Origin of the sequence: Aphanothece sacrum FPU1 (assembly GCF_003864295.1) — a bacterium.
Taxonomy (GTDB): Bacteria; Cyanobacteriota; Cyanobacteriia; order Cyanobacteriales; family Microcystaceae; genus Aphanothece_B; species Aphanothece_B sacrum.
Map to the genome: position 1 here is coordinate 999,370 of NZ_BDQK01000013.1, position 53,268 is coordinate 1,052,637.

The following is a 53,268-nucleotide window of genomic DNA, read 5'->3' on the forward strand; positions in this document are numbered from 1 at the left end:
ATTAATGACTGCATTAGGAGTTTCTGGATCAAATTCTGCACTATTTGCTCGTTCTAAATGAGCCACATTTCTGGCCCATTCAATCACTGAACATTGCATCCCTAAACATAATCCCAGAAAAGGAATATTTTGCTGACGTGCATACTCGATCGCTTGAACTTTACCATCCACTCCCCTAATACCAAATCCTCCAGGAACAATAATTCCATTCACCCCACCCAAGAATTTTTCAGGCCCATGAGTTTCAATATCTTCAGCACTTACCCACCGCAATTTTACCTCACTTTCTACCGCAATTCCTCCATGACCTAAAGCTTCTACTACTGACAGATAAGCATCACTTAATTGGACATATTTTCCCACTAAAGCAACTTCAATTTTACTCTGGGGAGACTGCATTTTTTTGACTAAAGTTTGCCACTGTGTTAGATCAGGTTCACGAGGTTCTAAAGTTAATAATTCTAAGGTTTGTTTGGCCAGACCTTCTTTTTCTAAAATCAAAGGAACTTCATAAATACTACTAGCATCTTGAGCAGTAATTACTGATGCTACCGGAACATCACAAAATTCTGAAAGTTTCTCCTTCATCCCAACTTTAAGCGGGCGATCGCAACGACAAACTAATACATCTGGTTGTATCCCAATAGATCGCAACTCCTTGACCGAATGTTGAGTCGGTTTAGTTTTCATTTCCCTAGCGGCCTTGATCCAAGGAATTAAGGTAACGTGCATATAAACCACATTATTACGACCCACATCCTTACGAAATTGACGAATAGCTTCTAAAAAAGGTAAAGATTCAATATCCCCTACTGTTCCCCCAATTTCTGTAATAACTAAATCCGGATTGGTATTTTTTGCCACCCGATGAATTCTTTCTTTAATCTCATTGGTAATATGAGGAATAACCTGAACTGTTCCCCCCATATAGGTTCCACGACGTTCCTTATTAATAACTGCTTGATAAATTGACCCCGTTGTCACACTATTAAGACGAGACATCGAAGTATTAGTAAAGCGTTCATAATGTCCTAAGTCTAAATCAGTTTCGGCCCCATCTTCTGTAACAAAAACTTCTCCGTGTTGAAAGGGACTCATAGTACCAGGATCAACATTAATATAAGGATCAAGTTTCAAAATAGATACAGAATAGTTTCTAGATTTAAACAAACGGCCTAAACTCGCGGCCACTATCCCTTTACCAATACTAGAAACTACTCCCCCAGTGATAAACACAAACTTTGTCATAAACTGCTGACGATCTTGAATTAATGTCGCTATACCCCTCGATCATTTTAACCTGTCTGCTTGGATGGTGAACCATTAATTTATAGAAAAGCTTGTAGTTATGGCTAAAGCCATAACTACAAGCTTTCAAGCCCTAAAGGCGACTTAATACAAACATTCGTTTATTTATGACCCCTTACTTCGGAAAAATACTTAAAAATTGTCAAAACTCAAATTACAATTCTCGGAATGATCCGTAAATTCTCTGTTTAAAAGCTTTGATTTATCATTGAAAATTTGAAGGAAGTATAATTGCATGAGGAGCAATTTATGTTTCAAGATAATAATAGTGTAATTGAAATTAAGCAAGAATATCAAGCGGGAAAAAGAAACTTTCAAAATATCCAATTGCGTCGGATAGATTTGAGAGGATTAGATCTCAGCTATGCTGACTTTAGAGGAGCAGATATCAGTTACGCTAATTTGATAGATGTTAATTTAAGTGGAGCAAATTTGCAAGAAGCTTATCTCAATGAATCTGATTTAAGTGGCTCGAATCTAAAGGAAGCTAATCTAAATAAAGCGTCTTTAATTAGAACTTATCTCATCAAAACTAACTTTGAAAAAGCGAATTTTAAAGAAGCTTATTTAATCGGCTCTAAGGCAACAAAAGCCAATTTTAAAGAGGCGAATTTTGATGGAGCTTATTTAAAAGGACTCCAATTAACTGGAGCTAATTTACAAGATTCTTCTTATACTAATGAAACCCATTTTGATGGAAATTTTGATCCAGAAAAAGCAGGTATGAAAAAAGTAGAACTCCTCAAAATTGAACCTGTTTGTCACAAATCTAATATCACAGTAAGACAACTGCTCGATACCTTTAATCATCTTTATCAGATCAGTCATCGTTATTTAGGCAAGACAATGACAGTAAAATATTGGGAAGCATCCCGTCATGATCACGAATGGTTAAAGCAATTTGAAATTAATCACTTAGGACAAATTAGCTTTACAGGGGAACCCGAACTAACCCTTAGTCCACTTCAGTTAGAAATATTCCAAGAATGGGTTAAAAGATTTATTAAGTCTTGTTCTGCGATTATGCAAAACTTTCCTAATATGATTGATCAACAACAAATTGTCTTTGATATTTTTCCAACTCCTCCTAATAATAAAGTGTCATCTTACGAGATAAAGACAGACAGCGCAAAGCCACAATCTTTTACACTCTAAAAATTGAGTATTTTTGTAAGATCAATTCACTATCCATATTAATTACACAAAATTTCGTAGGGGCGGGTTTTTTACATAAATCAATAATTCTCATCAAAAAACTAGATCAACCCGCCCCCTATTACTCAACCATTACAATTATATCAAAACCCGCGCCTTGACTGTGCAATTAATTTTGCGCGCGGTACTTAGCAGAGTAAGTCCGGTAGAACCGATTGTTACAAAAATTACATAAATTTACTAAAAATTACATAACTTCATAATTTGTCAGCAAATCTTGATGAAAAGCCGGATTATGCCCTTCCGAATGTATCATTTAAAGGAAATTTACCAAGATTTTTAATAAACATTTAAGATTTTGTCACATTACACCCTAGACAAACAAATCGGTCTTATTGTAAAAGAGTAACAAGCATGAGAAACTTTACACCAGAGAACTCATGCAGTACTAAGAAAGGAGATGACCATTGTGTCTAATTTATTTCGTTCCCTTCTGTTAACGGTCTTGCTAACCTTTTTTACTCCTCTGTTGCTTTTAGGTGGAGTATTAGTTACCCTGTTAGGGATTAGCTATGTTCCAGGAATTTCCATGATTGGCCAAATCGGGGAGAGTCAAATCCTGTCATTTTTATCTATTTTCGGCAGTGGCTATCCGTTTCAGGGGATGCTAACCATAGGACTAACTTGCAGTACAGTAGGAGGCTTATTTGATGTCTATAACTTTTATTTATACCAAGATGTTAGGGGTCAATGAAAGCAACCCAAAAAAAAAGTATCCCTACGGTATAAAGCCACAGGGAAGCTTGGATGTGACAATTTTCAGGGATAAATATTAAAATTCTCTGACAACTGCTTTGCCGTCGATAATCTCACCAACTAGGATGAGATCAGCGACTCCCACAAATAGGCCATTTTCCAGGACTCCAGGGATATTATTGATGGTCATTTCCAAAGTAGCTGGATCATCGATACTGTCAAACTTAACATCAATGACCAAATTTCCTTGATCTGTCACCACCGGCCCTGCTTTTCTGATGCCCATACGCAGTTCCGGTTTACCACCAAGTTGTTCCAAGCGACGCATAACGGGCATAACAGCCTTGGGAATAACTTCGACAGGTAATAAGAAAGTTGACCCTAATTTATCCACCAGTTTATTACTATCAACAACAACAATAAACTGTGCAGCTAAACTATCGACTAACTTTTCTTGAGTATGGGCAGCCCCCCCTCCCTTAATTAAATTTTTCTGGGGATCAACTTCATCAGCCCCATCAATAGCAATATCGATATGATCAACTACATCTAAAGTAGTCAAAGGAATATTATATTTTCTGGCTAAGACTTCCCCTTGAAAAGAAGTAGTAATGCCGACAATATTTTTTAAATCGCCTGATCTTAAACGTTCTCCAATATATTCAATAGCATAAGCCGTAGTAGAGCCAGTGCCTAAACCCACAACAGAATCAGACTTAACCTTTGCTGCTGCTGCTTTGCCTACTTCTTGTTTCATGATCACGGTTAGATCACTGGTAACTGACATTCTCAAACTCCTTTAACAATAAAAAATGAATAATGGACAATTCTGGAGTTAAGAATAGGGGATGAGTAAGGGTTTAACAGTTATCAGTTATCAGTTATCAGTTAAAACCCCATCCCTTAATCTTTGGTAAATTTTAGTTACTAGAACTTGCGGCTAACATTTCTTTGAGTTGATTTAACTTATCAGCCCAACGGGGATCTGGTTGAAAACTTTCATTAGAAGAAGTTTGATCACTGCCTTGATTACGGGGGCGTTTTTTGTCAGTTTTCTTCCTGGCGGGCTTAGGAGAGGGTGCTGCTTCGGTGGTTGTTGGGACTTGATCTTCCTCGGACTCTTTCCCTTTCTCACGAGGTAAAGCCTTTTCAATTTTGAGAGGACTATCCATAAAAGACTGACCGTTATATTTTTCGATAAACGCATCAGCTAACTCATCAGTCGCCACTGTGACAAAAGCAAAGCCTCTGCATTTGCCTGTTTTGCGATCTTTGATCACCTTAATGGACATAATTTCGCCAGCATCAACAAACATAGTTTGTAAAGCTTGGCGTTCGACAGCTTCTTTGGGTAAATTACCAACATACAAACGAATGGGCATGAGATATACCTCCTGTGATTGAGTTAAAAAAAACTTGTTAATGTGGCATCTATTCGCCGTACCTGAAATTGATTAGATTGGACTGAAGCCGAAAATTTTCCGCGACCCATTCTCTGACAACCTGTACTTTCTTTAGCAATGTTGGCTCGTGCCATCAAAATCAATATACCTCTAATTGGCACTCTCACCGTCAAATCAAAGATTGTGACGGGAGATTCTTGTTTCATTGGGTTTATCTAGTCCCAAGTCATTTAGAGTCTTGAAACCCCGTCTAGATTCCCCTCCACAAGCATCTGTTTAACGTCCACTGACTGCCCGGCAGCAGACAACAAAACTTGATTATGTTTCGGCTTCTACATTCTTAGACTATGCCGCCCCTGTTATCAGGTACTTCTTTTTGGTCGGACATTCTAACTGGCGAGAACCACCAATTCTGCGGGGCGTGTAGACGGTCAGAATCTTCTGTCCGCGCGAACCGCCGCCTCTTTGGGCACACTTGGGTGCGTTGGCTTTTTTAGTCTAGCACAAGCTCCGGAATTCAATTGAAATTACACTAACCATTAGATTATTACAGATTATTTAGACAATTCGTCAATTGATTTGCCAGAAATTTTCAGGACTTTTTAATTATTTCAGGAGATATCCTTAAGATTTTGCTCAAAGTGAACAAATTCTTGGCAAAGGTCTTGCTAAAAATGATGTTATATGCTTAGTCAACCTCCTCATTCGGGTATTTTAAATATAACGTCGGAACAATCCCCTATAAGGATTTGTCGGATTAAGCATACACAAGGTAGACATTCAGTCAAATCTTTGTTACATTGCTTTATAGTAGAGGTAATCATTAAATCAAGCAATAACCTCTAACCAGACCCAATCATCTGTTATCTGTCAAAAGGAGTAATTATGGAACCTATTTCTGCCAATTTAAGCCTAGAACAACAGTTTGAAATGAAGCGTATTCGGGATGCAGCTAAAGGAATGAGTCGTGAACAAGCACTAGATCTTCTGTTAAAAGCGTCGCGACTACTGATGATTAAGACCAATGTTGCCCGTAATTTAGCCAAATAAAACCCCATAGAGAACATTTAAAACAAAAGAGGTCACTATGATAGACGTACAAGTTTTTGAATTATCCTTAGAACAACAATTTGAACTCCAATGCTTACAGCAGGAGTTCCAGGAACTAGAACGCGAACAAGTTATCCATTACTTACTTGATACCATGCAACAGCTTATGGCCAGGGATAATCTAATTCGGGATTTGATGAAGAATTCATTGTTCTAGTGTCTTGGGCCTAGACGATCTCCATCTCATGCCAAACTTCTGGTCATTATTAGTTGTTTGAGAGAAGAAGGGCAAGGGGTTCGGGACGTCACCCGCTCAAACATAATAAAAACACTAGAACAAGTGCATCTGTTAAGTTTGACTACTAAATAAAATTCTAAAGCAAATCTTCTAAAGTGGCGGCAACAACTTGATGATTAGAATCTTCTCGAAGTTGACTCAAAGCTTCCTTGACTTGGGGACTATCAAACCGCTTTAAAGCGTAGGCAACTTGCCGACGTATTCTTTCAGATTGTGAACCAACTAATGCCAATAGTTGGGATAATGCCGCTTCTTGTTGCCTAGTTTCGGTTAAGGTACCAAGTGCTTGCACAGCAGCTTCTTGAATGATAATATCTTCATCTGCTAAACCTTCCAGACAAACCTCAAAAAGTTCGCTGTGGCACTCTAAATCACCTAATGCTGCCATAATACTGCGACGTACCAGCCAGTGATCATCCTGAATAAAAGTTAGCACTAAATGAGATGCAGCGCACTTGCCAAAGAGGGAAAGAGAATTTGCTGCTTCTGCCCTCACATTGGGTGTATTATCAAATTTCATAATTTCCAACAGTGCAGCAAAGGATTCGGCAGTTTGTTGTTTACCCAATCCCATACTAACAAAGGAACGCACTAAAAATTCTGGATCATTAAGTTTACTTGTTAATAGGGGAACTGCAATCTCCGGTGGGTAGTCTTTTAGAGAAGAAATCCCTTTAAGTCTATACTGAAAATCAGAATTATTTAGAGAAGTTTCGATTTCGTGAATATTCATAAACAAAGCAAGTAGAAGATCTGGAGATAAATCTATTTTAACATTAATTTTAAATTTTAATTATTGTATAAATTTTAATTAAAGTCTACTAATTGCTTTCATCAAATCGAGTCTTAAAACTGCCATATTTGAACCAATAATGATGTAATTCATGGTTATTTTTTTGTAAACTTCCTTTTGCTTGATAGAGAATCACTTGTCGATGATTTCCCATCCAAACTCGTTTGACAGCTTCGACAGAAATTAAACATCCTCCTAAACTATTAAGACATTGCTCAAATCTTTCAACTGCTGGATAATCTAGGGTTTCAAAAATCACAAATTTATCAGAAAAAATTAGGTGACGACTGCGAATCCAAGCTTGCATTTTTTTACTAGCTATTGGGGGTAGCATATTAATTAAACTTGAATTGAAATCAATATTTTGGGGGTTTTCTTTAGTCAATTGGTTAATCATTTTTGACAATTTTAGCGCAAATTTGCTAAGAAAAATCAAGAGCGATTTATCCTATTCGCTCTAGATAAAGTAGGAGATACAAAACTTAAATAAAAAACCATGTAAAGATTTTAAGAAACTAACCATCTTTACCAGATTGATTTTAGAGGGATTAATTTTGATGCCAAATCCCTACATATAGATTAATTCAGCAGCAGGGGCTGAATAATATTCAGCCCGTACAAAACTCAGAAGTAAAAACCTTGAAACTGGATAATTACCAATAGTTAATAGTTCATTATCAATTATTAATTATTAATTATCCATTGTTGAAGTTAGTTATGTTGAAAAATTGTTTCAAGAAACTTCTGTGATACTGACAATGGTTCCGCCAGTGCGTTGAATACGCTGAATTTGGGGAGTCATTTTCCCACCAGAAACAAGGTATTCAGTGGTACTAATTCGGCGAGGACTATCAAATTTAGACCCCTTAACCAAAATTTTGAAAGTTTTTTCGGTAGCATCTTTGTAAGGACTAATCCGACCACCTGTACTGGGTAAGGTAATCTTATTACCGCTATTCCCTGCCACCACATCGACTAAACGAGAAGCAGTAAAAGCACTATCAACCCCAGCATATCCCTGATACAGAGATAAAGTACGATTGTAACCGACTTGCTTTTGTCCTACTTGACTTTTAGCACCTTGATAATAAGGAACGATATTTTCCCCAAATGTATCCTGATACTCGTTGCTATCGAGGTAAGAATCGATTTCTGCATCGTATCCTTCTGAGATACAGCGACAAATATGCTCAGACAGTTCAGTTTGGTCTAAGGGAGCGCGACCTAACAAATGTTTAAAGTTTAACTCAACAAAACGGTAGGGAGCGCAAGATTCAAAATACCGACCACGATAAAAGTCAGATTTAGCCACAGCGCGGACAAATTCCCGTACGGTTATTGCCCCATTACATAACTGAGATTCAGCAGTAGTCAGCCGTTCGCTTTCCATGACATGGGGATTACCCAAAACTTGCTTATAAACGGCACGAATTACAGCCTCTTTATCATTAAGGCTGCTAATAGCTCGAAGTTCAACTGGCGTATCTAAAACAACACTCATTGAGATTCTCCTACAAAATAGATAACAATTGAAAAAGCACCCAACTCTGCCTGCAAGCAATACAGCGCGGGCTTTTTAGCCTCACCTAAAGGGAAATAATGCCCCAAGCGGCTAAAGCGGTAGCAATTACACCTAATGTCAAAAGTCCAGCACCCGTAAAGGTAATGATTTTACCCGCTAAAATTAACCCAGCCGGATAAGGTGGTTTTTGCCATTGCCAACGAGGTGCAAGTAAATCGCGCATTCCTGCAAAATAGCCCATTGCTTCCAATTTCTGACGATGTTCTTCCCCATAACGAGGCATCCGCGCAAAGGGTAACTCTCCTAGAGTACGCTGAGGCAAAATGCGTCGCCGTTGGTAAGGAACCGTATCGTAACCAAAATTGGTTAGATACTCGTCACTATTGAGCAAATCATCCACAAACTCCTGTAAACCCTTGCTAGCTAATACCATTGACCAAGCAATTTTTTCTCGTTCATGGTAAACATCCCGCCCCAAAACTCGTTGGACGCACATTTGTACAAAGCGATAATTATTATTCGGTTCGTAATTGCGCCAACGAAAACAGTCAGATAACAGTAAAGCGCGAATAAAATCTCGCACCGTTATTTGACGATTTTTTAGCTGAGATTCCAAGGCTTTTTGGCGGTTGCTGGAGATTATCTGTTGCTCGTTGAAAATCTGACGATATGCCGCCCAAATCAATTCATTTGCGTCTGTGGGAGAGAATAGTTTCTCCCCCGTATAAATTCTGGGTTGTTCATCCCCAGGGATTTCATAAGCAGCAACTCGGTGATTTTGGCTTTTAGGTGAATAATCTAGTAGAGGAATAGTCATCTTTAAAGTCTTTATGCTGAAATTACGCACATTAGACGGTTTTTAGTTGACAGGAGTAATACTGGCAATGACTCCGCCTTGTTGGTGAATACGTTGATATTCTTGGGAAAGTCTGTCAAACGGTACTAGATAAACCTGGTTACTGCGACGAAATTTGGAGACTCGGTTAACCTTACCTGAAGGACTATAGCCACTTACTTCGATACGGAAAACTTTACCTTCGTCACCTGCGCCAACACCTTGAGGACCTTTAGCACCCCGACTTCTTTCTTGGAATGACCAACCATCGCCAATTGCACCACCAGAAGGGGGAATTATGGTTAAGGGGGTTTCCTGAATGACGTATTTGTTCAAAACGGGAGTTTTGCCCGAAATACTGCCTTTAAAATCGCTACTAGAAGCACCGCGCAGCATAGCAAACATATGGGTAAAACCAACCATAGTTTGTCCTGGTTGGGTTTTGTAACCTCGGAAATAGGGAACGATATTTTCTCCGTAGGCATTTTGATATTCATCGCTATTGAGGTAGGAATCAATTTCTGCCTCAAATCCTTCTGTATCTAAAATGGTACTGTGCGCTCTCATTTCTTCTAAGTCAACGGGAGTACGACCAAGAAGATGTTTGAAATTGAGTTCAATAAAGCGATAACGAGGACAAGTATCGAAAAAGCGGGAACTGTAAGCATTAGATTTGGCTAAAGCGCGAACAAACTCACGCACGCTTAATTCTCCCCGTTTAAATTGGGATTCAGGTATGGTTGCTCTTTCGCTTTCCATGACGTAAGCATTCCCCAAAACTTGCCGATAAACGGCACGAATTATGGTTTCTACTTCTTCTTCTGAACGTCCAGGGATCAATTCTAACCTGGGAGTTTCTTCAAATAAAGCAACCCCCAATTGGGAGGCGGGTCCAAATACCATTTTCTAAGTCTCCATAACTTACCAATGTTAAATATTACCATACAACAAGTAAGGAAAAGGGTGAGGATTTGGTAAAGAAATCGGAAAGATTCTCCATCAAAGCGTTAAGAATTATTAAAAAAAATATTACGTCCAGATGGCATGGTTGTAACTTAACTTTAACTCGTTCATAGTTAAGCTAGACAAAAAAAGGTTGCCTACGCAACCTAATAATGATTCTACCGACGAACAAGTTATGCTAAATTATCAAAAACAATGGACTTTAACTCGCTCAGAGTTAAGCTATACAAACAAAGGTTGCCTACGCAACCTAGAATGAGCGTCCGCGCTCGTCGGACTTCGTTTCTATAGCATAAGGCTTTAGCCTTTTATTCATTATTAATTTAGCATAGTTTGTCCGGTAGAACCGTTTTTATAGGGTCAGGCATAAGGTCTGTTATTATATTGATTATTCGTTTAACATAGTAAGTCTGGTAGAAACTGGTTGGGAAAAACTATTCAAGCTTGATTAAACTGTTTTAACGCACTAATTAAATGCTCAAAATAGGGAGATAATCCATCTTTTTCTTCCTTACTAAATTGCTGTAAACTAACCATCTTTAATTCTTCTAATCCGTAGATCATTGCTGACAAAGGAACCTGCAATTCTTGATAAAGTAACTGCATATTTTTGAGTCCTTCTTGACTCGTAAATTCAGATTTTTTTCCAGCAATTCCATAGGTAATACAGCGTAAAAAATGCCAAAAATCTCGCCAACAAGCTTCTGCACGTTCTGGGGGATAAAGATCATTCCCAGGGGCAGTAATATTAGGGAAATGAATTAATAATTGTTCTCTGGCCTCAGCCACAAGATTAGAGGCTTGCTCCCGTAATAATCTTGATTTTTCTCCCGATTTTGCCGTATCAGGAGCAAGATTTTTCAGCATTTCTAAATCTTCATCAGTTAAATATCTTCCTTCATCATCAGCCTGTTGAAAAATGCTAATTACTTCGTCTGAATATAGGTCTTTCCAAGTAGCAAAACTAACAATTCTTGCTAGAGGAATTAACTGTTTTGCTCTGTCGCTTAATTGCATACTCATGAAATTTAACTAATCCTTACTTGCCGATTACTTATTGGATTTTAGTAGGTTAACAAACTCATAATTGCCTAGATTAGACTAAAATTAAGAGATTTTCTGTTAATATTTATTACGATCTTCCTTTTGTCGTCTTCCCTGAACTTCACAGAAGTAGTAAGCTGTGTAACGAAATATTACTTAGTTAGTCAAAAAAGAGACGAGACTTAGGGGACTCATTTATTCTCATATTCTCAAGGAGAGATTTTAAGGAGCTAGATTTTAATCTATGTTTAAGCCGTTTCAGCAATTTCTAGAAAAAGAACTGTTTGGGCGTTTTGATTTACAGAGTCGTCCCATTCCTTCTGGCTTAGAATCTTTGGTGAGTGAAAGAGGCAAAAATCCTGCCACAATTCAAAGTTGGTGTTATGAATGCCCTGAATTACGCAAAATTCGCTACACTTACATCGATGCAGGTGAAACGGCGCAAATTTTTAATAGTGTTATCTACCCTAACTATAATTACGATTTGCCCTTACTAGGAATTGACTTTTTAGCGTTTGGACAGAAGAAAATATTAGTAGTTTTAGATTTTCAGCCTTTATTTCGTGAGCAAGATTATCTAGATAAATATATAGAACCAATGAGTGCAATTCGAGATAAATATAAAGATTTGGCTCAAGATTTAGAAATGAAGTTTTATGATGCTAATCAGTATTTTTCTAAAAATTTGCTCTTTGCTAAAACTGATGCAGAAACGGTTATAAAACGCTTATTTCCTGCTTATCAAGAATATGTCCAATTATATTGGCAACTCATAGAACAAGCTTCTCCTGTGACTACTATAGAAGCAAGTCAACGTATTATTAAGGCACAAAAAGATTATGATCAGTATAGTGCCGAACGTGATCCAGCATCAGGATTATTTAGTAGTTATTTTGGACACGAATGGTCAGAGAGATTTCTCTACGAGTTCTTGTTTGAAGATGCTATTCCCTTAGCGGTAACTGCTGGAGTAAAATAAGGGTAAATATTTAGTTAAAATGACTCTCTATCAACCTTTTTTAGATTACGCGATCGCCCTTCTCAATGAACGACTTGAACTCGAACCCTATCCTATTCCTATAGGCTTTGAAAGCAAGGAATGTACAACAGGCAAGGGAAAAAGGGAGCAATTAGTTGTTACGACGAGTCATGCTTTTAAATCCCCCAAACTTCGGCAAATTCGAGCCGCTCATGTTGAAGGTGGGGATTCTTTACAAGTTCTCAATTTCGTGATTTTCCCGCAATTAACTTATGATTTGCCGTTTTTTGGGGCAGATTTAGTTACTTTGCCTGGAGGACATTTAATTGCCTTAGATATGCAGCCTCTTTTCCACAATGAGGCTTATCAAAAGCAATATAGTGAGCCTATTTTACCGATTTGGCAGAGATATCAAGAAGATTTACCCTGGGGTGGTGATTTTCCTGAAGAAGCGAAAGCCTTCTTTTCCCCTGCCTTTCTTTGGACTCGACCGCAAGAGACAAAAATGGTAGAAACTCGCGTTTTTGAGGCATTTAAAGACTATCTCCAGGCATATTTGGATTTTGTCCAACAGGCACAACCGATAACAGATAGTCAACGATTGGGAGAGATTCTTGAGGCACAACAACGTTATCTTAACTATCGTGCCGCAAAAGATCCCGCTAGGGGTATGTTTACCCGCTTATATGGTGAAGAATGGACAGAAGAATATATTCACGGTTTCCTGTTTGATTTGGAACGCAGTTTAGCAGTAGATGATGTCAATTAATTCTAGACAAGAAACCTTAATTGAACAAGAAGTTACCTATACCCTTGAAATCAATGGCAAATTTTTTATCATGGAAAATGTCCCCGCCAGAGTTTGTGTAGAAACAGGAGAGCGTTTTTTCGCACCAGAAACTGTCGAACGGTTGCAGAAAATAATCTGGGAAAATAAGCAACCAAAGCGAGTAATTGAAACACCAGTATTTGACTTTGCAAGTTAGATTGTAGGATGATTTAGGTGCAACCATAGTAATGGAATATCACCATACATTTAGGAAACAAAGGCACCGTAACCCATCATTTATCAATCTAAATGCGGTGGGTCACGTTTCGCTAACCCACCCTACTTAATATTTTGTAATTGGCAAATTGCTTTCAAAACTTGCAGTAATTTTTCTGAAGATTCAGGTTCCATTAAATGTAGTGATGGCAATGGTTGATAAGTAGGATAGGTGTTTTTCTGAATGTAAAAAAACTCATAATAGACTCCATTTGTGGTTAAACCCCATAGGGATTTTTGTTGTTCTAGACTTTTGTAAGCATAGGTTAAAAGTTGAGGTAAGCCGGAGGATGAACTGATGCTCGTATTCTTGGCTTCGATTACTAAAATCCAAAAAGGAATATCCTTCTCACTGGGATAATCTTTATTAATACAAATTAAGTCTAATCTCCCTGTGATGCTAATATCCTCATCTTGAATATTAATTCGCTCTATTTCTTGTTCTATTCTCATTTTGATTGGAGAGCGATAAAAACCTGCTAACCTCAGCAGTGGCAAAATTGTCAATGCCATTACCATGCCTTCCAATACCTTGCCATCTGTAAGATAATTTTCAAAATCAATACGGATTTGCGCCAGTTCAGAACGTTCAAATTCTGATAGCGGCTCTAACAACAACAGAGAGTTAAAAGAGCTATAGGATAGCTTTTGAAATTTGAGGTAGTGATAAACTTGATCTAGGGTCAAGGTATTAGCATTAATTACAGTCATGTTAAGTTTCTAGGTTTTTCCCATTCATCTACATTTCTTATTGTTTATTAATTATTAAGTTACTTTCGCAAGAAGTCTATTATAGCGTTAACACTAAACCACTTTATCTAAGCCTCAAAGGGATTGAGGGGAACTTCTATCAGATTAACCCACACTTGGTGTCTATTGAAGGCAATACTAGAGGTGATTTTGGTATTCACTTTGACGCTAATATTCCAGGTACGGCCGGTTGTTTGGGGATTGTAGATAATGCCAATTGGCAGCAATTTCAACGGTTAATGGCTACTTATCAACGGGCTGGCTTAAGGACAATTCCTTTGATTGTTGCTTATTTCTGAGATGTTTCCTAACTGTGCGATCGCGGGCTTATTGTTCCCTAACTTTATGAAGGGGATTCTCTCTAACCTAAAGCGTCTTTTAACCCATAAGCAACTCGTTGTTGTTCCTCAAAAGTAATATCAGGAAACATAGGCAAAGATAAGACCTCACGAGATGCTTTTTCCGTCACTGGAAAAGCCCCTTCTTGATACCCCAAACCTTGATAAACTTTTTGTAAATGTAAGGGAATTGGGTAATATATCATAGAAATAATTCCCTGTTCTTGTAATTTTTCTCGAATTTGATCTCGATATAATTTATCCGTAATTTCTTTTTGTTCAATTAAAATTGAATATTGATTCCAAACATGATAACCTCCTGATATTTCTTGGGGTAATTGAATTCCAGAAATAGCATTTAATAACTCATGATAACGCTTGACAACCTCGCGTCTTTGTGCATTCCAACGATCTAAATATCGTAATTTAACTTGTAAAATAGCCCCTTGAATCGAATCCAGACGACTATTAATCCCCACCATATCATGATAGTAACGTACTTGACTACCATGTTCTTTAATAGTACGAATAGTAGCCGCGATCGCCGGATCATTCGTGGTGACGGCCCCTCCATCCCCACAAGTGCCTAAATTTTTCGTGGGAAAGAAGCTAAAACAGCCAATATGTCCGATATTACCGACTTGTTTATCCCCCCATTTAGCCCCTGTTGCTTGGGCGCAGTCTTCAATCACATAAAGATTATATTTTTGAGCAATTTCCATTAAACCGGTCATATTGACGGGTTGACCAAATAAATGAACCGGAATAATAGCTTTAGTTTTAGGGGTAATTGCTTTTTCTAAGCAGTTAAGCTCAATATTAAAAGTATTACGGTCAATATCAGCAAAAATAGGAGTAGCCCCGACTAAACTAATCGTTTCAGCCGTAGCAATAAAAGTAAACGGAGACGTAATGACTTCATCTTCTGGGCCAATATTTAAGGACCGTAAAGCTAAATACAGAGCATCTGTTCCAGAATTACAACCAATACATTCGGTGGTTCCCACATATTGGGCAAACTGGGACTCAAAATTATCAACAGCCGCACCACCAATATAGCGACCCGATTTAATAACATCGAGGACAGCAGTATCAATTTCTTCGCTAATAAGTTTATATTGACGGACTAAATCGACGGGGGGGATGTTCACTCGCGTAACCCAAGAATTTATAATTAATGAAAGCAAATTTTCGAGCAAAAGGGAAGGGGTTAAGGAAGTCGCCAAGTTAGAAGTCGCCAAGTTCTAGTGGCGCGATTGCACGTAGGGGCGGGTTTTTGACAAAATTCCGGTGATTCTCACAAATATGCTAGATAAACCCGCCCGTACAGAAGTTTGTTTTTGTAACGGGTATTGTAAGTCTAAATCCAAAAACGTTTCGCCCCAAAAAGCGAGATTTTAGTCCCAATTATTTGAGAAATTCAATCATTGTCGATCTTGATAACTCAGGACGGTATTGTAGAGTAACATAGCCACCGTCATTGGCCCAATACCACCAGGAACCGGAGTAATATAATCCGCTACTGGGGCCACCGACTCAAAATCGAGATCCCCCACTAATATAGCATTATCATCTGACTTAACAATGCGATTAATACCCACATCAATAGCCACGGCCCCCTGTTTTACCATGTCTCCAGTGATGAATTGAGGTTTACCCACCGCAGCGATTAAAATATCAGCTTGACGGGTAATTTCAGCTAAATTCTGAGTCCGAGAATGAGCAATAGTGACTGTAGCATTTTTTTTGAGTAACATTAACCCCAAAGGTTTCCCCACTAAAATACTACGTCCCACCACAACCGCGTGTTTTCCGGCTACCTCAATCTGATATTCTTCCAACAGACGCATGACACCAGCAGGAGTACAACTGCGTAATCCTGACTCTCCTCGCACTAAACGCCCTAAATTCATCGGATGAAGTCCATCAGCATCTTTTTCAGGGGCAATGGTATGAAGTAACGCCACTGAATCTAAATGAGGAGGTAAGGGTAACTGAACTAAAATACCATCAACACGGGGATCTTGATTAAGTTCTTGAATAACCTTTTCTAACTCAGTTTGAGAAGTTTGGCCAGGAAAATGATGGCCAAAAGAGGCCATGCCCAATTTAGCACAAGCTCGTTCCTTATTACGCACATAGACAGCACTGGCCGGATCATCACCCACCATCAACACCGCTAACCCTGGAGGCCGGCCGATTTTAGGTTGTAAGATTGTAATTAATTCTTTGAGATCACCCTGAATTTTTTCGGCTAAAGCTTTACCGTTTAATAAACAAGCAGTTGTAGAACGCATTGATAATCATTACACAATTGGAACTAGGAGGATTCTTAGATGTCCTATTGGATAAGATATCTCAGTCAAGTCAAACTTATCGCACTCACCATGAAAGTTTTAAACATTAGGGTTTGGCACAGTAGCTTATTATCCCTGATATTGGGGGGGGTAATTGGTTGTACTCCTCTTAATTATCTGGGATTGGCTCAACCGCCTGTAATCCCTATTAAAGACCTAATTCAGCGAAAAAACACCCAACCAGAAGGAATCTATATACGGGGCAGAGTCGTTGATCGCGCCCCTTTTATGGACAGTGGTTCTTATAAACTACGGGATGAAAGTGGGACAATTTGGGTACTGACCAATGGACAACTTCCCCAAACCGGAGATGAGATAATAATTAAAGGACAGGTAGAATATCAAGCTATTCCTCTAGGTGGACAAGATTTGGGAGAATTGTATATCGTAGAAGTAGAAAAACTCGGTCAAGACTCTCAAACCGTCAGTCAACCTGTTCAAACTGTCAATCAACCTATTCAACCCATTCAAAGCGTATCTTCTCCCCAAGCTAAACCCACCACTGAACTCAATGTCGATGATCTCCTCCTTCCCCACAAACGTAACGTCAAATAATTCTCCTTCTCCCGTAGCTTTGGCTATCCTTTACCAAGATAATCAATGTTTACTGCAATTAAGGGATGATTTGCCCACAATTCTCTATCCAGGTCATTGGGGACTATTTGGTGGCCATTTAGAACCAGGAGAAAGTCCCGAAGCAGGACTAAAACGGGAGATTCTTGAAGAAATTAGCTATGTTATAGATGTAGCGACGGAATTCCGTTGTTATGCCGATGACAGAGCAGTAAGATATATTTATCATGCTCCCTTGACAATAGGTTTGGAGGAATTAGACTTACAAGAAGGAGCCGATTTAGCCTTAGCATCCCTTGAAACCATTCAACAAGGACAATGTTATTCTACCAAAATTGAGCAAGTTCGTCCTTTGGGAGATATTCACCAAAGAATTTTACTCGATTTTTTTGAGTCTCGGTTAAAGTAAATAATTAAGGAGTGTGTTATACCTTACTCTAACCAATGGTGTTTTTCGTTTGTTCCTTGACCTGTTCTTGTAATTCATCCTTATTATCCCATTGCCTTAATACCCTATGAATAAGCCTATAAAATCTGTTTGGTTATCTCAATCTGTTTTGTGGGGAGGCGCGTTCGCTGCTATGACCCTACAAGCTTTAGTTACTCCTGCCCTCAGTGAATCTGCCCCCCAAACTTTACAAGATAATCCTAGAGCATTAGTTGATGAAGTCTGGCAAATTGTTAATAATGAATTCGTAGATAGAGGCTTTAATCGGGTTGATTGGCAAGAAAAACGTCAAGAATTGCTTAGCGGTGACTATGTTAACTCGAAACAAGCGTATAAAGCCATCCGTCAAGCCTTAAAAGAGTTAGGAGACCCTTATACTCGCTTTCTTGCTCCCGAAGACTTCTCTGTTTTAACCAGTCAAACTTCTGGGGAGTTATCAGGAGTTGGTGTAAGATTAGCTGTCGATAAACGCACCAGCAGTTTATATGTGGTAGATACAGTGAAAAATTCCCCGGCCATGGAAGCTGGGATTAAATCAGGCGATCGCATTATTCGCATCAACGATAAACCTGCGGCCCTGATGACCATAGAACAAGCTCAAGAAGAAATTAAAGGGGAAGTTGGCACTCAAATCAGTTTACAATTATCTCGCAAGGATAAAGGGGTTTTTCAAGTTAACCTCACTCGCGCCCAAATTGAAATTGCTTCGGTGAATTATAGCGTCAAACAAGAAGATAACCTCAAGGTTGGTTATATTCGTTTAGATGAGTTTAGTTCTCATGCGGCCGAGCAGATGAAAGAAGCTATCAGTGATCTTGGTAAACAAAAGGTTACGGGTTATGTCTTAGACTTACGAGGTAATCCGGGTGGCTTACTCTTTGCTAGTGTGGATATTGCTCGAATGTTCCTCAAACAAGGGGAAATTGTCAGTACTATTGACCGCAGAGGCGGAGATCGCCATTTTTCAGCGAATGGGACGGCTTTAACGGATTTACCTTTAGTAATATTGGTTAATGAGGGATCAGCCAGTGCCAGCGAAATTTTGACGGGTGCGCTCAAAGAAAATGCACGAGCTACAGTTGTCGGAACCACTACTTATGGGAAAGGAACAGTACAGTCGGTTCATTCTCTATCTGATGGGTCTGGGTTAGCTGTTACCATCGCTCGTTATTATCCCCCCAGTGGCACTGATATTAATCATAAAGGCATTAAACCTGATGTTTATCTTGATTTGAGCATGGAGGAACAACTCCAGTTTAAAAACGAGCCAGATATAATGGGAAGTAATGCAGATCCCCAATACAAACGGGCGATCACTGTCTTAAAAACTCATCCTTCAGCTAAGTTTGTGCGTCCTGAACCCAAACCCGTTGGTCTGCGTTGGGAGAACTTACGGGAGACGATGAAAGAGGAAAATCCCCGTTGGCAAAGCTCACCTAAACCCGAAACGCGCTGATAGCAGAAATTAAGGTCGGGAATTAGAATATAACTGGCGTAGGGGTCAACGACCGTTGACCCCTACATTAGTAAATATTATGGTTCATTTTCTTCATATCTTTGTTGTAATTTTAAGCGAATTTCTGCATGAACTTCACGGGTAATAGGATAAAAATAAGCTAATACTAACCCAATGATTAATACGATAGCAGGAAGGGGGCCAACTGCCAGACGAATCGCTAATAAGGCACTTTCCGGTTGGGTAGGAATTGGTTGATCAGGTATTCTGGCAATAAATCCGGCAGCTTCTAATACAATACCTACTAAAAATAAGCCTAATGCTAAGCCAAATTTCTGTAAAAGTACCATAAACGCATAAAAAATTCCCTCCCGTCTTTGTCCCGTTTGTAACTCATCTAATTCAATCACATCAGGAACCATAGACCAAGGAATTAAATAAGCAACTGATACGCCAACTCCTGCCATAATAGCTAAGATAAACATTAAAGTAATTTGACCTGGTTGTAACTGAAATAAGCCAATTTGAGCCATAATCCAAACCCCCATTCCCATAAAATAAACATTTTTTTTATCTAATTTTTGACAAACAGCTTGCCAGAAAAATAACATAATTAATGCAGTTCCTTGGACAGCTAAAGCAACTAATCCTGATTTATCTTCTCCTAATCCCATGTAACTAACAACAAAATAAACTAAAATAGAAGCAGTTAACTGCACCCCTAACCAAGAACATAAATAAATTCCAATAATATATAAAAAGGGACGATTGTTAAAAACAATTTTTAACTGTTCTTTAAAAGGTAAAGATTCTGATTCTTGAGCAATTTTGTTTTCTTTTTTAGCTAGTTCATTAGTTAAATGATCTTCAGGGACTGCTAATAATAAACTAAGACTAAACCCTAAAAATCCTAAACTCATTAGCAAGGTAAAAAAACTGATAAAATCTAATTTACCCATGCCACCGACTAAAGATGATAATCCAGGAATTGTTCTTAATATTCCATATATTAGACCAACGATAGCTATGGGTAATAATAATTGACCTAAAAGTTTTTTCTGTGTTAAATTTAAAATCGGTTTTGCTCCTCTTTCTTGAACCCGAAGGGTACACCATAAAAGAGCTAAAATTGCTAAAATTCCGCAACTAATACCTAAGACTAAATATTTAATTGGGGCGTTATTAGGATAAGCAGCAGAGGCTAAAATATAAAGAATTAAAGATAAAATACTCCCTCCAATAGAAAAAGAAAACCGAAAACTATTAAGACTAGTCCGTTCATTATAATCTTGAGTTAATTCAGGAGTTAAAGCAGTATAAGGTAAATTCACTGTTGTATAACAAATATTAAACAAAATTCCGATTAACACATAATAAGCAAATAAACCCCATGTATTAACATTAATATCATCACTAAAATGAGGTATAATCCATTGTAAACAATATAATAAAGCAAAAGGAATCATTCCCCCTAATATCCAAGGAAGACGACGACCCCAAGGGGAACGAGTGCGATCGCTTAAAATACCAATAATGGGATCATTAATAGCATCAGAAATTTTCCCAATCATCAAGACACTACCCGCTAAACCAGGAGATAATCCCGCTACATCTGTAAAGAAAAATAATAAATAAAATACGAGAATATTAGCGGTAATAGCGGGGCCAAAATCTCCAGCACCATAAGCCAATTTTGTGGTAAAATGAAGTTTCTCAGATTTAGGTTCGGTCATAGTAATAAATTAAGCAGTTGAATATTGAATAATCAATGAGGAAAAAAAGAGGTTTTGATCCTCCTCTTTCAAGGGGATAGAAATAAAAATATTCGTTGCTTCAAGCTATCGACTTGTTTGTGGTAGTAACTGATAACTGATAACTGGTAACTGGTAACGCCAAATGACACCTAATCCCCGTAAACGTTTTGCCCAACATTGGTTAAAGAGTGAAAAAGCTTTAGAACAAATTATTAAGGCTAGTGAACTTCAACAACAAGATAGTATCCTAGAAATTGGGCCAGGAACAGGAATTTTAACTCGTCGTTTATTACCAGAAGTTAAAAATGTTGTAGCTGTAGAATTAGATCGAGATTTGTGTCACGGTTTAGTTAAAAGTTTAGGTAAAATTGATCATTTTTTACTCTTACAAGGAGATATTTTAACCCTTGATGTAAAGAGTCAATTAATAAATTTTCCTCATTTTTTGCCTCCTAATAAAGTTGTTGCTAATATACCTTATAATATTACGGGGCCAATTCTAGAAAAATTACTAGGAAAAATTTCTCAACCCCGACACCATAATTATGATTTAATTGTTTTACTTGTTCAAAAAGAAGTAGCTCAACGTATTGTGTCTCAATCTGGTACTAAAACTTATGGAGCATTATCTGTTAGGATACAATATTTAGCCCATTGTGAGTATATTTGTGACGTTCCGAGTCAGGCTTTTTATCCCCCTCCTAAAGTTGATTCTGCTGTTATTCGGTTGCGTCCCCAAACCATTGCTAACCCTGCAATGAATCCTCAACAATTGGAAACTTTAGTCAAATTAGGGTTTTCTAGTCGTCGTAAAATGTTACATAATAATTTAAAAAGTATCATAGAAAGGGATAGTTTAACTTTAATTTTAGAACAATTAAATATTAATCCCCACGTCAGGGCAGAAGATCTAAGTCTTGAACAATGGATTATTTTGAGTAATTATTTATCGTGAAACAATCTTAATAAGTAGTCGGACATAAATTGTCTATGACATAAATATTTTTAAGTGTGAAAATTAATAAGATACAGCATAATTATCTGTAGGGACACGGCAATAGTAAATTAATGGTAAAATAACAATCTTATTAATGTCGTGTCCTCACCATTTGGTTTATTAAATAAATATTATTCTCCTAATTTTGTGCAGAATTAACCCAACTTTTCAGAGTAGTTACCACTTCTTCAATAGCAATTTCTTGAGACTTTTTCGTGCTACGTTCTACCACTTCTACCTTACCAGATTTAAGCGATCGCCCGGTCACAATTCGATAGGGAATGCCAATTAAATCAGCATCTTTAAATTTAACTCCTGCTCGTTCATCTCGATCATCTAATAAAGTTTCTACCCCTATTTTATTTAACTGAGTGTAGATATTTTCTGCTACTTCTATTTGTTCTTTATCACTGATATTAGGAATAATTATCACCACATGATAAGGCGCAATAGCTACAGGCCAAATAATGCCATCTTTATCATAAGATTGTTCTACGGCAGCTTGGGCCAAACGGGAAACACCAACCCCATAACATCCCATAATCATCGGGTTTTCTTCCCCCGCTTCATTAGTAAAAGTTGCCCCCATTGCTTGAGAATATTTAATCCCTAATTGAAAAATATGACCCACTTCAATTCCTCTGGCATTCTCTAATATTTGAGTAGGATCATGAATAGCGCGATCGCCAATAGTTGCCTTTCTGATATCAACAACTAAAGAAGGTAACTTAAACTCTTTATCCCAATTTGCCCCAACAACATGATAACCGTTTTCATTCGCTCCCGTGACAAAATTCTTTAATTCAACGGCAGTTTGATCCACTAAACGTAAGAATTTGGGTATAACATCTTTAACCTTATCAATATAACCATCTTCTAAGTCAGGAGCAATATAACCTAAAGGTAAAGGTTTAGCAGCCCATTTTTGCTGTTCTGTTTCATCAGGAACCCCTAAAACTAAAATGGTTTTAGCCTTATAATTAGGAGCTAATCTAACTAATTCATTAGTTAATTTAACTTCATTAACCACTTGATCGCCCCGAATACTGACTAAAACTAACACCATTTGTCCACTATCATAAACCACTTTATAGAGGACATTTTTAACAATATTAGTCGGAGAACATTGCAAAAACTTACACAACTTTTCAATAGTATCTGTTCCTGGAGTCTCTTTTTTTTCATACTTTTTAAAAGGAGATATTTCAGCATCAATAGGCAAAGAAACCGCCTTTTCTACATTCGCCGCGTACTTACCATCTTCCGTATAAAGAACCTCATCTTCCCCAGCTTCAGCTAAGATCATAAACTCTTGAGATGCTGACCCTCCAATAGCCCCAGAGTCAGCTTCTACCGCCCGAAAAGCCAAGCCACAACGACTAATAATGTTACGATAGGCTTTATCCATCGCCTCATAACTTTCTTGCAAACTTTCTTGAGAAGCATGAAAAGAATAGGCATCTTTCATAATAAATTCTCGACCCCGCATTAAGCCAAAACGAGGACGAATTTCATCTCTAAATTTAGTTTGAATTTGATATAAATTAACAGGTAATTGTCGATAGGAACGGATCATTTCTTTGGCCACTGTGGTGATCACTTCTTCATGAGTGGGGCCAAGACCTAATTCTCTCTCCTGTCTATCCGTCAGAGAAAACATGATTCCTTCTGCTTTAGTATAAGTATCCCATCTTCCTGACTCCTTCCATAAATCAGAGGGTTGTAACTGAGGTAGTAAACATTCTTGGCCCCCCGCAGTATTCATTTCTTCCCGTACAATTTGGGAAACCTTCTGCAATACCCGCCACATTAGAGGTAAATAAGCATAAATACCACTACCGATACGCCGGATGTATCCTCCCCGCAATAAGAGTTTATGACTAGGTATTTCTGCTTCGGCGGGATCTTCACGCAGAGTAACAAACAACATTTGAGACAGTCGCATTTGTGGTTTCCTTTAAGAGACAACCTCAGAGTGAATAAGGCAAGTCATGGTTTAGTTGATATCAATCCAGATACTACCTTCTTCTACCTTAACAGGAAATACAGGTAAGGGTTTTTCTTGGGAAATCATCCCCAGAACATTTCCTACAACTGGGGGCCAAGGTGTCCAGGTTTTAACCTCTCCCGTTGTCAAATCAAAAGCACTGCGGTGCATTGGACAAACAATTGCTCCATCCTCAGTAATTTTGCCTTTTTTTAGCGAAATTTTTAGATGAGGACATATATTATCGACTGCGTACAGCCGTCCTTGATGGTTTAGTAACAAAATATTACGATTACCGACTTTTACCACTTCACGGGAGTCAGGGGAAAGCGCATCAGCGGCCAAAACTTTTGTCCAACTCATTGTTAATCACTCTTAATTGACTTAATCTAGACATCGTGGTTCACTTTACCATTTTTTGTCGTTAGTCATACCGTTATACAAGAAAATTAACTTATCTTACAAATTCAAGTATTCCCTGATCTCCATCTAATCTTACTTGTATCCTAAGGGGTAAGACAGCATTAACCCCATCATGACCAAAAGGTAACTCAGAAACAATCGGAATATTTAGATCCCCTAAGCGATCGCGCAAAACTTCCTCCACTGTCCAACCAGAACTACCGGACGGAACTTGACAACGACTAAATCGCCCTAAAGCAACCCCTCTAACCCCATTAAATGCCCCCATTAAACGCCATTGAGTCAATAAACGGTCAATACGGTAGGGAGCCTCTCCCACGTCTTCTAGGGCTAAAATCGCCCCATCTAGAGCAGGTTGAACGGGCGTTCCCAACAAATGGGTAGCAACGGTCAAATTAGCTGGAAGTAACCAACCTGTTGTTTGGCCGCCTCCCCATCCTTGGCCCTGCAATGGGGCAAGAAAACGACCCTCTAAACAGTCGAATAAACGATCAATTGACCAAGCTGGTTCAGCAGATAAAGTAGTCAAAACAGGTGCATGAAGCCCTGACATACCAACTGTTGCTAAACGCCATAATAACCCCGTAATATCAGAAAACCCAATCACCCATTTAGGGGATATTTTACATATAGAAGGCCAGTCCCAATGCTCGAATAATCTAGCACTGCCATAACCCCCCCTTGTACAGAGAATAGCTTTACAATCAGGGTTTTCCCAAGCTTCTAATAATGCTTGTCGGCGTTGACTATCGGTTCCGGCTAAATAACCATAAACTGTCTGCCAATTACTCCCTAATTCTACTTGATATCCCCGCGATCGCCAAATTTCTAGCCCTTCTTCTAATGCCGAAAACTCTTTGAGCGCACCACTAGGAGCAATGACTTGTACCCTATCCCCTGGGGTCAAAAAAGGGGGAATTTTCCAAGAGGACATAATATTTTTGCACTGTGTTAATTAAGTCAAAATTGATCAAATTATCCAACCTTTTGACCTGTTTATCAGAAAATTTGGTTTTAAACCCCGTCCTTCTAGGACTGCTTTTCTTGGTTTTTGAGGTAAGATTTTAACACTTCTAATGGTGCACCTCCAACAGAAGAAACAAAGTAGCTAGGCGACCATAAAGCATCTTTTCCGTACGGTTTAGGAAAACCGTATTGTCCGTATCTACGACTAGAAACACCTTTTAAAGCATTTACGATTAAAGATATAGATAGCTTTGGCGGATATTCAATTAAGACATGAACATAGTCTGATTCCCCATTAAATTCTAGCACCATTATATTCATTTTTAATGCCACTTCTTTAAAAGATTTTTCAATCAATGCTAGACTTTCAGCCGTAAAAACCTTACTTCTGTACTTAGTAACACAGACCAAGTGAATCTTTAAATCTGAAACGCTGTGACGTTCTTTACGAAGATGGCTTGACATTTTAGTTGACCTAGATTAATATTCATCTACAGACCCATTTAGTATATCACATTAAATTAAGCTATCGCTATAGAATCTACCCGACAGACCAACATAAATAGCAGTTAGCCAAACTGTTCGGATGTTGCAGGATGTCAACAATTTTTAGATCTTCAAATTCAGATCTATCAAAAAATAGCTAAACATGGTATAATGAGAAGTTCGAGGTGAAAATTAGGGGAACAACCAAGACAATCCTTCCTCACCACCGAATCAATACTAACAATTGTCCTACTCACAAAGTAACAAATAACATGGTCAAACTACGCTTAAAACGATACGGCAAAAAAGGAGAAGTCAGCTATAGAATAGTAGCAATGAAAAGCTTAAGCCGTCGAGAAGGTCGTCCCTTAGAAGAATTAGGCTTTTATAATCCCAGAACCGACGAAACCCGTCTAAATGTGCCAGCAATCGTCAAACGACTCAAAGAAGGCGCACAACCCACAGAAACCGTGCGTAGCATTTTAAGAAAAGCTCAAGTATTTGAACAAGTCAATGCTTAAACCTAATTTTCTGTCTAACCAAGGGCATCATACCACCCCAGATTATTTGGGAATGGTAGAATTTTTGGTTAAACCCCTTTTAGACTCACCAGATTCCTTGACTATTGATTGTGAAAGGGCTAATAATAATCAACGGGCTTGGGTGCGAGTAGCGTTTGAAGAAACCGATAAAGGCCGTGTGTTTGGACGAGGAGGGCGTAATCTTCTGGCAATTCGCATAGTCCTAAGTATCGCGGCAGCAGAAGCAGGACAGTCTGTTCATTTAGATATTTATGAAGGAAACAGCGAAAATTTCCGCCCTAACCCTCGTAATAATTATGACAACGACCGTAAATTTGTCAAAAGAAGACCCCGTTCTGGCCCCCCTGAGGGGCCTAATCTTTCGGTTAAAAGTCGTTGGCAACAGTAACACTCTTTGAACCAAAAATCCCCGCCGTTCTACGGCGAGGGAGTGCCACAATTAATTAATGGCTGCTTCAGGGACAGGGTAAACGCTTACTTGTTTACGACTGCGGGTTTTGTGTTCAAAGGTCACAATACCATCAACCAAAGCAAACAGAGTATCATCATTGCCTCTACCTACATTATTCCCTGGATGAACTTTTGTTCCCCGTTGACGAATAAGAATATTCCCTGCTTTGACTACTTGTCCACCATAACGTTTAACACCGAGTCGCTGCGCTCTTGAATCACGACCGTTACGAGTACTACCAGTTCCTTTCTTATGTGCCATAGTTCCTTATTATCTGTTTCCTAATGTTCTATAGTCTATTGTAGGCTTATTCTTCTTCAGTGGAGGCCGTTGTTTCCTCCTCTGAAGCTTGTGTTGCTGCCATAGATACTCCATCTAATTCAGTTTCAGCAATGACTGAACCATCTACTTTAATAGCCGTAATCATTAATCGGGTCAATTCTTGGCGATGTCCCCGTTTTTTGCGGGTTTTCTTTTTAGGACGCATTTTATAGACAATAATCTTCCGTCCGCGTCGATGTTCAAGAATCAGTCCTTCAACAATTGCCCCTTCGATAAAAGGCTGTCCCACCGTAATCCCATCATCATGATTGATCAGTAGAACTTTATCAATGCTGTAAGGGCTGTCAGTCTCAACCCCAAGACGATCAACGTCGTAAAAACGGCCCGGTTCGACCCGAAGTTGTTTGCCTCCGGTTTCAATGATAGCGTAAGTCATAAAATTGTCCTTTGTTAGTTGCCGTACAGGTAGCAGAAATATTCAGGCTTCTAGCTTGATATCTGCTTTTGCCCATGTCTTAAACCTGATCCGAGCAGGAATCTGACACACAATCTATAATTATAGGGCATTTTTGTTATGCATGTCAAGATCCTAAATTCCAGAACAGTACTTGAGTTTTTTTGTGCCTGTGGTGATAACAAAATCTTATATATCGTAGGGTGGGTTAGACGCTGCTATGATTTTGATGAAAAACGCATAACTTTTAAGGCGCGTCGTAACCCACCATATTAAGTATTGTAGCTTATTAATATACATTTTATACCAAGATGCTCGGAGATCTAATCTATGTTTCGTCACCAAAATCTACATAAGTCATACCCGTTTTTTTATTTTTCAGCCATTTTCTGTATTTTTCATAGATTTCCTCTCCTGGAATAGCTTCCCCAAACTCTTTCGGTTGTTTATATTCTGTGGGGGGATGTTCTTGACGAATCCCCATAATAGCGTAGTAAGGTCTGAACCATTTACGCATAACCTTCATTAATTCGTCAAATTTGATGTAAGAAATAGAATATCGGTTAGAAAGGGCGATATATTGGATCATGCGAGTATAGGTTTCTGGGTTACTTTGGGAGTGTGAGAGTCCAATAATGCCTCGTAGTTTCTCAAAAACACTATAATTAACCATAACCAGAGCGACTAAACTCCTAAAATCTTGTAAATCGCTTTTTCCGAGATTTTGAATCATTTCTGATATGACTCGTAAGATAGAATAGTCAGCCAGTTGATAAGCTTTGAATAAACAGAGTAGTTTTAATCCTAATTCATGTTCTGAGAGTTTATCGAGGTGTTTAGCGTAAGATTGCAAGGCAATTTTACCCTCATCTGTTTTAACTTGGGGCAGAAGTTCGATGAGTTTTTCTTGAGTTTGCTGGCGAAAGGTAGCTGTATTTTCGTGATCTTCTAATAATTCTTGGACAAAATCGTAAAATTCCTGTTGTTTAGAACCTCGATATCTTAATTCTGTTTGGTCAATGGAGATAAAGCTATCTTTGGCCTCAATAGCTACCTGAAGCAGTCGCAAACTATCATAAATGCCTTTGTATTTATCAACGTTTTTAACTAACATATATTTAATCTTAACAAAGATTAAAAATTCTTCTTTACCAAACTTTTCATTATCAATCGCTTGGGCAGTTTTGGCAAAAACCCGCAGATCATTCATTTCTCGGTTATGCAAAACTAAGGCACTTTCGGAGACTTCAGTTTTACTTAATTTTCCCAATAAATCTTTTAGAATACTTTTTTCACCTACTACAGGGCGATTCCACCAAGGGACATCATTAGTCTTTGTTGTGATTTCTGGGGAAATTGAAGTTGTAATTTCAGTAAATTTATCCATAAAGTTTTTCCTGTACCATCCTAAAGCGTAATAAACTTGGTCAAATAAAAAAACACTTAAACTATTTGACAGCAGTTTAATGCTACATCTCTATGTTTCCCCAAAAGTCATCAGGACTAACAGGATAGGCAAATTTTGCGCAAAATATTGCTTAAAAAGCGATTGATGTATGATTAACTTTTTCTAGTGGCATGAATGCCAAAAAGTCCTATTACTAATAAGCTCATTACAGAACTAGGTTCAGGAACTTCAAGGGGGGGTTCTACAGAATTACCAAATTGAACTTCACCAATAATAGCGTTAGGAATAGTCTGATTATTATTGGCAAAATTAATACGGATTTCATTAAAGAGGATATCTTTAAATCCAAAGAAATTATTAGTTTGAGTAAAGTCAGTCATTGCTTGAAATGATTCGACGACTGAACCATTAAGTAAAGCGGTAAAGTTGGATATAGTGGGAGCAGTACTCATAGAAAAAGCGGCGGATGTTTGATCCTCAAGAAATTTAAGAGAAAACTCTGATAAAATAGAGGAGTTAGTGACTCCTCCTAGACCAAGATTCGGTAAAGGAGGATTTGAAGGTAAAGGAAATATAAAAAAAAGTCCTGGATCAAATTCCAATCCAAAATTAGCATATTCATTCGTTAGAAGATTTCCATCGTCAAAAATCGGGTCATCAAAAGTAATAGTTTTTTGAGGATTATTCAGCCCAAAGCTATTTTCAATGGTGGCTCCTTGGATTACTTCAATTTTCATTGCTCCACTCAGAACAAAAAAGCTTCCTAGAGTAATGATTAATGATTTTTTCATGATCTTTAAGGGAACTAAATATCAAGTTTAGGACTCAAGAGTTCTTCTTGCACCAAAATTCTATCTTTGTTTTTTGATAAAATTCACAAATTTGAGGGTAATTTTTGTGGTATTTTATAAACTTAAAAAACTTATTATTAAGAATTTTAAATCAAACTAAAGAAATGTATTTTATTGATTAATTATTCTTTATTAATAATTGAGAAAAGAAGTTAATTTAAGGTTTATTTTATAATTAAATGTGCCAAAAGACGATACTTTTGGCACAGAATAAATAATTATTGATTAATTGCTTGGTAAGCTTGTTGAATCTCCCGAATCGAAAAAAGAGGCTGAAAACTTAAGCTTTGAGACTGATAAAAAGCGGCCCCTCCTTGTTCACGATCAACTAGAGCGATAATTTGTTCTACTTGATAACCAACATTCCGTAATCGTTCTACGGCTAACATGGCGGACTTACCTGTAGTTACCACATCTTCTAAGACAACGACCTTAGCTTCTGGGGGTAAGGTGGGGCCTTCAATATAAGCTTGTGTGCCATGGCCTTTAGCTTCTTTACGAATAATTAAGGCATCTAGAGGACGATTTTCATAAGCAGACACTACACTAACGGCAGTAACGATGGGATCAGCCCCTAAAGTCAATCCTGCCACAGCTTGGGTATCTTTAGGTAAAAGAGATAGGAGTAAACGGCCAATGGCTAAAGAACCTTCGGCATTGAGAGTAACTTGTTTACCATTAATATAGTAAGAACTGGGTTGTCCAGAAGAGAGAATAAAATCTCCTTCTTGATAAGCACGCTTAACCAATAAATCGAGAAGATAAGAACGTAACATCGATAAATCAGCCGTAGAGACTGAAATAGCTGCTGGAGAAGAAGAAGTCATAGTGTTGAGAAAAACTCCGATTATTTCCTTAAGAAGCGGGGTATTTTTGCGGAAAATTCGCTAAAATACGGGTGGTTGCAGACCAGCAAAAATGAAGGGAAAACCCTTCACTTTTGCCCTATCTTAAATGCAAAAAGAGGACTCCCGCCACACCGACAGGTTAGCGGTGAGATGAATTTTTGCCAACGGCAGTTTCTCCTCCATTAAATCAATTAACCTGAGTTCGATATAACTGAAATAGCCAAAACCTTTGTCCAGCTTCGCTTAAGAGGTTTCATTGTCGGGTTGTTTCTGCTGCTTATTAAGAATATTCTCAATAAAGAATCAATAAAGCCCGCGATCGCGGGCTTTTTGTCATTAACTGAAACTAATTGACAATAGTAAACTAAGACTATTTGACTTGTAAGTATTCTTAGATATAAGTTTCAGATGTTCGCTTTATGTCGAACTCAGGTAATTAATAAATAACTCAATAAATTAGGTGCGTTACATTTCATTAACGCACCCTACAAGATCCGCGATCGCACTGTATATTATGATGTTAGGAAATAAAAGGATCATAGTTCAATTCCATTGATCCAAATTTCATACTCGCTTATATCAATTTCATCATTCCAAATGATTCCGCTACCTGATGGATCGAGTTGAAAGTTTTTAAAGAAAGCGTAATTTTTAAGGCTAGAAAATATCATTTTTTCTAGTAGCTTTTCACAGTTATATTTTCTAGCTTGATGATTAGAAAAATGCACTAATAAAGTGTAATTTTCAAAGATTTCTGCTGATGTGATTTTTGGGTAAAGCATTGTTTTATTTCAAAGGTGGTAATTTGTTGAATTCTTGAGTGTTCCACATTTTCAATAATTCTAGTTGATAGATTGTTGCCCATTCTACAACCATTTTTGTGGCTCTATTGGGTAAATCTCCTTCAATGATTTCTAAGGTTTCCAGGTTAAATAGGGCGTTATAGTCTCCATAAATCGCATGAAAATGGGGAGGTGGATGATCGGCAAAAAAGAGTTTAATGATAATTCCATAAAATCGAGTAATTTCTGGCATAAATCTATTTTTAGAGGTCTTTCTTTATGACCAAAATATTATAACAAAACTTACTGGGTTTCGTTCCTCAAACCAACCTACAAGATCCGCGTTGCCGAAGGCACTGCGAAGCAGACCGCACTACAATAGTTCTAGTAATATGTCATACTCTACGTGTGAACCAACCCAAAACTACTTGATTAACTATACCAATTACTTGAATTCTAGTTTCACCATAATTGCGTTTATCTTCTCTTTCTAGGCGGTTTGGGTCTAGAAAAATATTTTTTGCATCCTCAAAATCAATGTTATGTTTTATTAAATTTGAGGCAGCTTTATCTTTGTCCCATTCTATCTCCATACTACCGAAATTTTCTGTCTAGTCAATTAGTATAGGGCAAAAATCAGTTATTCAATATAGTATATATTTATGATTGTTGGGTTTCGTTCTTCAACCCAACCTGCACTCGTCCGCGATCGCTGTAGGGTGGATTAGCCTGCGCGTAATCCACCATTAAATCAATTAATGAATAACCCAATAAATTAGGTGCGTTACATTTCATTAACGCACCCTACAAGATCCGCGATCGCACTAAGGCAATTTCATCATTGACACCCCCTTGAATATAAATCGTTTTTAATTTGGAGTCATAACGAAAAATATTGATGAGTGGATAACCATTAGATAACCACTGAGAAAGAATAACAGCTTAAATAGATTGTGCTGAGGTTGGCAATTTATCAGACTCCTTATTTTAACAAAAATTATAACCTAATCAACTGATCCCATTATAGAAAAGTGCGATCGCACTTTATACCGCTTCAATATTTTCTTGAGCAAAATCGAGCATTCTTTGAGCTTTCTCTATAATATCTTGGGCTTTTTTTGAGGTAATATTCGGAGTAAGGCTATAGTCCGCATCTGTTGGTTGTTCCTGTGCGTCAATTAAATAACGGTGATATTCTACAGGCAGGCGTTTTGTTTTGATAAAGGTTTTGCCAAAGGCAGCAATAACGGCTGAATGGCTGAAAAAAGTTAAGTTTTCTCCTAATAGAAATGCTTGTGCAATATAAAACATTGAATAATAAGCTCTTGCGGTTGCAAAGGCGAGTAAGTTGTTATTGGCTAATAATTGTGCAGCCTGTAAACTTTCTCTAGCTTTTTCTAATAACTGTTGTTGTTCAATTTTCATAAAATAATTCCCTCTCGCTCAATATTTAGGAGCAATGGACTTTTTTCTTGGTTAAATTGAGCTTCACTAACATAAACACAACTAATTAGCACTTCATATTCTAAACACAAATCAGAGATAAGATTAATGATTTCCTGATGTTGCTCATCGTTAATCAGCTTATCTTTTAAAATCACTAAAATATCAATATCTGATTCAGGTTTGGCTTGTCGTTTCGCTTGGGAGCCAAAGAGAATTAATTTAACTAATTGCTCTTGATAAATATTTTTGATTTGTTGTTTAAATTTTTCTAGAATTTCGGGAAGGTGAGGATGTTGTTTAGAAAAACTAAGATTTTGAATTAAGGAAGTATCCATGATAAATTTGTTTTTTGTTAATTAAAATTCTAAATCGAGTATTTTATCTATTGCGTTGGGTTTCGTTCCTCAACCCACCCTACAGCGATCGCTGTAGGGTGGATTAGCCTACGCGTAATCCACCATTAAATCAATTAATGAATAACCATAAATTAGGTGCGTTACATTTCATTAACGCACCCTACAAGGTCGGCGATCGCTAATGTTTTGCTATTTTTTCCATGAAAATTCGTTCTTGTTCCTCCAAGGGTATATCTTTGGAATATATTACAGGATTTGGATCTCGCTTTAATAATTCTGCTAATGCTTCACTAAATTTCTCATCATCACTGCGATTTTTAGATAAATATTGTTTTAATTCTGTTACGGTCATTTGAGTTAGATCAACCATTAGAAAAACCTCCAGTTTCCATCAGAATAAATTACTAATGCAATTTCATCATTGACACCCCCTTGAATATAAATCGTTTTTAATTTAGAGTCATAACGAAAAATATTGATGGGTTGATAACTATTAGATAACCACTGACAAAGAATAACATCTTGAATAGATTGTGCTGAGGTTGGCAATTTATCATAACTCCCTATTTTAACAAAAATTATAACCTAATCAACTGATCGCTGTAGGGTGGATTAGCAAAGCGTAATCCACCATTAAATTAATTAATGAATAACCATAAATTAGGTGCGTTACATTTCATTAACGCACCCTACAAGATCCGCATCATTCGGCAACGCCAGATATTTATTCGCCACCAAGAAAGAACTGACCAACTTTCACTGCACCGTTGACTATGTTTTGAACCCTTCGCGCCCTTCTATCCTCTTCAAGCTTGTTGTCCAATGCACGTTGCTGTGACAACAAATTTGCATTTTGTTGATGAAGCGAACGATTTTGATCCTCCAGATCCCTCGTTCGAGAACTCAAACCTACTAGCAGTACCAACATAAATACCAAAATAACTATTACAATGCTAAAACCATAAAGAAAACCATTTTCAGAAATATGCAAAGAGGCATCAAGCCAATGAATAAAAGTTATTGCAGCACCAAAAAGCCAACGCAATGATTTAGCTAACCAGTGATAAATTTCGACAGAAATAGTAGCAAGAGCTACAAGAAGCAAATATATAAGAGAAGCAATAATTTGAATGAAAATGATTGCCCAGTTGAGTAATGTATTCATCGCATTACCCAACGATTCCAGAAAAGTATTGGTGAGACTTGTCAATGTTTGCATATGCTTCCACCAGATTGTTGTGTTCCTTAGCTATATATATAAATGAGTATTCAGAATTTTTACCCTTCTAGCACAAAATATTGACTTTTCGCCACTAAAAACTTGATCCCTTAATTAAGTGTTACAACGATCAAAAAATAATTTGACCCCTACCCCAAAATCAATCCCGACTAAATTTATCGGGTATATTTGACGCGCATTTTTGACCGTGTTACTATCCAAGAAGATTGACAAAGAACCATCGAGTACCCAACTATGACCCAGGCAACCCAAACTCAAACAGGTTTTACCCCGACGTTTACTCACCTCGTATCTAAAGAAGGTGGCGTTAAATATCCCCTCAAAGCCCTTCATGTCTGTGAAGAAACCTTTTCACCCCTAGAAGTCGCTTATGACTACGATGCCATTCGTCGTCAAGTAACCCGTGAAACTATTTCTACGGGCCCCAACTCAATCTGGCGTTATAAAGCATTTTTGCCCGTAGAAAGCGAAAATCCTATTGATGTTGGCACAGGGATGACCCCTCTCGTTAAATCTAACCGTCTCGCCCGTCGCCTGGGTCTAAAGAATCTCTACATCAAAAATGATGCGGTTAATATGCCTACCCTTAGTTTTAAGGATAGAGTCGTCTCCGTTGCTTTGACTCGCGCTAAAGAATTAGGATTTACCACCGTTTCTTGTGCTAGTACCGGAAATTTAGCCAATTCTACCGCTGCTATTGCCGCTTACGCAGGTTTAGACTGTTGTGTGTTCATTCCTGCTGATTTAGAAGCCGGAAAGGTATTAGGAACCCTCATCTATAATCCTACTGTAATGGCGGTTAAAGGCAACTACGACCAAGTAAACCGTCTCTGTTGTGAAGTAGGAAATACTTACGGATGGGGCTTTGTTAACATTAATCTACGTCCCTATTATTCTGAAGGTTCCAAGACATTAGGGTTTGAGGTAGCAGAACAGTTAGGCTGGAAATTACCTGACCATATTGTGGCCCCCTTAGCCTCTGGTTCTCTCTACACCAAGATTTATAAAGGCTTCCAAGAATTTGTTAAAGTCGGATTAGTGGAAGATAAAGCTGTTCGTTTTAGTGGCGCACAAGCAGAAGGATGTTCTCCTATTGCCACAGCTTTCAGAGAAGGACGGGATTTTGTCACACCTGTTAAACCTGATACTATTGCTAAGTCTATCGCTATTGGTAATCCGGCTGATGGTTATTATGCCTTAGATATTGCTCGTAAAACTAACGGCAATATTGAAAGTGTCAATGATGCAGAAATTATCGAAGGCATCAAATTATTAGCGGAAACTGAAGGCATTTTCACCGAAACTGCAGGCGGAACAACTGTTGCAGTGTTGAAGAAATTAGTAGAAGCGGGAAAAATTGATCCTGAAGAAACTACGGTAGTTTATATCACCGGCAATGGATTAAAAACTCAAGAAGCGGTACAAGGTTATATTGGAGAACCTTTATTTATTGAACCCAAACTTGACAGTTTTGAACGTGCTTTAGAACGGTCACGCACCCTAGAACGTCTCGAATGGCAACAAGTTCTAGTCTAGTTTAAGGTAGGGCTATTTCATCAGATGCTGACACCTTAAAAGGTGCAGCTACTAAAACAAAGCCCACCTTCGTGGGCTAATAGATGAAAAGTCTACGACGGTAGACTTCGTTTATCTAGCTTCAACGTTTAGGTTGAAGGCATAGTCGTTAGGGTTTCTTAAGGAAAACTTTAACTCTAACGGCTGAAATTTTCCCTAATATTTTCGATAATTGATTATTATCCGTTTGTTATTCAATCATTATGGCTGTTAAAGTATTAATCCCCACTCCTCTGCAAAAATACACTGAGAATAAAGCTACTTGTGAATGTAGCGCGAATAATTTCACCGAATTACTTGAGTCTCTTGAAGTGACTTTTCCAGGGATAAAAGACCGTTTATGTGATGAAACAGGTTCTCCCCGTCGCTTCCTCAATTTTTACGTCAACAGTGAAGATATTCGCTTTTTAGATAATACTAACACTGCCCTAAAAGATGGGGATGAAGTGAGTATTGTTCCTGCGGTGGCCGGGGGTTAAAATCACAACTACCGGGTCTATTTTTTAGTTTTTCTTTGTCAATGTGAATGGTTTTAGGGTAGAGTGAGTTTACCCTAAACTTTTTCTATGGGATTTATCAAGGTTTCTCACGTTTTAACCGTTTTAGTTCCTCTTGTAAATATTCTAGCTGTTTTTGTAGATCATCTACATTTTCAGACTGAGGAGAGTTAGATTCCTCCTCATCCTCTGAGATGATTTCAATACGACGGGGTTCCTTTGTTTCAGAGGTATTAGAAGTTGTAGGAGGGTTTTGTTGTGCTTGTTGAATTAAGTCATCAACATATTTTCGCGCTTCTTCAGCAGTCATTTCTCCCCGTGCTACCATTTCATCAGCGAGTTTTTGCCCTTGCGCCCTTATCTCTTGCAGGGTAACTCCAGCCTTTTCTGTTGCATAAGAAGCTATTCCCACTCCTAGATAAAGTGCTTTTTGAACCAGATCACCTAAACTAGGCATATTTAGATATCTTCCTTTAATTGATTTGCTATCTTTAGTTTTAACAAATTTTGACTTTTATCGGGGTCAAGTACCGTTGACCCCTAGAGGTTTTTGAGATACAGAATATTTATTTAATAACGTTTTCGACTATTTTTTCGCTTATTAGTCTGTTTTTTAGCGTCTTTTTTTTTATTTTTATTCTGAGAACGTTTCAGCCAAGTTCCCACATGATCACTGATAGAATGACTCATAGCTCCTAATTCTAAACCAATAAAAAGTGCGATCGCTTGGTCAAAATATTGATTTAAGAACAAAGACAGGGTATTATCTCTAAAATTTTGCCAATTCCAAGTAAATACTCCTAAAAGTTGTGAGATAGCTAAAATGGGAATAGCAGCCAAACTCAGAATAGTACCTAGATATAGTAAGCGTAAAATTGTGCCAATAAGGAACCCGTGAGATAAAAAAGACCGATGTTTGAGGTGAGACTGATAAGGAAGCCAAAGCCAACGGAATATCCCCCAACGTTTATACTGAATTGAGTAAATATCCAAATCAGGGCCAAACATCAATCCACTAAAAAAATAACCTCCCGTTACTATGACGGTTAAATCTGGCTGATGGGTGAATAAATAGGCTAATCCAGCTATCAGGGGTAAACTTAAGTAAGTAATGCGATCATGGGTACGGCCAGACGGCATAAAAAAAGTTTTGATTTTTTAAGAAAGGTATGTTATGATAGTAAAGCATAAGTTGGGGCGATTAGCTCAGCGGTAGAGCGCCTGCCTTACAAGCAGGACGTCACTGGTTCAAATCCAGTATCGCCCATTATAACCTTGATTAGCTATTAAAAAACTGGGCCAATTCCTCTATTATTTAAGATCAAGTGCAATATAAATGAGTGATATGGAAGACTGGCCAAAGGACTTGATAGAATGGGTAGAAACGGTAACAGTTGCGGTTGAAGATTTCTTCGAGGAAGTCAGCCACATAGCTGAAGAAGTGGCCGAAGATATCCAAGATGAAATTGTAAGAGATATTGAGCAATTTTTAGAAGTTGTTTTTGACCCTATTATTGAGATTTCTATCGAAGAAGAAAGGATTTTTTGGGATGGGGAAACATTTGATCCTGATTCGATGCTTTCTCCTAAACTTGATCCCACTTCTAATGTTCATCCGGCCTGTCAAGGGTGTTGTCACTATCACGGACATATTTATGGCAGAAGTCTATTAGTTTGTGCTATGCACCCTCATGGTTGGGATGACCTTCATTGTCCTGACTGGGAAAAGTAAAAACTCTATAATATTTTTCAAAAATCAAATTAAATGGTGGGGTTTTTACTTAAACTCCACCACTTCTGAACACTGTGTTACACATCAATATCAGAATCACTTTTTACAATGAACAATTATCCATTGTCAATTATTCATTATCCATTTTCTTACATTTCATCCACTGGTTTATGATAGGGTTCACATTCATAGGGTTGTACCCCAATATCTTTATAGTCATCTTTAGCTGGACTAAAAATCCGCGCAAACCCTTCAGTAAAATATTGAATGACACCTTGCAACATTTGGTTAATATTCATAACACCTGCCTCTAACTCTATTTAAAGTTTCTTGAGCAATTTTTAAGGTCTTAACTTGAGAGAAACTTAATCTTCCCTTCTGATCTGATTATCTGATCATTTATCCTTCGTTAGCTCGCTTTGATATAAATCTTGAATTTTCTTTGTAATACTTTGCTTAAAATCGGTTTATTGTTACTTTTTATAAAGTAATGTGTCTTTTAGGATAACATTTGCTTGATCCCTTCTCTACTATTACCACATTTTAACCAAAGATTTAGCTCTTGAATGCTAAATTCGTGATTTTTCAACACCCCAGACAATTTTTATAGACTATACCAAGTTGAACGTCCTTTTCCGTGTCGGGTTAATTGTTTTTGTTGACATAATTCATTCAGTCTCGCTTTAATGGTACTACGGCTTTCTGACGTATAATCCTCTATTTCTCTTGTGGTAATTCTACCCTGTTCTTTCACTAATTCTAAAATTTTTACAGATAACTCAGGGAAAGCCATTGGAAAGATTAATTCCCTTTCTAATTTTTTCTCTAATCGATCTTTTTGTCGTTTCAGTGAGCGCAAAAAAAATAACAACCAAGGGGTATAATTAGGAGAGTCGGTTTTAAAACTTTTTTGAGTTTGTCTTAAAGCGAGGTAGTAACTCTCTTTATTCTCTTCAATAATGGTTTCTAGGGAACTATAAGGTACATAAGTATAGCCTGTTTTTAATAATAACCAAGTCGTAACAATGCGAGAAATCCTTCCATTTCCATCTTGAAAGGGATGAATAGCCAGAAATTGAACAACAAAAATTCCGATGATTATTAGCGGATGAATCTGTTTTTCTTCAATGGCATTACGAGTCCAAATTATCAATGACTCCATTAATAATGGGGTGTCAAAAGTGGAAGCCGTTTCTAAGATAATCCCTAAACTTTTTCCTTCTTGATTAAAGGCTTCAATATGATTCTCAATAGATTTATAATTTCCTCTGTGTCTTTCATCTTTATCGCTATATTTTAGTAAAATAGAATGGAGTTGTTTAAGATAATTTTCCGTAATTGGAATCGTTTCCCAACTATTAAATAATATTTCCATAACTTCTGCATAGCCAGCCACTTCTTGTTCATCTCGACTGGTAAACTGATCTGGATCTAGGTTACTTAATAAGGTTTCAATAGCCGCGATCGCTTAACTTAACCCCTTCAAAGGGATATAAAACGTTTATTTTTGTTCAGGTACTTAATGTGTTGGGTTTCGTTCCTCAACCCAACCTACTTTGTTTTAGTTCTTGACAAAATATTTATGGTGATATTTACTATAATAAAGTTCAACCCCACATAGGTTAAATCATGCCAACAGAAGACCGAGAATTGACCTTAAATCCAGAAGAATATAGCCTTCTGAGGGACTTGTATCAACTCACAATGACAGCTTGCTATGTCGCAGAAGGATTGACCCAAAGTCGGGCCAGTTTTAAACTATTTGTGTGTCATCTTCCCGACTCCTTGGGTTATTTAATCGCTATGGGATTGACTCAGGGGTGGGATTATTTGGAAAAGTTGAGTTAAATAATGTTTAGTGGTAATAATAAATGTAGATTGTAGAGTGAGTTAGACGCGGCAATCATTTTGAGGAAAAACCAATAAGTTTTTATTGGCATCGTAACGCACCAGTTGAAATATTGTAGCTGATTATGCAGTTTTTACAAAGATATTGAGAGAACCTGTTTATTAGTTTAGTTAGATAATTCTTTAGGAGTGAATAAAAGTGACAAAAATTGCCTTATTTGGTACCAGTGCTGACCCCCCAACTGCTGGACATCAATCTATTTTAGGTTGGTTATCTAATCATTATGATAAAGTAGCGGTTTGGGCCTCGGATAATCCGTTCAAAAATCATCAAACTTCTTTAGGTCATCGTATGGCTATGTTACAGTTATTGATTGATGACATTAAACCTACTCAAGATAATATTTATTTGTCTGAGTTATTAAGTCATAGACGCAGTTTAATTAGTGTGACTAAAGCTAAAGAAATTTGGGGTAAAGATCATGATTATACATTAGTTATTGGGTCGGATTTAATCGGTCAAATTCGTCGTTGGTATCACATTGATGAATTATTAAAAGAAGTCAATATTTTAGTGGTTCCTCGTCCTGGATATGTTATCTATGAATCTGATTTAAAAGCATTAGAAGAATTGGGAGGAAACTATAGTGTAGCTGATTTAGATGCACCGGAAGTTTCTTCTACTGCTTATCGAGAAAATCACAATCAAAATGTGTTGATTCCTCCCATCCAAAAGTATATTTATCAAGAGCAACTTTACGTATGATATCAGAGGAGAATAAGCTAGTATTAGCAGATTTTAAAGTTGGGGTTGATAACGTTATTTTTTCTGTGGATACTCAACAAAATCGGTTATTAGTGTTATTAATAAAAAGGACTGATCATCCATTTGTTAATCAATGGGGTTTACCAGGAACTTTAGTTAGAAAAGGAGAATCTTTAGAGAAGGCTGCTCACAGAATTTTAGCGGAAAAAATTAGGGTTGATAATCTTTATTTAGAGCAATTATATACTTTTGGCGGCCCGAATCGAGATCCGAGAGAATCTCCTGATAGTTATGGGGTGCGTTATCTTTCTGTGAGTTATTTTGCTTTAGTTCGCTTTGAAGATACACAATTAATTAGTGATAATTTACATAAAACATCTTGGTATATGATTGAAAGAATACCTCAATTAGCTTTTGATCATAATGAAATTTTTAGCTATGGTTATCAACGATTACGAAGTAAATTAGAATATAGTCCTATTGCTTTTAATGTGTTACCAGAATTATTTACTTTAAATGATCTTTATCAGTTTTATATGACTATTTTAGGGGAAAATTTTGCTGATTATTCTAATTTTCGTTCTCGCTTATTAAAATTAGGTTTTCTCTTAGATACAGGGGTAAAAGTATCTAGGGGTGCAGGAAGACCGGCAAGTTTATATCGGTTTGATGCTGAAGCATTTGCACCCTTAAAAGATAAACCTTTTGTTTTTGTTTAACCTCTCATTTTTACTGATTATGAAAATTGCGATCGCTCAACTTAATCCGATTATTGGTAATCTCACTAATAATGCTCAAAAAATTTATGAAATGGCTATTTTAGCGGCTAATCAAAATGTTAGATTGTTATTAACTCCTGAATTATCTTTGTGTGGTTATCCTCCCCGTGACTTATTATTAAATCCTAGTTTTATTCAATCTGTATCTATTGAATTAGAAAAATTAGCACAAATTTTACCGCCAAATTTAGCTGTTTTAGTAGGAACTGTTGAGATTAACCAAAATGCTAAAATTAAAGGAGAAAAACTGCTTTATAATAGTATTGCCTTATTAGAAAATAAACAAGTTAAACAAATTTTTCATAAGCGTCTTTTACCCACTTATGATGTTTTTGATGAAGGGCGATATTTTGAACCAGGAAGACAGAGTAATTATTTTACATTATCCTCTAATTTTAATGATTCTAATCCTTTAAAAATAGGGGTAACGATTTGTGAGGATTTATGGAATGATGAGGAGTTTTGGGGAGAAAAATACTATGAAGATAATCCTATTCAAGACTTAGTTAATATTGGGGTTGACTGGGTGGTTAATTTATCTGCTTCTCCCTATTGTGTAGGAAAACAAAAGTTACGAGAAGCAATGTTAAAACATAGTAGTCAAAGGTATCAAATCCCGATTATTTATGCTAATCAAATAGGGGGAAATGATGATCTAATTTTTGATGGTAGTAGTTTTGCCGTTAATCGTCAAGGAGAAATTGTCTTAAGAAGTAAAGCATTTCAAGAAGATTTTACAGTAATTGAATTTGATGAAATAAGCAAAAATCTACAACCCAAGATAATCAATTTATTGTCAGAAACAGAGGAAGAAGAATTATGGTCAGCTTTAGTTTTAGGATTAAAAGATTATACTAAAAAATGTGGTTTTTCTAAAGTTGTTTTAGGATTAAGTGGGGGTATTGATTCTTCTTTAGTGGCTGCTATTGCTACAGAAGCATTAGGAAAAGATAATGTTTTAGGTTTATTAATGCCTTCTCTTTTTAGTTCAGAACATTCTATTAAAGATGCTGAAGCATTAGTTAAAAATTTAGGAATTAAGAGTTATTTATTGCCCATTGGAGAGATTATGAACAGCTATGATAAGCTGTTAGAATCGATATTTTTAGGGTCAGAATTTGGAGTTGCTGAAGAAAATATGCAATCCCGTATTCGGGGTAATTTATTAATGGCAATGTCTAATAAATTTGGTCATCTTCTGTTATCAACTGGGAATAAATCAGAAATGGCTGTGGGATATTGTACTTTATATGGGGATATGAATGGGGGATTAGCGGTTATTTCAGATGTTCCTAAAACCCGTGTTTTTGCTCTGTGTAAGTGGTTAAATCGTCAGGGAGATGTTATTCCCCATAATGTCTTAATTAAGCCCCCTAGTGCGGAATTAAGACCCAATCAAGTTGATCAAGATTCTTTGCCTCCTTATGAGATTCTAGACGAAATTTTAGAGCGATTAATTCATCATCATCAATCGGTTACAGAAATTAGTCAAGCGGGGTTTGATTTAGAAACCATTAATAAGGTTTTAAAATTAGTTATTCGTGCTGAGTTTAAGCGAAAACAAGCACCTCCAGGACTAAAAGTTACAGATAGAGCATTCGGTACAGGTTGGAGAATGCCTATTGCTAGTCGTTGGAAAATTGATTAAGTCTAAGGGTTTAACCCATCCCAAGTAAATAATATCGTATCTAATTTTTTGGTATTTTTAAGTTAAAATTACCAATTTTTCGGCTGAAAATCAAGATTATTTAAAATTGCCACCGATTCTCCTGACTGTGCTAATACAAAAAAACCTTGACGATAGGCATATTTATCCGCACCTTCTTCTATTTCAATACCTGCAACTGCACCATATAATTGTTTTTGGTTATATTCAGGAAAGAATAATCTAAACTTGGTTAAATCTTCCCTTAATTCTTGAATATCATCTACTCCTAAACTACTTTTAACTTCTACTACTAAAACATGATTTTCATTTATTACCAAAACATCAATTTCTAAAGTTTCTCCATTTAATCTTTTTCTAACCCTTTGACTGACTTGATGAACGGGAATCCCTCGTTTTAAAAATATAGTTTCACAGGCAGGTGCTACCATGTTTTCCACAAAACGCCCCCATTTACCACCAAGATTACCGATTTCTTTGCTAACTTCGCGGATTCTGCGGTCTGTTTCTTGAAAACGGCGGTCTGTTTCCTGAGATTGTTGTTGTAATAGCCGTTCTGTTTCTTTTTGAGCAGTCGTTAATTCTGCTAATAAACGCCAGACATCATCGGCAGTTGTTGTCATGGTATGATCTCCATTTATTTGATATTTATAATTTTAGCCGAAAAGCCCGCGAAGGTGGGCTTTGTTTGGGTAACTGCACCTTTCAAGGTGTTAGTGTATTGGTCATTTATAATCCGAATATTTTCAGTACTATCACTCAATATTTTATCCCCATGTTGTAACCGTGCTTGTGCTAATTTTTCCATCTTCTGCTATAATTATATTAAAAATAATAGTCTAATAATAACAATGCCTAACCTCAGTTTAACAGATCAACAAGTTATCGAGTTAGTCAAACAACTACCGTTTGAAAACAAATATTCTCTATTGCTGGAATTAGCGCAAGAAGCAAGTAAAAAACGCCAAGAAAGAATGGACTATGCACAGCAACAGTTAAAACAACTCTGTCAAGAAAAAGGTTTAAACTGGGAAGAAATGATAGAAGAAGAAAAAGAATCCTTTGTTGATGATTTAGTTCATGAAGAATAAATATGATTCCAGTAGTTGTGTTTGATACGAATATTTTAATATCTGCTATTGGTTGGAAAGGAACTCCATACTTTTGTGTAGAATTAGCTCGTCAAGGAATCATTGAATCTGTTACCTGTAAAGAAATTCTGGATAAACTTATTGAAAAATTACAAGTTAAACTTAATTTTTCTGATGTATATATTACAGATACAATCGCTGATTTACTAAGCTTTACTCGAATTATCAAAATTAATAGAATTTTGAAAGTTATTGAAAGTGATTCTGATGACGATATTATTTTAGAATGTGCGATTATGAGCAAAGCAAATTATATTGTTACAGGGGATAAAAAACACTTATTACCCCTTAAAAATTATCAAGGCATTGCTATTATAAATGCGGCAGAATTTAGAAATTTAATTTGCTAAAAATAGCATCAAAAATAGATATATTGATTCGTTCTGCTTCTTTGTACTTGCAATGATATTATATGTTTAAATATACCAGCATAATTACTGATAAAAAATTAAAGTTAGATGATAGACAAAGTAATTTATTCTGAAATTAAAGCTTTAAAAATATCATCCTTAAAAGAATCTCCCCAAAATGAAGATAACTTTTTGTACATCATTTGTTGAACTTTTGTGATAATAAGATCAGGATTGTGATATTCATCTTTTAAAGTTAAAATTTGTTCAGATAAGGGACTTTCTTCCGGTTGTCTGATAAAAATATCAGAATGAATTAAGGTAAAAATACACCCATTAACACTTTCATTATCCAAATTAACATTTAATTCATTAATATATTCCAGTAAACTATCTAGAGTATGATTAAGTTGAACCAGACGAGATATACCCACCGCAATAATTCTTAAATCATTAAAATTGCTAATCCTCATTCGTGGTGGATTTTGGGCTAAAATAGATTTATAATTGTCCACAGAATGGAGATAATTATCATCTAAATCTGGTAAAACATTAAAGCCATTTATTACTGTATTTCTAAAAGCTAGTTTAACCTCAAATTTTGCAGAATTCAAAACCATAATATCTGTATTAGTACATATAAATTGAAGAAAATTAACAAATTTGGCAAAGCCTAATAAAGCAGGATCAAAATTATTAATTCCATATTTAAACGCTTCTTTAACTACCGATAAAAAAATCCCATCCTTAGCTAAATCCTTAGAAGTCTCTGGGTCTTTAATAAACCATTGAATAATGCCTTTTGAGTGCTTAATAATTTCGTTTTTATCTTCACTAACTAATCTGTCTATTTGACTCGACATTCTCAAAACTTTAGGATTCGTAATTTTGAGAGTTACATCAATACTAGAGGTTTCAATGTCAGTTTCTTCTGGTTCATTAATGCCGATAAAAACATCACAAACAGAGGCAAAAATTTTATTAGTAGATGATTCATAAGCACAACCAATAACCGATTTACCATACTCATGAAGCTTTTTAGCTAAAGAAGAAAAACCCCCATCACCCGAAACAATAACAAACACATCAATTAATGGTCTAATATAAGCAATATCCATCGCATCAACCGCTAATTGAATATCAGCCGCATTTTTTTTCTGATATCGAGAAAAACCAAAAATTTGAATAGGATCAATACCTAATTCATTAATTTCTCCTTTCATGATACTGAGACGAGAATCACTCCAATTTGCATAAGCACGTTGAACAGCAATTCGTTCAATATCACCTCTCGACTTAATCTCTAGAAAAATTTCTTTAAGAGAAATACTATTGAGATAATTTTGAGAAGCATTATAGCCTTTTAGTAGGTTCTCGACATCATAGAAAATTGCGGCATATCGTTGCATAAATTCACCAATTTTGAGAAAAGCTTACTTAAATAATTCAAACACCTGACGGCAAAATTTCTTTAATTTTTCGCCAATATCTGCCGCAGGTTGATAGTTCCCTAAACATTGCCAATTATCAACGGTTGACAATCTCCAGGCTTGTCCCTGATGATTAAAAGCAGATATTTCTACTCCAATTAATCCCTCAGACTGTTCAATAGGATCTTGATGAAAGCGAATTTGTACCAACATACTACGACTCTGAAAACGGGGACTCCATCCTGGTAAATGAAACCCAATATCAATCGAATGTGGATCGACTAATTCCAGAGTATCAGGATCATTACACCAGGGTTTAAGATCTGCTTTAGCATCAGGAAAGTAAGACTTAAATAGGCCAACTAGCGCGGCAATTTTGCTAGCGACTTCTAACCCTTGTGCTTTTTCCGATGCGTTCATGTTCCAATCTCCTCTCATTAATTTAGGTAAAAGAATCGGTATTAGGGATAGATTAATCCCTAAATTTGTAGATTTTGCTTTATTCTATGACAGGATTTTAATAAGTTCATTAATCATAACAATTAAAACGTTACTTTAGCCATTCTGTCATGACTCAAGCTATCTCAAAATTGCTCATTTTTGATGATTACATTGCACAATATACTAAAAATGGGGTCAAATATGAACTGATTGAGGGAAAATTAATCGAAATGATGCGACCTATTGGCAAATATCAAGAAATTGGAGGCTTTCTTACTTTTGAGATTAGATTGGAGATTAGACGGTTACAATTACCCTATTTTATTCCGACTTCTGCTGTTGTTAAACCAAAACGAGATAAAACGGCTTATCTTCCTGATGTAATTGTCCTAGATAGAAATAATATACTTAATGATTATTATTGGGAAAAAGCTTCCTCAATTTCTCTAGGAAGTTCAGCCAAATTAGTTATTGAAATTGTTAGTTATAATTGGCGAGATGACTATGTTTATACAATAGCAGATTATGAAGCATTAGGTATTTCTGAATATTGGATTATTGATTATTTAGTATTAGGTGAAAAACGGTTTATTGGAGATTTTAAACAACCGACAATAACCATCTGTCAATTAGTAGAAGACGAATGTCAAGTTAAATTCTTTAAAGAAAATCAGCCTATTTTTTCTACTATTTTTGCTGAATTAACCTTAACTGTGTTCCAAATTTTTCAAATCAATTAATCAATTTAGTAAAAAAAAGAATTTTTAATTTAGAATAAATGGTATGATTTTTATCCCGCGCCAAGAATCAACGCAAAGAATTGCTGTTTCATACTCTGATTCAGCAACGCCTAAAAGGATTAATTGAATTCTATGCAGTTGCGCCCCCAGAACCTCTACTATATATCTATGACATCTGTTACTATTCCTTCCTATCAAGTTAAATGGGAAAAATTGCCCGAAGATTTTGTATTACCCGATGACCCTGTGGATAATATTCATCAACCTGCCCTCGCTGCGGCTTTAACCGACAGTTTAGAAATTGCGGGAAAAATTTCTGAAAATGCAGTCACAACGACTAATTATGGCATCTGTGCCACATTAAACGGCAAAATTGTCGTAAAAGCCCCTGATTGGGCTTATATCCCTCTTATTCGCGTTCCTCAAGCTGAAATTGAGCGTAGTTATACCCCTCAATTACAAGGGGAACCACCTATTATTGTAATGGAATTTCTCTCAGATAAAGAAGGTAGCGAATATTCTAGTAAACCGACTTATCCTCCTGGAAAATGGTTTTTTTATAAGAAAATTCTGCAAGTTCCTCACTATATTATTTTTGAACCCTATGGAGGATTAATTGAACATTATCAACTTAATGACTCTGGAGAATATGAAATACAATCATCTGATGAAAGTGGACGTTATTGGATTCCTCAATTAAAGCTTTATTTAGGCTTATGGGATGGCAGGAGAGAACAACGTAAAGGCTATTGGTTAAGATGGTGGTCAGAAACCGGAGAATTGTTACTCTGGGGGTCAGAATTAGTGGTTGAGGAAAGGCAACGGGCTGAAGCTGAACGTCAACGTGCTGAAACTGAACGTCAACGTGCTGAACTTGAAACCCAAAAAGCTGAAACTGAACGTCAACGTGCTGAACTTGAAACCCAAAAAGCTGAAACTGAACGTCAACGGGCTGAAACTGAACGTCAACGGGCTGAAACTGAAAGCCAAAAAGCTGAAACTGAACGTCAACGGGCTGAACTTGAAAGCCAAAAAGCTGAACGTTTAGTCGCTCAATTACGAGCGGCAGGGATTGAACCTGAGCTATAAAGATAATGTAGGGGCTTTGTTTGTATAGCCACAGGCCTTAGCCTGTTGGCATTTGGAACTAAGTTGACACTAATGAGGGACCTTAATCCTTACATTATTTTTATGTTATGCCCTGAAAATTTGTATAGGATAAGATTCTGCTACTAATTTATTAGCCTCTTTTTGTACTTCAAAATTAGGGTTAAAAGAAGACTTAGGGGAAGTTTCTTGAAACTGTAGTAAAGTTTTAATTCGTTGATAAGCTTGAAAAGCAACCGTAGGAAAAAAGGAAAATTTGCCTGGTAAAACACACAAAAAATTACTATCTGGATTAGATTCAATCCAATAACTATATCTTCGTTTTTGTTCCTCTTCACTAATAAATTCAGTTTTTACGCATTCATAACTATAAAGTTGACGACTGTATAACTTATCTTTGCCAAAATAACGCTCTGCTGATTCTAAAATTGGTTCAATATCAACTCCATCATTACTATCATCATTAGCATAACCAGAATCCGCTAATAATGAGTAAATATATTGCTCTTCTTCAATTTTTTGATGTTGAATAAAATGATTAAAATGAAACCTATTTTTAGTAGACATTCGCACAAAATTAGAATCAACTAAAGCAGGCGACGCTACTACCATCGCACTACGACTACGTTTTAATCTAGCCCTTACTTGTAAATCCGATAAAAAAGGTTCAAAACCTTCTCCCACTGCAAAAATAAATAATTGAGCTTTCAGTCGCTTAGATAAACCTGTTTGAGTCTGACATAGTAAACTTTTAAGGCGAATTTTTCCATAACGTTCCATTAATAATTTATCAATAGTTATTCCTGTTTCAAAAGTTACTCCATTACTCAACGCACTGGCCACTAAATCCCTGAGAATGAGACTGGTATTCATAGAACAATCTAAAGTTTTAATCAATTCATAATGAGAAGGTTCTAGACCATAAGATGTATCAAAATTACGACAAAGATTAACAATTGCTTCTGTCGTATATTTAAGAGAACAATCTAATCCCTCATGATGTTCAACTTGAGCATATGTCGGGGCAATACATTGGCTATCAGTTAACCAATTGTGTTGTTTTCCATAAGCAACTTCTAATCTTCCTAATACTCGGTTACGCTGAATATTAATTTGCACTGCATCACTTTTAAGACGAGAAGAACGAATTTCAGGCGCATCAGTTTGAGGATGAATTAAATAAACTGGATTATCATTAAACCAACCCTGAAAATTAGGAATAATAGAAGGAGTAAAAAAATCAGGCTGTTTTTCTGTTAAAGTAATATTACATTGCTCAGAAAAATAAGATGTATAAAGATTAATTAAATCTTCTACTCCATTGACACAATTAATAAACGTTTGAGCATCATCTTGACCCGAATAAAGACCACCTGTATGATACCAACCCTCTAATTTACCGGATGCTAAAGTTCCTAATTGGGGAGCCTTTTCTAATACTTTAATAGAAAGGGAACTATGACGAGCTAAAAATTCAGCAATAGCTAGGCCAGCGATGCCACCACCGACTACAATAACATCAACATATTCAATTTGAGAAGCTTCAATTTGCGTCATGGAATCAATAACAGATAAAAAATAGTTGTCTACTCAATTATCATATCCATTGACTGAGTTTAGGTTGAGATTCGAGGTAAATATCAATACATTTACCCAAAACCTACACAACCAAATTTAAGCGGATCTCCCAGCATATTGGGGTAAACTGTATTCTATGTTACAAAATATCGAAAGTGGGTTACGGCGCGGACAGGAAAACTAGATTAGAATTCACAAATTATGGCCTGCGCCTAACCCAACCTACAATATATAAGATTTTGTTATCACCACAGGTACGGAAGATCCAACTGTAAAATGTCAAATTAACTTTTAAATAAATTGTGATACAATAAAATAATATTCAAAATTCGATTCTACCATAATTAGGGAAACTTCAAAGAAATCTGTGTCGTAAAGTGCGGCAGTATATCAAGATGCGAGAGCAGGTAATTATCTGGCTAGAACAAAACGTTTCTCAACATCGCTTACAACATATTTTAGGGGTAGAGCAGATGTGTATTGATTTGGCTAATTGTCATCAGGTTAATCCCGAAAAAGCAGCACAAGCCGGATTAATGCACGATTTAGCCAAATTTTTCCCCCCAGCCCAACTCTTAGAGATGGCTAAACAAGAACAATCAGGCATTGATCCTGTATGTATTGCTAACCCTCACTTACTCCACGCTTATGTTAGTGCCATCGTCGCTAGAGATAGGTTTGGTATTGAAGATCCAGAAATTTTAAGCGCGATTAGTAATCATACCTTGGGCAGTCCCCAGATGAGTGATCTATGTTGTATTGTCTTTGTTGCTGACGCTTTAGAACCAAATAGAGGAAATACTCCAGAATTAGAGACTATGCGTCGGGTGAGTCGTCAAAATCTTTATCAAAGTGTGCAACAAACCTGTGAGTATTCTCTAAAATATTTATTAAAGACTCAAAAAATGATCCACCCTCAAGTCATCCTTACTCGTAATTGGGCTTTATCGGTGGCTAAACAATCAGAACCCAATACAGATTGAGAGTTTAAATCAGCTACATTAACCGCAAAATTAGGATTAAATTAAGTTTAATGACCAATTATCAACCATTGATCGAAACCATCTCCCCCACCCTAACGGTAACGAATAACAAATTTGCTCAAAACTTAGTGAAAACCATTGCTCAAGCAGCAGATGATCGCAAAGCGGCTGACATCATCGGGTTAAAAGTGACCGATGTTTCCTATTTAACAGATTATTTTGTCATTGTGACCGGATTTTCCCGAACTCAGGTCAAAGCGATCGCCGATGCTATCGAAGATAAAGTATTCCAAGTTCATGAGCAACTGCCTCTAAGAACTGAAGGAAAATCTGAAGGAAGTTGGGTACTTCAAGACTTTGGTGAAGTCATCGTTCACATATTCTTACCCGAAGAACGAGAATTTTATAATCTAGAAGCGTTTTGGGGTCATGCCGAACGTTTTGAACTTTCCCAACTCGAAACTATATAATCATAACTGTTATGAGGGAATCGTCTCTTAATGTCTGTCCTGTTCCCATCGAACAACAACCCATCAACGAATACGAACAGTTAAAAGAATCCTGGTTATTTAGCTGGGCTACCCTAGAAAAAAGTCTTTATTGGCGAAAATTAGCCATAGTTTGGTTAATCGGATGGCTGATAGTCAGTCCTATTGCCGCCTCTAGTTTTCCTCCGCCAAAATCTCCCCTTCTGTTTGGAATTTCGAGTAATCTAGGAGCGGCCGCCCTCCTAATGTTAGTGTTATTACAGTTATGGTTAGGTTGGCGTTACATTGGCGATCGCTTGAAAAAAGAGACAGTCTTTTATGAAGAATCGGGATGGTATGATGGGCAAACTTGGCTCAAACCCCCTGAAGTATTAACCCGCGATCGCCTGATTCTTTCCTATCAAGTAGCCCCCATTTTGCAAAGATTAACCAGAACTGTGACAATTTTAGCTGTATTGATGATAGGGGATGGTATAGTTTGGCTGTGCCTTTAATAAACCTTCAATTCCCTCATACTACTAACCCTAAACCCCAAAATTTAACGACGAATGACCAGAGGACAACGTAACACCGCGCCCAAACTAGAAGTTCACCTACTCCGAGAAGGAATTATTGAATCAACTCATCGAGTAGAAGCGACGGTCTGTGATGACCGTGGACGACTGCTATCAGTGGCAGGCAGTTCAGAAACAACTGCTTTCGTTCGGTCTGCTCTCAAACCCTTTCAAGCATTAGCAGTAACCAGCACCGGAACCCTAGAGCGATATGATTTGACGGATAAAGATTTAGCTATTATCTGTAGTTCTCATCAGGGGGCCGTAGAACAAGCGCGACAAGTGTTTAATGTGCTTTGGCGATCAGATATTGACCCTAGTGCCTTACAGTGTCCCATTCCTAAAAAATCTCATAGTCCCCTTGAGCATAATTGTTCGGGTAAACACGCAGGGATGTTAGCTGTGTGTCAGCAACGAAATTGGCCCCTCAATACCTATCTACGCCGTTCCTCCCCTGTCCAACAGTTGATCTTAAGCAAAATTTCTGAATTGTTGGCTATGCCTGGAGATGAATTAATTGGGGCCCATGATGACTGTGGGGCCCCCACTTATTCGATGAAACTCGGACAGATGGCTCATTTATATGCTCAACTGGCTTCAGGGAATAATATAGACTTAGAGCGAGTTTTACGGGCTATGACTTATCATCCAATGATGGTGGCTGGGCCGGGAATCTTTGATACAGAACTGATGAGTTTGACAGACGGAGAATTAGTCAGTAAATCAGGGGCAGAAGGTATTCAATGTGTCGGCCGAGTGGGTGAAGGTATGGGGTTAGCCATTAAAGTAACCGATGGCTCAAAACGGGCTAAATGCGCTGTGGCTATCCATGTCCTACGACAAATAGGCTGGATTACTCCTACTGTAGCTGAGACTCTAGCAGAACGGTTTATCTCCTTGAGTCAATACACTCGACTCGAAGTTATTGGGGAATTAGCCATGATCTAAAAAAAGTTTGAGAAAAGGCTTGCTATTTATTTGACTTACCCCTATACTAGAAAAGGCGACGCGGGATAGAGCAGTCTGGTAGCTCGTCGGGCTCATAACCCGAAGGTCGGTGGTTCAAATCCGCCTCCCGCCATTACTAACTGTGTTTAAAATGCAAAAAGAGGACTCCCGCTAACCTATCGGCGTAGCGGTGAGATGAGTTTTTGCCAACAAATAAACCGACTCAAAGGAGACAATCCCTAAGTAGACAAATTAGTAAGTTTTACTTAGGTTTTTGTCCATCTATTAA

Annotated in this window: 71 protein-coding genes and 2 tRNA genes (1 of these 73 only partly in view); 31 read left to right on the plus strand and 42 right to left on the minus strand. The window is 37.1% G+C overall.

Annotation, left to right across the window (positions count from 1 at the left end):
* A protein-coding gene (pyrG, locus tag AsFPU1_RS15545) for a CTP synthase (RefSeq protein ID WP_124972558.1) crosses the window boundary here: on the minus strand, positions 1-1,248 show its 5' portion. 363 nt of this gene lie to the left of the window's left edge; the window shows 1,248 of its 1,611 coding nt (coding positions 1-1,248); it begins with the start codon at positions 1,246-1,248; the stop codon falls past the left edge of the window.
* 309 nt (positions 1,249-1,557) lie between these two features.
* Between pyrG and AsFPU1_RS15550 the strand changes: the two genes are divergently transcribed.
* Complete coding sequence (locus AsFPU1_RS15550) at positions 1,558-2,463, plus strand: pentapeptide repeat-containing protein (protein WP_124972556.1); 906 nt, start codon at positions 1,558-1,560, stop codon at positions 2,461-2,463.
* 460 nt (positions 2,464-2,923) lie between these two features.
* The gene (locus tag AsFPU1_RS15555) at positions 2,924-3,217 is read left to right on the plus strand and encodes a hypothetical protein (RefSeq protein ID WP_124972554.1); all 294 of its coding nucleotides are present in this window, start codon (positions 2,924-2,926) and stop codon (positions 3,215-3,217) included.
* 78 nt (positions 3,218-3,295) lie between these two features.
* Here AsFPU1_RS15555 and rpiA read toward each other — a convergent pair whose 3' ends face one another.
* The 3 genes from rpiA to AsFPU1_RS15570 all read right to left on the minus strand — a co-directional run bounded on the left by rpiA (position 3,296) and on the right by AsFPU1_RS15570 (position 4,828).
* Positions 3,296-4,006, minus strand: coding sequence for a ribose-5-phosphate isomerase RpiA (gene rpiA, locus AsFPU1_RS15560; protein ID WP_124972552.1), 711 nt, complete (start codon positions 4,004-4,006; stop codon positions 3,296-3,298).
* A 133-nt stretch (positions 4,007-4,139) separates the two neighbouring features.
* Positions 4,140-4,601, minus strand: coding sequence for an RNA recognition motif domain-containing protein (locus tag AsFPU1_RS15565; protein WP_124972550.1), 462 nt, complete (start codon positions 4,599-4,601; stop codon positions 4,140-4,142).
* A 23-nt stretch (positions 4,602-4,624) separates the two neighbouring features.
* Positions 4,625-4,828 carry a hypothetical protein gene (locus AsFPU1_RS15570; protein WP_124972548.1) on the minus strand — a complete coding sequence of 68 codons (204 nt, stop codon included), beginning with the start codon at positions 4,826-4,828 and terminating at the stop codon, positions 4,625-4,627.
* Between the two features lie 679 nt (positions 4,829-5,507).
* Between AsFPU1_RS15570 and AsFPU1_RS15575 the strand changes: the two genes are divergently transcribed.
* Positions 5,508-5,672 (plus strand): NblA/ycf18 family protein, encoded by a 165-nt coding sequence (locus AsFPU1_RS15575; RefSeq protein WP_124972545.1) that lies wholly within the window; start codon positions 5,508-5,510, stop codon positions 5,670-5,672.
* 37 nt (positions 5,673-5,709) lie between these two features.
* On the plus strand, positions 5,710-5,889 hold the full coding sequence (locus AsFPU1_RS15580) for an NblA/ycf18 family protein (RefSeq protein ID WP_124972543.1): 180 nt from the start codon (positions 5,710-5,712) through the stop codon (positions 5,887-5,889).
* A gap of 157 nt (positions 5,890-6,046) precedes the next feature.
* Here the strand turns inward: AsFPU1_RS15580 and AsFPU1_RS15585 are convergent, their stop codons facing one another.
* The 6 genes from AsFPU1_RS15585 to AsFPU1_RS15610 all read right to left on the minus strand — a co-directional run bounded on the left by AsFPU1_RS15585 (position 6,047) and on the right by AsFPU1_RS15610 (position 11,100).
* Positions 6,047-6,703 (minus strand): HEAT repeat domain-containing protein, encoded by a 657-nt coding sequence (locus AsFPU1_RS15585; RefSeq protein ID WP_124972541.1) that lies wholly within the window; start codon positions 6,701-6,703, stop codon positions 6,047-6,049.
* 88 nt (positions 6,704-6,791) lie between these two features.
* Positions 6,792-7,097 (minus strand): CpeR family transcriptional regulator, encoded by a 306-nt coding sequence (locus AsFPU1_RS15590; RefSeq protein WP_124972539.1) that lies wholly within the window; start codon positions 7,095-7,097, stop codon positions 6,792-6,794.
* 399 nt (positions 7,098-7,496) lie between these two features.
* On the minus strand, positions 7,497-8,264 hold the full coding sequence (locus AsFPU1_RS15595; protein ID WP_124972537.1) for a phycobilisome rod-core linker polypeptide: 768 nt from the start codon (positions 8,262-8,264) through the stop codon (positions 7,497-7,499).
* 85 nt (positions 8,265-8,349) lie between these two features.
* Positions 8,350-9,102 (minus strand): phycobilisome rod-core linker polypeptide, encoded by a 753-nt coding sequence (locus AsFPU1_RS15600; protein WP_124972535.1) that lies wholly within the window; start codon positions 9,100-9,102, stop codon positions 8,350-8,352.
* Positions 9,103-9,144: 42 nt separating this feature from the next.
* Positions 9,145-10,023: a phycobilisome linker polypeptide gene (locus AsFPU1_RS15605; RefSeq protein WP_124972533.1), complete on the minus strand. Its 879-nt coding sequence runs from the start codon at positions 10,021-10,023 to the stop codon at positions 9,145-9,147.
* 498 nt (positions 10,024-10,521) lie between these two features.
* Entirely contained in the window at positions 10,522-11,100 is a 579-nt protein-coding gene (locus AsFPU1_RS15610; RefSeq protein WP_172957455.1) for a bilin-binding protein, read from the minus strand.
* Between the two features lie 271 nt (positions 11,101-11,371).
* On the opposite strand from AsFPU1_RS15610, the gene AsFPU1_RS15615 reads away from it, so the two are divergent.
* From AsFPU1_RS15615 to AsFPU1_RS15625, 3 genes are read left to right on the plus strand one after another with little or no spacing between them, the layout of a single operon-like run.
* Positions 11,372-12,106, plus strand: coding sequence for a 15,16-dihydrobiliverdin:ferredoxin oxidoreductase (locus AsFPU1_RS15615; protein ID WP_124972529.1), 735 nt, complete (start codon positions 11,372-11,374; stop codon positions 12,104-12,106).
* 19 nt (positions 12,107-12,125) lie between these two features.
* The gene (locus AsFPU1_RS15620; protein WP_124972527.1) at positions 12,126-12,875 is read left to right on the plus strand and encodes a phycoerythrobilin:ferredoxin oxidoreductase; all 750 of its coding nucleotides are present in this window, start codon (positions 12,126-12,128) and stop codon (positions 12,873-12,875) included.
* Positions 12,865-13,092 carry a YgiT-type zinc finger protein gene (locus tag AsFPU1_RS15625; protein WP_124972664.1) on the plus strand — a complete coding sequence of 76 codons (228 nt, stop codon included), beginning with the start codon at positions 12,865-12,867 and terminating at the stop codon, positions 13,090-13,092. Before AsFPU1_RS15620 ends, AsFPU1_RS15625 begins: the two co-directional genes overlap by 11 nt.
* A gap of 122 nt (positions 13,093-13,214) precedes the next feature.
* Here AsFPU1_RS15625 and AsFPU1_RS15630 read toward each other — a convergent pair whose 3' ends face one another.
* Complete coding sequence (locus tag AsFPU1_RS15630) at positions 13,215-13,862, minus strand: restriction endonuclease subunit R (RefSeq protein WP_124972525.1); 648 nt, start codon at positions 13,860-13,862, stop codon at positions 13,215-13,217.
* A gap of 158 nt (positions 13,863-14,020) precedes the next feature.
* Between AsFPU1_RS15630 and AsFPU1_RS15635 the strand changes: the two genes are divergently transcribed.
* On the plus strand, positions 14,021-14,200 hold the full coding sequence (locus AsFPU1_RS15635; RefSeq protein ID WP_227873402.1) for a hypothetical protein: 180 nt from the start codon (positions 14,021-14,023) through the stop codon (positions 14,198-14,200).
* A 62-nt stretch (positions 14,201-14,262) separates the two neighbouring features.
* Here AsFPU1_RS15635 and AsFPU1_RS15640 read toward each other — a convergent pair whose 3' ends face one another.
* Together AsFPU1_RS15640 and folD are read right to left on the minus strand one after the other, a co-directional pair.
* Positions 14,263-15,390, minus strand: coding sequence for a DegT/DnrJ/EryC1/StrS family aminotransferase (locus AsFPU1_RS15640; RefSeq protein ID WP_124972521.1), 1,128 nt, complete (start codon positions 15,388-15,390; stop codon positions 14,263-14,265).
* A 273-nt stretch (positions 15,391-15,663) separates the two neighbouring features.
* Positions 15,664-16,536: a bifunctional methylenetetrahydrofolate dehydrogenase/methenyltetrahydrofolate cyclohydrolase FolD gene (gene folD / locus AsFPU1_RS15645; RefSeq protein WP_124972519.1), complete on the minus strand. Its 873-nt coding sequence runs from the start codon at positions 16,534-16,536 to the stop codon at positions 15,664-15,666.
* 39 nt (positions 16,537-16,575) lie between these two features.
* Between folD and AsFPU1_RS15650 the strand changes: the two genes are divergently transcribed.
* The 3 genes from AsFPU1_RS15650 (at position 16,576) to ctpB (ending at position 19,073) form a co-directional block, all read left to right on the plus strand.
* A complete protein-coding gene (locus tag AsFPU1_RS15650; RefSeq protein WP_124972517.1) occupies positions 16,576-17,151 on the plus strand; it encodes a DNA-binding protein in 576 nt (191 codons plus the stop codon).
* Positions 17,114-17,578: an NUDIX hydrolase gene (locus tag AsFPU1_RS15655; RefSeq protein WP_124972515.1), complete on the plus strand. Its 465-nt coding sequence runs from the start codon at positions 17,114-17,116 to the stop codon at positions 17,576-17,578. Before AsFPU1_RS15650 ends, AsFPU1_RS15655 begins: the two co-directional genes overlap by 38 nt.
* Positions 17,579-17,684: 106 nt before the next feature.
* Complete coding sequence (ctpB, locus tag AsFPU1_RS15660) at positions 17,685-19,073, plus strand: carboxyl-terminal processing protease CtpB (RefSeq protein ID WP_124972513.1); 1,389 nt, start codon at positions 17,685-17,687, stop codon at positions 19,071-19,073.
* 77 nt (positions 19,074-19,150) lie between these two features.
* Here ctpB and AsFPU1_RS15665 read toward each other — a convergent pair whose 3' ends face one another.
* Positions 19,151-20,806: an MFS transporter gene (locus tag AsFPU1_RS15665; protein ID WP_124972511.1), complete on the minus strand. Its 1,656-nt coding sequence runs from the start codon at positions 20,804-20,806 to the stop codon at positions 19,151-19,153.
* A gap of 163 nt (positions 20,807-20,969) precedes the next feature.
* Here AsFPU1_RS15665 and rsmA point away from each other — a divergent pair, with 163 nt between their 5' ends.
* Positions 20,970-21,782 carry a 16S rRNA (adenine(1518)-N(6)/adenine(1519)-N(6))-dimethyltransferase RsmA gene (gene rsmA, locus AsFPU1_RS15670; protein WP_124972509.1) on the plus strand — a complete coding sequence of 271 codons (813 nt, stop codon included), beginning with the start codon at positions 20,970-20,972 and terminating at the stop codon, positions 21,780-21,782.
* A gap of 181 nt (positions 21,783-21,963) precedes the next feature.
* Here the strand turns inward: rsmA and proS are convergent, their stop codons facing one another.
* The 4 genes from proS to tnpA form a co-directional block, all read right to left on the minus strand.
* Positions 21,964-23,769, minus strand: a complete 1,806-nt coding sequence (gene proS, locus AsFPU1_RS15675; protein WP_124972507.1) for a proline--tRNA ligase — start codon at positions 23,767-23,769, stop codon at positions 21,964-21,966.
* Positions 23,770-23,820: 51 nt separating this feature from the next.
* Entirely contained in the window at positions 23,821-24,174 is a 354-nt protein-coding gene (locus AsFPU1_RS15680; protein WP_124972504.1) for a Rieske (2Fe-2S) protein, read from the minus strand.
* A gap of 91 nt (positions 24,175-24,265) precedes the next feature.
* Entirely contained in the window at positions 24,266-25,168 is a 903-nt protein-coding gene (locus tag AsFPU1_RS15685) for a S66 peptidase family protein (protein ID WP_124972502.1), read from the minus strand.
* Between the two features lie 95 nt (positions 25,169-25,263).
* Entirely contained in the window at positions 25,264-25,665 is a 402-nt protein-coding gene (gene tnpA, locus AsFPU1_RS15690) for an IS200/IS605 family transposase (protein ID WP_124972501.1), read from the minus strand.
* 293 nt (positions 25,666-25,958) lie between these two features.
* Here tnpA and rpsP point away from each other — a divergent pair, with 293 nt between their 5' ends.
* Both rpsP and AsFPU1_RS15700 read left to right on the plus strand, forming a co-directional pair.
* Positions 25,959-26,207: a 30S ribosomal protein S16 gene (gene rpsP / locus AsFPU1_RS15695; RefSeq protein ID WP_124972499.1), complete on the plus strand. Its 249-nt coding sequence runs from the start codon at positions 25,959-25,961 to the stop codon at positions 26,205-26,207.
* Complete coding sequence (locus AsFPU1_RS15700; RefSeq protein WP_124972497.1) at positions 26,200-26,616, plus strand: KH domain-containing protein; 417 nt, start codon at positions 26,200-26,202, stop codon at positions 26,614-26,616. Before rpsP ends, AsFPU1_RS15700 begins: the two co-directional genes overlap by 8 nt.
* A 51-nt stretch (positions 26,617-26,667) precedes the next feature.
* Here AsFPU1_RS15700 and rpmA read toward each other — a convergent pair whose 3' ends face one another.
* The 15 genes from rpmA to AsFPU1_RS15765 all read right to left on the minus strand — a co-directional run bounded on the left by rpmA (position 26,668) and on the right by AsFPU1_RS15765 (position 34,325).
* The gene (gene rpmA, locus AsFPU1_RS15705) at positions 26,668-26,940 is read right to left on the minus strand and encodes a 50S ribosomal protein L27 (RefSeq protein WP_124972495.1); all 273 of its coding nucleotides are present in this window, start codon (positions 26,938-26,940) and stop codon (positions 26,668-26,670) included.
* 46 nt (positions 26,941-26,986) lie between these two features.
* Entirely contained in the window at positions 26,987-27,397 is a 411-nt protein-coding gene (gene rplU / locus AsFPU1_RS15710; protein WP_124972493.1) for a 50S ribosomal protein L21, read from the minus strand.
* 346 nt (positions 27,398-27,743) lie between these two features.
* Positions 27,744-28,802, minus strand: coding sequence for a hypothetical protein (locus AsFPU1_RS15715; RefSeq protein ID WP_124972491.1), 1,059 nt, complete (start codon positions 28,800-28,802; stop codon positions 27,744-27,746).
* 173 nt (positions 28,803-28,975) lie between these two features.
* Entirely contained in the window at positions 28,976-29,614 is a 639-nt protein-coding gene (locus AsFPU1_RS15720; RefSeq protein ID WP_124972489.1) for a PEP-CTERM sorting domain-containing protein, read from the minus strand.
* 278 nt (positions 29,615-29,892) lie between these two features.
* The gene (gene pyrE, locus AsFPU1_RS15725; protein WP_124972487.1) at positions 29,893-30,501 is read right to left on the minus strand and encodes an orotate phosphoribosyltransferase; all 609 of its coding nucleotides are present in this window, start codon (positions 30,499-30,501) and stop codon (positions 29,893-29,895) included.
* Between the two features lie 557 nt (positions 30,502-31,058).
* The gene (locus tag AsFPU1_RS15730) at positions 31,059-31,304 is read right to left on the minus strand and encodes a DUF2442 domain-containing protein (RefSeq protein ID WP_124972485.1); all 246 of its coding nucleotides are present in this window, start codon (positions 31,302-31,304) and stop codon (positions 31,059-31,061) included.
* A 4-nt stretch (positions 31,305-31,308) separates the two neighbouring features.
* The gene (locus tag AsFPU1_RS15735) at positions 31,309-31,557 is read right to left on the minus strand and encodes a DUF4160 domain-containing protein (RefSeq protein ID WP_124972483.1); all 249 of its coding nucleotides are present in this window, start codon (positions 31,555-31,557) and stop codon (positions 31,309-31,311) included.
* 142 nt (positions 31,558-31,699) lie between these two features.
* A complete protein-coding gene (locus AsFPU1_RS15740) occupies positions 31,700-31,897 on the minus strand; it encodes a BrnT family toxin (RefSeq protein ID WP_227873401.1) in 198 nt (65 codons plus the stop codon).
* A 67-nt stretch (positions 31,898-31,964) separates the two neighbouring features.
* Positions 31,965-32,099, minus strand: coding sequence for a hypothetical protein (locus tag AsFPU1_RS23335; protein ID WP_265415808.1), 135 nt, complete (start codon positions 32,097-32,099; stop codon positions 31,965-31,967).
* A 9-nt stretch (positions 32,100-32,108) separates the two neighbouring features.
* Positions 32,109-32,240: a DUF6888 family protein gene (locus AsFPU1_RS23585; protein WP_438357503.1), complete on the minus strand. Its 132-nt coding sequence runs from the start codon at positions 32,238-32,240 to the stop codon at positions 32,109-32,111.
* 108 nt (positions 32,241-32,348) lie between these two features.
* Positions 32,349-32,729, minus strand: a complete 381-nt coding sequence (locus tag AsFPU1_RS15745; RefSeq protein ID WP_124972481.1) for a HEPN domain-containing protein — start codon at positions 32,727-32,729, stop codon at positions 32,349-32,351.
* Positions 32,726-33,085 carry a nucleotidyltransferase domain-containing protein gene (locus tag AsFPU1_RS15750; protein ID WP_124972479.1) on the minus strand — a complete coding sequence of 120 codons (360 nt, stop codon included), beginning with the start codon at positions 33,083-33,085 and terminating at the stop codon, positions 32,726-32,728. The genes AsFPU1_RS15745 and AsFPU1_RS15750 overlap by 4 nt, the downstream gene beginning before the upstream one ends.
* A gap of 199 nt (positions 33,086-33,284) precedes the next feature.
* A complete protein-coding gene (locus AsFPU1_RS15755) occupies positions 33,285-33,476 on the minus strand; it encodes a DUF6887 family protein (RefSeq protein ID WP_124972477.1) in 192 nt (63 codons plus the stop codon).
* A complete protein-coding gene (locus tag AsFPU1_RS15760) occupies positions 33,476-33,655 on the minus strand; it encodes a DUF6888 family protein (RefSeq protein WP_124972475.1) in 180 nt (59 codons plus the stop codon). Before AsFPU1_RS15760 ends, AsFPU1_RS15755 begins: the two co-directional genes overlap by 1 nt.
* 175 nt (positions 33,656-33,830) lie before the next feature.
* Positions 33,831-34,325, minus strand: a complete 495-nt coding sequence (locus AsFPU1_RS15765) for a hypothetical protein (protein ID WP_124972473.1) — start codon at positions 34,323-34,325, stop codon at positions 33,831-33,833.
* A gap of 255 nt (positions 34,326-34,580) precedes the next feature.
* Between AsFPU1_RS15765 and thrC the strand changes: the two genes are divergently transcribed.
* Positions 34,581-35,882, plus strand: a complete 1,302-nt coding sequence (gene thrC / locus AsFPU1_RS15770) for a threonine synthase (RefSeq protein WP_124972471.1) — start codon at positions 34,581-34,583, stop codon at positions 35,880-35,882.
* A gap of 242 nt (positions 35,883-36,124) precedes the next feature.
* The gene (locus AsFPU1_RS15775; RefSeq protein WP_124972469.1) at positions 36,125-36,400 is read left to right on the plus strand and encodes a MoaD/ThiS family protein; all 276 of its coding nucleotides are present in this window, start codon (positions 36,125-36,127) and stop codon (positions 36,398-36,400) included.
* A 97-nt stretch (positions 36,401-36,497) separates the two neighbouring features.
* Here AsFPU1_RS15775 and AsFPU1_RS15780 read toward each other — a convergent pair whose 3' ends face one another.
* A complete protein-coding gene (locus AsFPU1_RS15780; RefSeq protein WP_124972467.1) occupies positions 36,498-36,875 on the minus strand; it encodes a phasin family protein in 378 nt (125 codons plus the stop codon).
* A gap of 113 nt (positions 36,876-36,988) precedes the next feature.
* Positions 36,989-37,558 (minus strand): metal-binding protein, encoded by a 570-nt coding sequence (locus AsFPU1_RS15785; protein WP_124972465.1) that lies wholly within the window; start codon positions 37,556-37,558, stop codon positions 36,989-36,991.
* 55 nt (positions 37,559-37,613) lie between these two features.
* Between AsFPU1_RS15785 and AsFPU1_RS15790 the strand changes: the two genes are divergently transcribed.
* Positions 37,614-37,685: transfer RNA gene (locus AsFPU1_RS15790), tRNA-Val, on the plus strand.
* A 69-nt stretch (positions 37,686-37,754) separates the two neighbouring features.
* Positions 37,755-38,150: a hypothetical protein gene (locus tag AsFPU1_RS15795; protein WP_227873400.1), complete on the plus strand. Its 396-nt coding sequence runs from the start codon at positions 37,755-37,757 to the stop codon at positions 38,148-38,150.
* A gap of 149 nt (positions 38,151-38,299) precedes the next feature.
* On the opposite strand, the gene AsFPU1_RS15800 is transcribed toward AsFPU1_RS15795, so the two are convergent.
* Positions 38,300-38,449 (minus strand): isochorismate synthase, encoded by a 150-nt coding sequence (locus tag AsFPU1_RS15800; protein WP_124972453.1) that lies wholly within the window; start codon positions 38,447-38,449, stop codon positions 38,300-38,302.
* 305 nt (positions 38,450-38,754) lie between these two features.
* Positions 38,755-39,546 (minus strand): Fic family protein, encoded by a 792-nt coding sequence (locus AsFPU1_RS15805; protein ID WP_227873399.1) that lies wholly within the window; start codon positions 39,544-39,546, stop codon positions 38,755-38,757.
* Between the two features lie 233 nt (positions 39,547-39,779).
* Here AsFPU1_RS15805 and AsFPU1_RS15810 point away from each other — a divergent pair, with 233 nt between their 5' ends.
* The 4 genes from AsFPU1_RS15810 to AsFPU1_RS15825 all read left to right on the plus strand — a co-directional run bounded on the left by AsFPU1_RS15810 (position 39,780) and on the right by AsFPU1_RS15825 (position 43,191).
* Entirely contained in the window at positions 39,780-39,998 is a 219-nt protein-coding gene (locus AsFPU1_RS15810; RefSeq protein ID WP_227873398.1) for a hypothetical protein, read from the plus strand.
* 199 nt (positions 39,999-40,197) lie between these two features.
* The gene (locus AsFPU1_RS15815) at positions 40,198-40,764 is read left to right on the plus strand and encodes a nicotinate-nucleotide adenylyltransferase (protein WP_124972451.1); all 567 of its coding nucleotides are present in this window, start codon (positions 40,198-40,200) and stop codon (positions 40,762-40,764) included.
* Positions 40,761-41,483 carry an NUDIX hydrolase gene (locus AsFPU1_RS15820; protein ID WP_124972449.1) on the plus strand — a complete coding sequence of 241 codons (723 nt, stop codon included), beginning with the start codon at positions 40,761-40,763 and terminating at the stop codon, positions 41,481-41,483. Before AsFPU1_RS15815 ends, AsFPU1_RS15820 begins: the two co-directional genes overlap by 4 nt.
* Before the next feature lie 19 nt (positions 41,484-41,502).
* The gene (locus tag AsFPU1_RS15825; protein WP_125061136.1) at positions 41,503-43,191 is read left to right on the plus strand and encodes an NAD+ synthase; all 1,689 of its coding nucleotides are present in this window, start codon (positions 41,503-41,505) and stop codon (positions 43,189-43,191) included.
* A 68-nt stretch (positions 43,192-43,259) separates the two neighbouring features.
* Here AsFPU1_RS15825 and AsFPU1_RS15830 read toward each other — a convergent pair whose 3' ends face one another.
* Both AsFPU1_RS15830 and AsFPU1_RS22735 read right to left on the minus strand, forming a co-directional pair.
* Complete coding sequence (locus AsFPU1_RS15830) at positions 43,260-43,832, minus strand: DUF3782 domain-containing protein (RefSeq protein WP_124974461.1); 573 nt, start codon at positions 43,830-43,832, stop codon at positions 43,260-43,262.
* A 14-nt stretch (positions 43,833-43,846) separates the two neighbouring features.
* The gene (locus AsFPU1_RS22735; RefSeq protein ID WP_172957492.1) at positions 43,847-44,017 is read right to left on the minus strand and encodes a hypothetical protein; all 171 of its coding nucleotides are present in this window, start codon (positions 44,015-44,017) and stop codon (positions 43,847-43,849) included.
* Between the two features lie 43 nt (positions 44,018-44,060).
* On the opposite strand from AsFPU1_RS22735, the gene AsFPU1_RS15835 reads away from it, so the two are divergent.
* Complete coding sequence (locus AsFPU1_RS15835) at positions 44,061-44,300, plus strand: hypothetical protein (RefSeq protein ID WP_124974463.1); 240 nt, start codon at positions 44,061-44,063, stop codon at positions 44,298-44,300.
* Positions 44,301-44,302: 2 nt separating this feature from the next.
* A complete protein-coding gene (locus AsFPU1_RS15840) occupies positions 44,303-44,710 on the plus strand; it encodes a putative toxin-antitoxin system toxin component, PIN family (RefSeq protein ID WP_124974465.1) in 408 nt (135 codons plus the stop codon).
* Positions 44,711-44,835: 125 nt separating this feature from the next.
* Here the strand turns inward: AsFPU1_RS15840 and AsFPU1_RS15845 are convergent, their stop codons facing one another.
* Positions 44,836-46,119 carry an NYN domain-containing protein gene (locus AsFPU1_RS15845; RefSeq protein ID WP_124974467.1) on the minus strand — a complete coding sequence of 428 codons (1,284 nt, stop codon included), beginning with the start codon at positions 46,117-46,119 and terminating at the stop codon, positions 44,836-44,838.
* Positions 46,120-46,143: 24 nt separating this feature from the next.
* The gene (locus tag AsFPU1_RS15850) at positions 46,144-46,560 is read right to left on the minus strand and encodes a Tery_1686 family protein (protein WP_124974469.1); all 417 of its coding nucleotides are present in this window, start codon (positions 46,558-46,560) and stop codon (positions 46,144-46,146) included.
* A gap of 149 nt (positions 46,561-46,709) precedes the next feature.
* Here AsFPU1_RS15850 and AsFPU1_RS15855 point away from each other — a divergent pair, with 149 nt between their 5' ends.
* Complete coding sequence (locus tag AsFPU1_RS15855) at positions 46,710-47,321, plus strand: Uma2 family endonuclease (RefSeq protein WP_124974471.1); 612 nt, start codon at positions 46,710-46,712, stop codon at positions 47,319-47,321.
* A gap of 168 nt (positions 47,322-47,489) precedes the next feature.
* Positions 47,490-48,410 (plus strand): PDDEXK family nuclease, encoded by a 921-nt coding sequence (locus tag AsFPU1_RS15860; RefSeq protein WP_124974473.1) that lies wholly within the window; start codon positions 47,490-47,492, stop codon positions 48,408-48,410.
* Positions 48,411-48,515: 105 nt separating this feature from the next.
* Here AsFPU1_RS15860 and AsFPU1_RS15865 read toward each other — a convergent pair whose 3' ends face one another.
* Positions 48,516-49,985, minus strand: coding sequence for an FAD-dependent oxidoreductase (locus tag AsFPU1_RS15865; protein WP_124974475.1), 1,470 nt, complete (start codon positions 49,983-49,985; stop codon positions 48,516-48,518).
* A gap of 416 nt (positions 49,986-50,401) precedes the next feature.
* Between AsFPU1_RS15865 and yqeK the strand changes: the two genes are divergently transcribed.
* From yqeK to AsFPU1_RS15890, 5 genes are all read left to right on the plus strand, one after another.
* The gene (yqeK, locus tag AsFPU1_RS15870) at positions 50,402-50,989 is read left to right on the plus strand and encodes a bis(5'-nucleosyl)-tetraphosphatase (symmetrical) YqeK (protein WP_124974477.1); all 588 of its coding nucleotides are present in this window, start codon (positions 50,402-50,404) and stop codon (positions 50,987-50,989) included.
* Between the two features lie 50 nt (positions 50,990-51,039).
* Positions 51,040-51,459 carry a ribosome silencing factor gene (gene rsfS / locus AsFPU1_RS15875; RefSeq protein WP_124974479.1) on the plus strand — a complete coding sequence of 140 codons (420 nt, stop codon included), beginning with the start codon at positions 51,040-51,042 and terminating at the stop codon, positions 51,457-51,459.
* 11 nt (positions 51,460-51,470) lie between these two features.
* Complete coding sequence (locus AsFPU1_RS15880) at positions 51,471-51,971, plus strand: CGLD27 family protein (RefSeq protein WP_124974481.1); 501 nt, start codon at positions 51,471-51,473, stop codon at positions 51,969-51,971.
* Between the two features lie 54 nt (positions 51,972-52,025).
* Positions 52,026-52,979, plus strand: a complete 954-nt coding sequence (locus AsFPU1_RS15885) for an asparaginase (protein ID WP_124974483.1) — start codon at positions 52,026-52,028, stop codon at positions 52,977-52,979.
* A 59-nt stretch (positions 52,980-53,038) separates the two neighbouring features.
* Positions 53,039-53,112 (plus strand) — tRNA-Met (locus AsFPU1_RS15890).
* Positions 53,113-53,268: the final 156 nt, after the last annotated feature.

What these genes read in the sequence shown, in the direction of transcription:
- AsFPU1_RS15550 (WP_124972556.1), top strand. Translation starts at nt 1,558, where the DNA reads ATGTTTCAAGATAATAATAGTGTAATTGAAATTAAGCAAGAATATCAA.
- AsFPU1_RS15555 (WP_124972554.1), top strand. Translation starts at nt 2,924, where the DNA reads ATGACCATTGTGTCTAATTTATTTCGTTCCCTTCTGTTAACGGTCTTG.
- rpiA (WP_124972552.1), bottom strand. Translation starts at nt 4,006, where the DNA reads ATGTCAGTTACCAGTGATCTAACCGTGATCATGAAACAAGAAGTAGGC.
- AsFPU1_RS15565 (WP_124972550.1), bottom strand. Translation starts at nt 4,601, where the DNA reads ATGCCCATTCGTTTGTATGTTGGTAATTTACCCAAAGAAGCTGTCGAA.
- AsFPU1_RS15570 (WP_124972548.1), bottom strand. Translation starts at nt 4,828, where the DNA reads ATGAAACAAGAATCTCCCGTCACAATCTTTGATTTGACGGTGAGAGTG.
- AsFPU1_RS15575 (WP_124972545.1), top strand. Translation starts at nt 5,508, where the DNA reads ATGGAACCTATTTCTGCCAATTTAAGCCTAGAACAACAGTTTGAAATG.
- AsFPU1_RS15580 (WP_124972543.1), top strand. Translation starts at nt 5,710, where the DNA reads ATGATAGACGTACAAGTTTTTGAATTATCCTTAGAACAACAATTTGAA.
- AsFPU1_RS15585 (WP_124972541.1), bottom strand. Translation starts at nt 6,703, where the DNA reads ATGAATATTCACGAAATCGAAACTTCTCTAAATAATTCTGATTTTCAG.
- AsFPU1_RS15590 (WP_124972539.1), bottom strand. Translation starts at nt 7,097, where the DNA reads ATGCTACCCCCAATAGCTAGTAAAAAAATGCAAGCTTGGATTCGCAGT.
- AsFPU1_RS15595 (WP_124972537.1), bottom strand. Translation starts at nt 8,264, where the DNA reads ATGAGTGTTGTTTTAGATACGCCAGTTGAACTTCGAGCTATTAGCAGC.
- AsFPU1_RS15600 (WP_124972535.1), bottom strand. Translation starts at nt 9,102, where the DNA reads ATGACTATTCCTCTACTAGATTATTCACCTAAAAGCCAAAATCACCGA.
- AsFPU1_RS15605 (WP_124972533.1), bottom strand. Translation starts at nt 10,023, where the DNA reads ATGGTATTTGGACCCGCCTCCCAATTGGGGGTTGCTTTATTTGAAGAA.
- AsFPU1_RS15610 (WP_172957455.1), bottom strand. Translation starts at nt 11,100, where the DNA reads ATGCAATTAAGCGACAGAGCAAAACAGTTAATTCCTCTAGCAAGAATT.
- AsFPU1_RS15615 (WP_124972529.1), top strand. Translation starts at nt 11,372, where the DNA reads ATGTTTAAGCCGTTTCAGCAATTTCTAGAAAAAGAACTGTTTGGGCGT.
- AsFPU1_RS15620 (WP_124972527.1), top strand. Translation starts at nt 12,126, where the DNA reads ATGACTCTCTATCAACCTTTTTTAGATTACGCGATCGCCCTTCTCAAT.
- AsFPU1_RS15625 (WP_124972664.1), top strand. Translation starts at nt 12,865, where the DNA reads ATGTCAATTAATTCTAGACAAGAAACCTTAATTGAACAAGAAGTTACC.
- AsFPU1_RS15630 (WP_124972525.1), bottom strand. Translation starts at nt 13,862, where the DNA reads ATGACTGTAATTAATGCTAATACCTTGACCCTAGATCAAGTTTATCAC.
- folD (WP_124972519.1), bottom strand. Translation starts at nt 16,536, where the DNA reads ATGCGTTCTACAACTGCTTGTTTATTAAACGGTAAAGCTTTAGCCGAA.
- AsFPU1_RS15650 (WP_124972517.1), top strand. Translation starts at nt 16,576, where the DNA reads ATGTCCTATTGGATAAGATATCTCAGTCAAGTCAAACTTATCGCACTC.
- AsFPU1_RS15655 (WP_124972515.1), top strand. Translation starts at nt 17,114, where the DNA reads ATGATCTCCTCCTTCCCCACAAACGTAACGTCAAATAATTCTCCTTCT.
- ctpB (WP_124972513.1), top strand. Translation starts at nt 17,685, where the DNA reads ATGAATAAGCCTATAAAATCTGTTTGGTTATCTCAATCTGTTTTGTGG.
- AsFPU1_RS15665 (WP_124972511.1), bottom strand. Translation starts at nt 20,806, where the DNA reads ATGACCGAACCTAAATCTGAGAAACTTCATTTTACCACAAAATTGGCT.
- rsmA (WP_124972509.1), top strand. Translation starts at nt 20,970, where the DNA reads ATGACACCTAATCCCCGTAAACGTTTTGCCCAACATTGGTTAAAGAGT.
- proS (WP_124972507.1), bottom strand. Translation starts at nt 23,769, where the DNA reads ATGCGACTGTCTCAAATGTTGTTTGTTACTCTGCGTGAAGATCCCGCC.
- AsFPU1_RS15680 (WP_124972504.1), bottom strand. Translation starts at nt 24,174, where the DNA reads ATGAGTTGGACAAAAGTTTTGGCCGCTGATGCGCTTTCCCCTGACTCC.
- AsFPU1_RS15685 (WP_124972502.1), bottom strand. Translation starts at nt 25,168, where the DNA reads ATGTCCTCTTGGAAAATTCCCCCTTTTTTGACCCCAGGGGATAGGGTA.
- tnpA (WP_124972501.1), bottom strand. Translation starts at nt 25,665, where the DNA reads ATGTCAAGCCATCTTCGTAAAGAACGTCACAGCGTTTCAGATTTAAAG.
- rpsP (WP_124972499.1), top strand. Translation starts at nt 25,959, where the DNA reads ATGGTCAAACTACGCTTAAAACGATACGGCAAAAAAGGAGAAGTCAGC.
- AsFPU1_RS15700 (WP_124972497.1), top strand. Translation starts at nt 26,200, where the DNA reads ATGCTTAAACCTAATTTTCTGTCTAACCAAGGGCATCATACCACCCCA.
- rpmA (WP_124972495.1), bottom strand. Translation starts at nt 26,940, where the DNA reads ATGGCACATAAGAAAGGAACTGGTAGTACTCGTAACGGTCGTGATTCA.
- rplU (WP_124972493.1), bottom strand. Translation starts at nt 27,397, where the DNA reads ATGACTTACGCTATCATTGAAACCGGAGGCAAACAACTTCGGGTCGAA.
- AsFPU1_RS15715 (WP_124972491.1), bottom strand. Translation starts at nt 28,802, where the DNA reads ATGGATAAATTTACTGAAATTACAACTTCAATTTCCCCAGAAATCACA.
- AsFPU1_RS15720 (WP_124972489.1), bottom strand. Translation starts at nt 29,614, where the DNA reads ATGAAAAAATCATTAATCATTACTCTAGGAAGCTTTTTTGTTCTGAGT.
- pyrE (WP_124972487.1), bottom strand. Translation starts at nt 30,501, where the DNA reads ATGACTTCTTCTTCTCCAGCAGCTATTTCAGTCTCTACGGCTGATTTA.
- AsFPU1_RS15730 (WP_124972485.1), bottom strand. Translation starts at nt 31,304, where the DNA reads ATGCTTTACCCAAAAATCACATCAGCAGAAATCTTTGAAAATTACACT.
- AsFPU1_RS15735 (WP_124972483.1), bottom strand. Translation starts at nt 31,557, where the DNA reads ATGCCAGAAATTACTCGATTTTATGGAATTATCATTAAACTCTTTTTT.
- AsFPU1_RS15740 (WP_227873401.1), bottom strand. Translation starts at nt 31,897, where the DNA reads ATGGAGATAGAATGGGACAAAGATAAAGCTGCCTCAAATTTAATAAAA.
- AsFPU1_RS23335 (WP_265415808.1), bottom strand. Translation starts at nt 32,099, where the DNA reads ATGAAATGTAACGCACCTAATTTATTGGGTTATTCATTAATTGATTTA.
- AsFPU1_RS15745 (WP_124972481.1), bottom strand. Translation starts at nt 32,729, where the DNA reads ATGAAAATTGAACAACAACAGTTATTAGAAAAAGCTAGAGAAAGTTTA.
- AsFPU1_RS15750 (WP_124972479.1), bottom strand. Translation starts at nt 33,085, where the DNA reads ATGGATACTTCCTTAATTCAAAATCTTAGTTTTTCTAAACAACATCCT.
- AsFPU1_RS15755 (WP_124972477.1), bottom strand. Translation starts at nt 33,476, where the DNA reads ATGGTTGATCTAACTCAAATGACCGTAACAGAATTAAAACAATATTTA.
- AsFPU1_RS15765 (WP_124972473.1), bottom strand. Translation starts at nt 34,325, where the DNA reads ATGCAAACATTGACAAGTCTCACCAATACTTTTCTGGAATCGTTGGGT.
- thrC (WP_124972471.1), top strand. Translation starts at nt 34,581, where the DNA reads ATGACCCAGGCAACCCAAACTCAAACAGGTTTTACCCCGACGTTTACT.
- AsFPU1_RS15775 (WP_124972469.1), top strand. Translation starts at nt 36,125, where the DNA reads ATGGCTGTTAAAGTATTAATCCCCACTCCTCTGCAAAAATACACTGAG.
- AsFPU1_RS15780 (WP_124972467.1), bottom strand. Translation starts at nt 36,875, where the DNA reads ATGCCTAGTTTAGGTGATCTGGTTCAAAAAGCACTTTATCTAGGAGTG.
- AsFPU1_RS15785 (WP_124972465.1), bottom strand. Translation starts at nt 37,558, where the DNA reads ATGCCGTCTGGCCGTACCCATGATCGCATTACTTACTTAAGTTTACCC.
- AsFPU1_RS15795 (WP_227873400.1), top strand. Translation starts at nt 37,755, where the DNA reads ATGAGTGATATGGAAGACTGGCCAAAGGACTTGATAGAATGGGTAGAA.
- AsFPU1_RS15800 (WP_124972453.1), bottom strand. Translation starts at nt 38,449, where the DNA reads ATGAATATTAACCAAATGTTGCAAGGTGTCATTCAATATTTTACTGAA.
- AsFPU1_RS15810 (WP_227873398.1), top strand. Translation starts at nt 39,780, where the DNA reads ATGCCAACAGAAGACCGAGAATTGACCTTAAATCCAGAAGAATATAGC.
- AsFPU1_RS15820 (WP_124972449.1), top strand. Translation starts at nt 40,761, where the DNA reads ATGATATCAGAGGAGAATAAGCTAGTATTAGCAGATTTTAAAGTTGGG.
- AsFPU1_RS15825 (WP_125061136.1), top strand. Translation starts at nt 41,503, where the DNA reads ATGAAAATTGCGATCGCTCAACTTAATCCGATTATTGGTAATCTCACT.
- AsFPU1_RS15830 (WP_124974461.1), bottom strand. Translation starts at nt 43,832, where the DNA reads ATGACAACAACTGCCGATGATGTCTGGCGTTTATTAGCAGAATTAACG.
- AsFPU1_RS22735 (WP_172957492.1), bottom strand. Translation starts at nt 44,017, where the DNA reads ATGGAAAAATTAGCACAAGCACGGTTACAACATGGGGATAAAATATTG.
- AsFPU1_RS15835 (WP_124974463.1), top strand. Translation starts at nt 44,061, where the DNA reads ATGCCTAACCTCAGTTTAACAGATCAACAAGTTATCGAGTTAGTCAAA.
- AsFPU1_RS15840 (WP_124974465.1), top strand. Translation starts at nt 44,303, where the DNA reads ATGATTCCAGTAGTTGTGTTTGATACGAATATTTTAATATCTGCTATT.
- AsFPU1_RS15845 (WP_124974467.1), bottom strand. Translation starts at nt 46,119, where the DNA reads ATGCAACGATATGCCGCAATTTTCTATGATGTCGAGAACCTACTAAAA.
- AsFPU1_RS15850 (WP_124974469.1), bottom strand. Translation starts at nt 46,560, where the DNA reads ATGAACGCATCGGAAAAAGCACAAGGGTTAGAAGTCGCTAGCAAAATT.
- AsFPU1_RS15855 (WP_124974471.1), top strand. Translation starts at nt 46,710, where the DNA reads ATGACTCAAGCTATCTCAAAATTGCTCATTTTTGATGATTACATTGCA.
- AsFPU1_RS15860 (WP_124974473.1), top strand. Translation starts at nt 47,490, where the DNA reads ATGACATCTGTTACTATTCCTTCCTATCAAGTTAAATGGGAAAAATTG.
- AsFPU1_RS15865 (WP_124974475.1), bottom strand. Translation starts at nt 49,985, where the DNA reads ATGACGCAAATTGAAGCTTCTCAAATTGAATATGTTGATGTTATTGTA.
- yqeK (WP_124974477.1), top strand. Translation starts at nt 50,402, where the DNA reads ATGCGAGAGCAGGTAATTATCTGGCTAGAACAAAACGTTTCTCAACAT.
- rsfS (WP_124974479.1), top strand. Translation starts at nt 51,040, where the DNA reads ATGACCAATTATCAACCATTGATCGAAACCATCTCCCCCACCCTAACG.
- AsFPU1_RS15880 (WP_124974481.1), top strand. Translation starts at nt 51,471, where the DNA reads ATGAGGGAATCGTCTCTTAATGTCTGTCCTGTTCCCATCGAACAACAA.
- AsFPU1_RS15885 (WP_124974483.1), top strand. Translation starts at nt 52,026, where the DNA reads ATGACCAGAGGACAACGTAACACCGCGCCCAAACTAGAAGTTCACCTA.